Annotated in this window: 50 protein-coding genes and 4 tRNA genes (2 of these 54 only partly in view); 24 read left to right on the forward strand and 30 right to left on the reverse strand. The window is 56.2% G+C overall.

The genetic code is table 11. From position 1 onward, the window contains the following. Positions 1 to 209, reverse strand: partial view of a hypothetical protein gene (locus ED661_RS10720; protein WP_162930108.1) — the 5' portion only. Its footprint begins 1,438 nt before the window's first position; 209 of the gene's 1,647 nt are visible here — the first part of the coding sequence; its start codon is at positions 207 to 209; the stop codon falls past the left edge of the window. Between ED661_RS10720 and ED661_RS10725 the strand changes: the two genes are divergently transcribed. From ED661_RS10725 to ED661_RS10745, 4 genes are all read left to right on the forward strand, one after another. After that, on the forward strand, positions 172 to 2,928 hold the full coding sequence (locus ED661_RS10725; protein WP_162930109.1) for an SEL1-like repeat protein: 2,757 nt from the start codon (positions 172 to 174) through the stop codon (positions 2,926 to 2,928). The genes ED661_RS10720 and ED661_RS10725 overlap by 38 nt on opposite strands. 1,802 nt (positions 2,929 to 4,730) lie before the next feature. Continuing rightward, a complete protein-coding gene (locus ED661_RS10735) occupies positions 4,731 to 5,075 on the forward strand; it encodes a hypothetical protein (protein WP_122073881.1) in 345 nt (114 codons plus the stop codon). Positions 5,076 to 5,358: 283 nt separating this feature from the next. Further along, entirely contained in the window at positions 5,359 to 5,958 is a 600-nt protein-coding gene (gene pnuC / locus ED661_RS10740; protein WP_216822450.1) for a nicotinamide riboside transporter PnuC, read from the forward strand. Continuing rightward, complete coding sequence (locus ED661_RS10745) at positions 5,922 to 6,944, forward strand: AAA family ATPase (protein WP_162930110.1); 1,023 nt, start codon at positions 5,922 to 5,924, stop codon at positions 6,942 to 6,944. Before pnuC ends, ED661_RS10745 begins: the two co-directional genes overlap by 37 nt. Before the next feature lie 197 nt (positions 6,945 to 7,141). Here ED661_RS10745 and ED661_RS10750 read toward each other — a convergent pair whose 3' ends face one another. Further along, positions 7,142 to 8,104: a hypothetical protein gene (locus ED661_RS10750; RefSeq protein WP_162930111.1), complete on the reverse strand. Its 963-nt coding sequence runs from the start codon at positions 8,102 to 8,104 to the stop codon at positions 7,142 to 7,144. 241 nt (positions 8,105 to 8,345) lie between these two features. On the opposite strand from ED661_RS10750, the gene ED661_RS10755 reads away from it, so the two are divergent. From ED661_RS10755 to ED661_RS10790, 8 genes are all read left to right on the forward strand, one after another. Then, a complete protein-coding gene (locus ED661_RS10755) occupies positions 8,346 to 9,182 on the forward strand; it encodes a contractile injection system protein, VgrG/Pvc8 family (RefSeq protein ID WP_162930112.1) in 837 nt (278 codons plus the stop codon). 177 nt (positions 9,183 to 9,359) lie between these two features. Continuing rightward, positions 9,360 to 9,920 (forward strand): hypothetical protein, encoded by a 561-nt coding sequence (locus ED661_RS10760; protein ID WP_122073885.1) that lies wholly within the window; start codon positions 9,360 to 9,362, stop codon positions 9,918 to 9,920. A gap of 42 nt (positions 9,921 to 9,962) precedes the next feature. Then, positions 9,963 to 11,189, forward strand: a complete 1,227-nt coding sequence (locus ED661_RS10765; protein WP_122073886.1) for a hypothetical protein — start codon at positions 9,963 to 9,965, stop codon at positions 11,187 to 11,189. A gap of 136 nt (positions 11,190 to 11,325) precedes the next feature. Further along, positions 11,326 to 11,553 (forward strand): hypothetical protein, encoded by a 228-nt coding sequence (locus tag ED661_RS10770; RefSeq protein ID WP_122073887.1) that lies wholly within the window; start codon positions 11,326 to 11,328, stop codon positions 11,551 to 11,553. A gap of 600 nt (positions 11,554 to 12,153) precedes the next feature. Then, a complete protein-coding gene (locus ED661_RS10775; protein ID WP_122073888.1) occupies positions 12,154 to 12,600 on the forward strand; it encodes a DUF2852 domain-containing protein in 447 nt (148 codons plus the stop codon). 87 nt (positions 12,601 to 12,687) lie between these two features. Then, on the forward strand, positions 12,688 to 13,119 hold the full coding sequence (locus ED661_RS10780) for an RDD family protein (RefSeq protein WP_122073889.1): 432 nt from the start codon (positions 12,688 to 12,690) through the stop codon (positions 13,117 to 13,119). A 277-nt stretch (positions 13,120 to 13,396) separates the two neighbouring features. After that, positions 13,397 to 14,221, forward strand: coding sequence for an arginyltransferase (locus ED661_RS10785; RefSeq protein ID WP_122073890.1), 825 nt, complete (start codon positions 13,397 to 13,399; stop codon positions 14,219 to 14,221). 17 nt (positions 14,222 to 14,238) lie between these two features. Next, entirely contained in the window at positions 14,239 to 14,628 is a 390-nt protein-coding gene (locus tag ED661_RS10790; RefSeq protein WP_122073891.1) for a VOC family protein, read from the forward strand. Positions 14,629 to 14,658: 30 nt separating this feature from the next. Here ED661_RS10790 and ED661_RS10795 read toward each other — a convergent pair whose 3' ends face one another. The 4 genes from ED661_RS10795 to ED661_RS10810 all read right to left on the reverse strand — a co-directional run bounded on the left by ED661_RS10795 (position 14,659) and on the right by ED661_RS10810 (position 19,937). Continuing rightward, on the reverse strand, positions 14,659 to 15,222 hold the full coding sequence (locus ED661_RS10795) for a hypothetical protein (protein ID WP_122073892.1): 564 nt from the start codon (positions 15,220 to 15,222) through the stop codon (positions 14,659 to 14,661). 180 nt (positions 15,223 to 15,402) lie between these two features. Further along, entirely contained in the window at positions 15,403 to 17,757 is a 2,355-nt protein-coding gene (locus ED661_RS10800; RefSeq protein WP_122073893.1) for a TRAP transporter large permease subunit, read from the reverse strand. Between the two features lie 17 nt (positions 17,758 to 17,774). After that, positions 17,775 to 18,701 (reverse strand): TRAP transporter small permease subunit, encoded by a 927-nt coding sequence (locus tag ED661_RS10805; RefSeq protein WP_122073894.1) that lies wholly within the window; start codon positions 18,699 to 18,701, stop codon positions 17,775 to 17,777. Positions 18,702 to 18,854: 153 nt separating this feature from the next. After that, positions 18,855 to 19,937, reverse strand: coding sequence for a TRAP transporter substrate-binding protein (locus ED661_RS10810; RefSeq protein WP_122073895.1), 1,083 nt, complete (start codon positions 19,935 to 19,937; stop codon positions 18,855 to 18,857). Between the two features lie 249 nt (positions 19,938 to 20,186). Here ED661_RS10810 and ED661_RS10815 point away from each other — a divergent pair, with 249 nt between their 5' ends. After that, a complete protein-coding gene (locus ED661_RS10815) occupies positions 20,187 to 21,623 on the forward strand; it encodes a cache domain-containing protein (RefSeq protein ID WP_122073896.1) in 1,437 nt (478 codons plus the stop codon). A 59-nt stretch (positions 21,624 to 21,682) separates the two neighbouring features. Then, positions 21,683 to 22,327, forward strand: a complete 645-nt coding sequence (locus ED661_RS10820; RefSeq protein WP_122073897.1) for a response regulator transcription factor — start codon at positions 21,683 to 21,685, stop codon at positions 22,325 to 22,327. Positions 22,328 to 22,333: 6 nt separating this feature from the next. On the opposite strand, the gene ED661_RS10825 is transcribed toward ED661_RS10820, so the two are convergent. Next, positions 22,334 to 22,717 carry a VOC family protein gene (locus ED661_RS10825; RefSeq protein ID WP_122073898.1) on the reverse strand — a complete coding sequence of 128 codons (384 nt, stop codon included), beginning with the start codon at positions 22,715 to 22,717 and terminating at the stop codon, positions 22,334 to 22,336. 683 nt (positions 22,718 to 23,400) lie between these two features. Here ED661_RS10825 and ED661_RS10835 point away from each other — a divergent pair. Next, positions 23,401 to 25,152 (forward strand): acetolactate synthase 3 large subunit, encoded by a 1,752-nt coding sequence (locus ED661_RS10835; RefSeq protein ID WP_122073900.1) that lies wholly within the window; start codon positions 23,401 to 23,403, stop codon positions 25,150 to 25,152. 74 nt (positions 25,153 to 25,226) lie between these two features. Continuing rightward, on the forward strand, positions 25,227 to 25,787 hold the full coding sequence (gene ilvN, locus ED661_RS10840) for an acetolactate synthase small subunit (RefSeq protein ID WP_122073901.1): 561 nt from the start codon (positions 25,227 to 25,229) through the stop codon (positions 25,785 to 25,787). A gap of 151 nt (positions 25,788 to 25,938) precedes the next feature. Here ilvN and ED661_RS10845 read toward each other — a convergent pair whose 3' ends face one another. Continuing rightward, on the reverse strand, positions 25,939 to 26,436 hold the full coding sequence (locus ED661_RS10845) for a hypothetical protein (RefSeq protein ID WP_122073902.1): 498 nt from the start codon (positions 26,434 to 26,436) through the stop codon (positions 25,939 to 25,941). 200 nt (positions 26,437 to 26,636) lie between these two features. Here ED661_RS10845 and ED661_RS10850 point away from each other — a divergent pair, with 200 nt between their 5' ends. Further along, on the forward strand, positions 26,637 to 27,467 hold the full coding sequence (locus ED661_RS10850) for a helix-turn-helix domain-containing protein (protein ID WP_174214171.1): 831 nt from the start codon (positions 26,637 to 26,639) through the stop codon (positions 27,465 to 27,467). A gap of 56 nt (positions 27,468 to 27,523) precedes the next feature. On the opposite strand, the gene ED661_RS10855 is transcribed toward ED661_RS10850, so the two are convergent. The 3 genes from ED661_RS10855 to prfB form a co-directional block, all read right to left on the reverse strand. Further along, on the reverse strand, positions 27,524 to 28,249 hold the full coding sequence (locus ED661_RS10855; RefSeq protein ID WP_174214179.1) for a DUF2189 domain-containing protein: 726 nt from the start codon (positions 28,247 to 28,249) through the stop codon (positions 27,524 to 27,526). Between the two features lie 93 nt (positions 28,250 to 28,342). Next, the gene (locus ED661_RS10860) at positions 28,343 to 29,740 is read right to left on the reverse strand and encodes an amidase (RefSeq protein ID WP_122073904.1); all 1,398 of its coding nucleotides are present in this window, start codon (positions 29,738 to 29,740) and stop codon (positions 28,343 to 28,345) included. A gap of 265 nt (positions 29,741 to 30,005) precedes the next feature. Then, a complete protein-coding gene (gene prfB / locus ED661_RS10865) occupies positions 30,006 to 31,130 on the reverse strand; it encodes a peptide chain release factor 2 (protein ID WP_122073905.1) in 1,125 nt (374 codons plus the stop codon). A gap of 309 nt (positions 31,131 to 31,439) precedes the next feature. Between prfB and ED661_RS22350 the strand changes: the two genes are divergently transcribed. Further along, a complete protein-coding gene (locus ED661_RS22350; protein ID WP_122073906.1) occupies positions 31,440 to 33,521 on the forward strand; it encodes a Hint domain-containing protein in 2,082 nt (693 codons plus the stop codon). A gap of 40 nt (positions 33,522 to 33,561) precedes the next feature. Here ED661_RS22350 and ED661_RS10875 read toward each other — a convergent pair whose 3' ends face one another. The 3 genes from ED661_RS10875 to ED661_RS10885 form a co-directional block, all read right to left on the reverse strand. Next, entirely contained in the window at positions 33,562 to 36,066 is a 2,505-nt protein-coding gene (locus ED661_RS10875; protein WP_122073907.1) for a penicillin-binding protein 1A, read from the reverse strand. 218 nt (positions 36,067 to 36,284) lie between these two features. Beyond that, complete coding sequence (locus ED661_RS10880) at positions 36,285 to 37,520, reverse strand: N-acetylmuramoyl-L-alanine amidase (protein ID WP_122073908.1); 1,236 nt, start codon at positions 37,518 to 37,520, stop codon at positions 36,285 to 36,287. A gap of 106 nt (positions 37,521 to 37,626) precedes the next feature. Then, complete coding sequence (locus tag ED661_RS10885; protein ID WP_122073909.1) at positions 37,627 to 38,772, reverse strand: pyridoxal phosphate-dependent aminotransferase; 1,146 nt, start codon at positions 38,770 to 38,772, stop codon at positions 37,627 to 37,629. On the opposite strand from ED661_RS10885, the gene ED661_RS10890 reads away from it, so the two are divergent. After that, on the forward strand, positions 38,771 to 40,147 hold the full coding sequence (locus ED661_RS10890; RefSeq protein ID WP_122073910.1) for a M48 family metalloprotease: 1,377 nt from the start codon (positions 38,771 to 38,773) through the stop codon (positions 40,145 to 40,147). The two genes, ED661_RS10885 and ED661_RS10890, sit on opposite strands and share 2 nt — an antisense overlap. Continuing rightward, entirely contained in the window at positions 40,144 to 40,914 is a 771-nt protein-coding gene (locus tag ED661_RS10895; protein WP_122073911.1) for a DsbA family protein, read from the forward strand. The genes ED661_RS10890 and ED661_RS10895 overlap by 4 nt, the downstream gene beginning before the upstream one ends. A 77-nt stretch (positions 40,915 to 40,991) precedes the next feature. Here ED661_RS10895 and ispG read toward each other — a convergent pair whose 3' ends face one another. From ispG to hemA, 3 genes are all read right to left on the reverse strand, one after another. After that, entirely contained in the window at positions 40,992 to 42,119 is a 1,128-nt protein-coding gene (ispG, locus tag ED661_RS10900; RefSeq protein ID WP_122073912.1) for a flavodoxin-dependent (E)-4-hydroxy-3-methylbut-2-enyl-diphosphate synthase, read from the reverse strand. A gap of 168 nt (positions 42,120 to 42,287) precedes the next feature. Next, positions 42,288 to 43,499 carry a RodZ domain-containing protein gene (locus ED661_RS10905; RefSeq protein ID WP_122074112.1) on the reverse strand — a complete coding sequence of 404 codons (1,212 nt, stop codon included), beginning with the start codon at positions 43,497 to 43,499 and terminating at the stop codon, positions 42,288 to 42,290. A gap of 131 nt (positions 43,500 to 43,630) precedes the next feature. Beyond that, positions 43,631 to 44,854, reverse strand: coding sequence for a 5-aminolevulinate synthase (hemA, locus tag ED661_RS10910; RefSeq protein ID WP_122073913.1), 1,224 nt, complete (start codon positions 44,852 to 44,854; stop codon positions 43,631 to 43,633). 492 nt (positions 44,855 to 45,346) lie between these two features. Between hemA and ED661_RS10915 the strand changes: the two genes are divergently transcribed. Both ED661_RS10915 and ED661_RS10920 read left to right on the forward strand, forming a co-directional pair. Next, the gene (locus ED661_RS10915; RefSeq protein ID WP_122073914.1) at positions 45,347 to 46,738 is read left to right on the forward strand and encodes a M20/M25/M40 family metallo-hydrolase; all 1,392 of its coding nucleotides are present in this window, start codon (positions 45,347 to 45,349) and stop codon (positions 46,736 to 46,738) included. Between the two features lie 176 nt (positions 46,739 to 46,914). Then, positions 46,915 to 47,136, forward strand: coding sequence for a hypothetical protein (locus tag ED661_RS10920; protein WP_122073915.1), 222 nt, complete (start codon positions 46,915 to 46,917; stop codon positions 47,134 to 47,136). A 150-nt stretch (positions 47,137 to 47,286) separates the two neighbouring features. On the opposite strand, the gene ED661_RS10925 is transcribed toward ED661_RS10920, so the two are convergent. The 6 genes from ED661_RS10925 to ED661_RS10950 form a co-directional block, all read right to left on the reverse strand. Next, positions 47,287 to 47,363 (reverse strand) — tRNA-Asp (locus tag ED661_RS10925). Positions 47,364 to 47,409: 46 nt separating this feature from the next. Next, positions 47,410 to 47,486 (reverse strand) — tRNA-Asp (locus tag ED661_RS10930). Positions 47,487 to 47,561: 75 nt separating this feature from the next. Continuing rightward, a tRNA-Asp gene (locus ED661_RS10935) sits at positions 47,562 to 47,638 on the reverse strand. Between the two features lie 373 nt (positions 47,639 to 48,011). Then, positions 48,012 to 48,755, reverse strand: coding sequence for a hypothetical protein (locus tag ED661_RS10940; RefSeq protein ID WP_162930113.1), 744 nt, complete (start codon positions 48,753 to 48,755; stop codon positions 48,012 to 48,014). Between the two features lie 400 nt (positions 48,756 to 49,155). Next, positions 49,156 to 49,231 (reverse strand) — tRNA-Val (locus tag ED661_RS10945). A gap of 74 nt (positions 49,232 to 49,305) precedes the next feature. Continuing rightward, positions 49,306 to 49,878 carry a histidine phosphatase family protein gene (locus ED661_RS10950; protein ID WP_122073917.1) on the reverse strand — a complete coding sequence of 191 codons (573 nt, stop codon included), beginning with the start codon at positions 49,876 to 49,878 and terminating at the stop codon, positions 49,306 to 49,308. A gap of 187 nt (positions 49,879 to 50,065) precedes the next feature. Here ED661_RS10950 and ED661_RS10955 point away from each other — a divergent pair, with 187 nt between their 5' ends. Then, a complete protein-coding gene (locus tag ED661_RS10955) occupies positions 50,066 to 50,683 on the forward strand; it encodes a glutathione S-transferase (protein ID WP_122073918.1) in 618 nt (205 codons plus the stop codon). 28 nt (positions 50,684 to 50,711) lie between these two features. Here ED661_RS10955 and ED661_RS10960 read toward each other — a convergent pair whose 3' ends face one another. Beyond that, positions 50,712 to 51,278: a TetR/AcrR family transcriptional regulator gene (locus tag ED661_RS10960; protein WP_122073919.1), complete on the reverse strand. Its 567-nt coding sequence runs from the start codon at positions 51,276 to 51,278 to the stop codon at positions 50,712 to 50,714. A 151-nt stretch (positions 51,279 to 51,429) separates the two neighbouring features. Between ED661_RS10960 and ED661_RS10965 the strand changes: the two genes are divergently transcribed. Continuing rightward, complete coding sequence (locus ED661_RS10965) at positions 51,430 to 52,014, forward strand: NAD(P)H-dependent oxidoreductase (protein WP_122073920.1); 585 nt, start codon at positions 51,430 to 51,432, stop codon at positions 52,012 to 52,014. A 59-nt stretch (positions 52,015 to 52,073) separates the two neighbouring features. On the opposite strand, the gene ED661_RS10970 is transcribed toward ED661_RS10965, so the two are convergent. The 6 genes from ED661_RS10970 to ED661_RS10995 all read right to left on the reverse strand — a co-directional run. Beyond that, positions 52,074 to 53,687: an AMP-binding protein gene (locus tag ED661_RS10970; protein ID WP_122073921.1), complete on the reverse strand. Its 1,614-nt coding sequence runs from the start codon at positions 53,685 to 53,687 to the stop codon at positions 52,074 to 52,076. 1 nt (position 53,688) lies between these two features. Further along, complete coding sequence (locus tag ED661_RS10975; RefSeq protein ID WP_122073922.1) at positions 53,689 to 54,849, reverse strand: acyl-CoA dehydrogenase family protein; 1,161 nt, start codon at positions 54,847 to 54,849, stop codon at positions 53,689 to 53,691. A 79-nt stretch (positions 54,850 to 54,928) separates the two neighbouring features. Continuing rightward, on the reverse strand, positions 54,929 to 55,732 hold the full coding sequence (locus tag ED661_RS10980; RefSeq protein WP_122073923.1) for an enoyl-CoA hydratase family protein: 804 nt from the start codon (positions 55,730 to 55,732) through the stop codon (positions 54,929 to 54,931). Further along, positions 55,732 to 56,184 (reverse strand): MarR family winged helix-turn-helix transcriptional regulator, encoded by a 453-nt coding sequence (locus tag ED661_RS10985; RefSeq protein WP_122073924.1) that lies wholly within the window; start codon positions 56,182 to 56,184, stop codon positions 55,732 to 55,734. The genes ED661_RS10980 and ED661_RS10985 overlap by 1 nt, the downstream gene beginning before the upstream one ends. Continuing rightward, positions 56,181 to 56,906, reverse strand: coding sequence for an SDR family NAD(P)-dependent oxidoreductase (locus ED661_RS10990; protein WP_122073925.1), 726 nt, complete (start codon positions 56,904 to 56,906; stop codon positions 56,181 to 56,183). The genes ED661_RS10985 and ED661_RS10990 overlap by 4 nt, the downstream gene beginning before the upstream one ends. Next, positions 56,903 to 57,671, reverse strand: partial view of a bifunctional salicylyl-CoA 5-hydroxylase/oxidoreductase gene (locus ED661_RS10995; RefSeq protein ID WP_122073926.1) — the 3' portion only. It continues 1,526 nt past the right edge of the window; only the last 769 of its 2,295 coding nucleotides appear in the window; its start codon lies beyond the right edge, outside the window; the stop codon is at positions 56,903 to 56,905. The genes ED661_RS10990 and ED661_RS10995 overlap by 4 nt, the downstream gene beginning before the upstream one ends.

Consider the following 57,671-nt stretch of genomic DNA (forward strand, 5'->3'; position numbering starts at 1 on the left):
TGTGGCGAACAAACGTTGATCAAGGTCGCGAAGGCGGCAGGAAGTGTTTTCTTTAAGATGTTCATTGTTTCTCTTGAACTAAACAAAGTTGTGCGCAAATAATTCCCCAACCTTCTCATCACTGAACACGAACACGCAAGAACTTTATCAACCAATATGTTGAATTGTAATATGAAAATCATACTGACCATTGCCGCATCGATACTCATTTCGCACGGCCTATCTGCACAAGAACTCTCTCCAACCATCAAGAACGGCATTCTGGAAAAGCGGGTTTTAGCTGCAGTCAAGGACCAGAATTTTTCCAAGGCCAGCGACTTGCTTGCGCAGATGCAGGCGTTAGACGTGATTCAGCCGCCCGAATACTTTTACCTGGATGGGCGCGTACAGTACGAGACAAAGCACTACAATGCGTCGAGACAGTCACTTATCACGTTTATCACAACTGCAACCTCGTCCTCGGCTTCGTATGATACGTCATTAGAAATAATAGGAAAAATACAAGAACTGCAGGAGACCTTTAACGCTGTGGGTGCGGTCAGGACTTGCGACATTTACCAAGCGAGTCCATTCGACGCCGACCGTCCGGAAGGGGTTGAGGGTGTTGATTTTCGCTCAACATCTATCGCTCAGCCAGCGCAGAAATGTGATGCCGCGTTAGCTATTTGGGCTGATCATCCCAGGATGCTCCTCAACTGGGCGCGCGTAGCTCCGGCATCAAAGCAGGACAAAGCTATCGCAGCTTTAACACTGGCAGCTAATCAAGGATATGAGGCTGCATATTTTGAGCTTGGCCGGAGGCTTTCCGAACGCATGGCTAACGCTGCAGACTTGGCTGCGGCAGAGACGTGGTTGAAAAAGGCTCTGGAGCAGAATGATCCAAGGGCGGTCGCAGAACTTGGAGCCCTCTATCTAAAGCTCGAAAATACTACCCTAGCAGTGCATTGGCTCGAACAGGCACGCGAAGCCAAGAACTTTACCCACAACATCAAGTTGGCAGAAATCTATATTAGAACTGGAGATCCTGAGCACTTCAATCGAGCGCCTGCGATTTTGCAAGAAGCCAAAGACGCAGGCGATTACGATGCTGCTTTTGCTTTGACCTACCTTGCCTCCAGACCTGAATTCTCAGGCCGCTTTCAGAGTTCTCAACTGTACCAATGGAGCCACGAACTGCCAGGTAGTATTGAAAGAGGCTTCAATTCTCACCTAGTTCTAGCGGATGCCCTACTGGCTGGCGAGGGAGCTTTGCTTGATTATGAACTTTTGCTAGATGCGTATGAACGCGCAAAAGTAGCTATCGACGGTAGAAGCGTATCCTGGGGTGATATCTACAAGGAAAGTATGTTGCGTCGGATAGAGCGTCTTTCGGCGTCCCGGTTTGAGGCGGAACTTTGCTTTAGACTGACCGCTTTTCACGATGTCCCCGAATTGTCAGAACGTTATCCGTTCATCTATTTGGACCAAATTGATAAAGAAGCAGCGCGTCGAGCTTGTCAGTTGGCACATGAAGCCTCTCCAGACAACCTGCTTGTTACAGCCTCGTTGGGGCGTATCGAAGAAACGACTGGTAATTGGGAAGAGGCCGAGCGCCTCTATTCCATTGCAGCTGACGAAGCATTCCCTGCGGGATATGTACTTTTAGGTGAGCTTTATGGCCGTCTCGGTAGGAGAACGGGAAAGGACACGAAACTTTATTCTAAGGCTTTCAAGGCGTTTCAAGCGGGCAACAATCACGGATTACCAGAGGCTAGGCTGGGTTTGGCATGGGCTATCCAATATGGCTATCATGGAGGAGAACCCGATCCGGGCCTTGCATTTCGGATGATTAAAGAAATGGTCGATACGGGCTTGGAACGTGCTCGCGCTACTCTCGGACTACACTATTGGGAGGGCACAGGTGTTTCCCAAGACCGCAATACTGCGCTAGAGCTCTTTGAAGCTGCAGCTGTAGCAGGTAATCGCCACGCACAGCTGCAATTGGGTTACATACACAAAGACGATGGCGACTATCTCAGCGCGGCATATTGGTTCGAACTAGCGCACGATCAAGGCAGTGGAAACGCTGCATTTTCCCTTGGAGTAATGCACTCTTTTGGCGATGGTGTTCCAAGAAATGACCACCTTGCACATCAATTTTTCTACCAAGCTGCGCATGCCAATAATGCAAATGGCATGTATTTTCTCGGGCGCAATTATGAGACTGGTCGCGGTACCATCCAGGATACTGACAAAGCAGTATCATATTATCAAATGGCTATCGATCACCAACATAAATGGGCAAAACTCGACTTGGCTGAACTATACTTCAATAATCCAGCTTATCCTCAGAATCTCTGGCGAGCAAAGTACTGGTTGGACCAAGTTACTCTTAGTCACGAGAGAGTCGAAACACTGAGAGATGAAGTTTCAGAGGGCCTTGGTAGGAGAGCCGACGTTGAGATTCATTACTGTGATCGATTTGCGGCTGCACCAATTGATCCGGCTGTTCCTGGGGATGTGGACGGTGTTAGCTTGCAGGATATCGATCTTAAGATCGTGACTGAAGTTTGCTTGAAAGCCATAGAAGAGCAGCCAAATACAGCGCGCTTTAAATTTCAGCTGGGACGAGCCTTTGACGCATCACAGGACTATAATCTCGCTCTTCAATGGTACACGCAAGCAGCCGAGCAAGGTCATGCTACTGCCCAATTTACACTTGGCTGGATCTATCTGAATGCGGAGTGGGCAATCACTCAGCCACTTGAAGGGGTAGAATGGTTGACCAGGGCAGCGGATCAAAACTTAAGGCAAGCCAAGTTTCATCTGGGTAAAGCCTACTATGAAGGTACTGGCGTCGATGTAGACAAAGAACGAGCCATTGGGCTTCTTAAAGCCGCCGTTGCGCAGGGGGACGTTTCTGCACGCAAGTACCTCGAGAATCTCTAGTTTACTATAACTAATGAGGAAGATTGACGTATTACGACTTAGCGCGGTTCACTTAAAGGCACCTATCACAGTAAAGCATTTCTTCCACCTTGAGCCTCTCTGCAGACCCGAGCAAAGGTTGCCCCTTACCCAGTAACGTAGCCATTCCAGATTTTGTGGTGACTTGGATCACCATACTTTGCAAAGATCTCTATCTGCGAAGAGCGGTCATGCAGACCAATCCAGGCTGCGAGTTCAGGGTTGAAGCCTTGTTTCACACAGAAAGATCTTCCAATTTTTGGACGACGATGAACTCTCCGCTAGGCGATCTACAGTCTGTTTCCAGCCCGGCCGCAGAGAATCGCGGCAAGGTCTCGCATCACACCGAATTTGGTATGTCGTCGCCAAGGTCCGTTTTTCACCTTTCAGTGGAATGGCTCCGGGTCTGCTTTGGGCTGAGAGCAGCCGTTAGCGCCATTTGGGACTGAGCTGCCGACGCTCGTCGCGAGCGCGACCAGAGAAGTATAACGATGCCCATTTTGAAACCTGTCCCGGAGCGCGCCGCCCACGTTCTGTGTAAGTTGGAAGTCCTTGAACCAAAACACAATGGAGGGGGCACCCATGTGGCGCTCTTTCCTCCCGGAGGTCGGCGCAGTTCTGAGGGCAATGCCACGGCCCTGAAGTTGGGAAGAAATGAAAGGCGTGCCCTAAGAGCTCGGCTCCGAGCACTTTAAATCCTCTTCAAACGACCTTTAAAGAACTCGGCAGACGGACATTTTAAACGGTTCGGGATGCGTTTTAACCGAGTTTGAAATGGGAAGTGTCCCTTACTGCAATGCGAAGTGTCCCAAACTCACTCCGAAATTGGCAGAATAGGTGGGTGGCCTCGGGTCCAGTTCTAACATATAAAACAGGGCGTTCATCTAAAAAATTTTGCTGCAATGGGAAGTGTCCCGCACTGCAAAACGAAGTGTCCCGCTACAGCCAATGTTAGGAGACACTTGATATTGCAGTAACCGGAAGAGCCCGGATGAAACCGGAAGATGCCGGATGGAGCCTTGAGTAAAAGGGCTTTTAAGAGGGGTTAAAGGGGTTTGAAGACCTAGTGCGTTTGTCTTTCAAAAACGGCCGAAGTCGCACAAACCGAGACAACAGGCGATTTTGAGACACTTCGCATTTCAAACTCCCGGCCCCTACTACAGCCCTTTAAAATAGCCCCTCGCGGGACCGAGGTGCCCGGTAAAGGTCATTTTCTCTACTACCGAACTAGGAACTAGGCAGCGCTGAGACGTTCCCGTTCCTAGAAAGGGATTTTGTTATTGGTGGCAATCTCTTGATGAATTTTGGCAAGGCTGAACCCCGCTGCGAACTAGGAACAGATTTTGCGGTGTGAACGGGGTACTCTCTCCCCTGCCCTTCGGCACCAAATAGAATGGTAGTTCTGCAAGTTTATGAATGCTGCCGTTCTGGGGCGAAATCAGATCAGAGCCACTGAGGTGAAAAGTCCGCCAAACCCTCGTTCGCTGCCCCAGCAAAGATACAGGCCAAGCGAACTAACGCTTTGCGGGCGGAACTGCCCTTTGCTGCGGTCGGCTCAGTGACTGCTTGCAGCCCAAAGCGGACCGGTGCGCAGGGAGGCTGGCTCTCATTGCCGCACATGCACAAATTGCGTCTCGACTTCCAGGAAGCGGACATTCAAGCTGTCAAATGGGACTTTTTGCCCTCAATGTCGGCAGTGAGCCCTTTGCAGTAACTCTAGTGAAGTAGCTTCTTCAATAATAATGGCGTAACTTTGCTGGGACACTCGGACGGGTTTTTGAAATATGAAGGCACTTAGTCGCCACCAATTAACGATATACGGCACGCAGAAGCTTCTTGATTGGGTTAAGACAGTGAAACCTGAATTACGCCGATGGGATCTACAATCCCTCAATCATAGGCCTTCGGCATATCTGATTGAAATGGAAGACCAGAATTGTCATGGTTTAGCGCTCGAAGACTACTTCAAAAGTATTGTTGAACAAGAGCTTTCACAACACCTGTACATACCCAAAGAGCAGTGGCCAACTGAAATAACGTTTGACCTGTTTCAGGCGTGGTTTTCCTACCAATACCATGAGGATGTTTACGACCTTTCCACTGAGAAATTAGAGGTGTTTGATGACTAGCGGCAACGCCCGCTTTGTCCGCTCAGCCGACCTTGACCTCCGGTTTCAGTCCCGGTTTGGTGCGCTGGCGCGGCGAACGGCTGCAGTGAGCCCACTTTACCGATTTTCTGCAATGCAGCTAATGTCTGCTTGTGCGGGAGAGCCAAAACTCTGCACAATTTTTTTTTGCTGACTGCTGATGGCCTTGAACATATCGGAGCTGGAAGGGTCGGATGATGTTGGTTGCGTCACCCCAATGGATTGCTGTTTATATCCGGTACGTGAAACGAGCAGGATGAGAGATGTGTTGGAGTTTTTCTGGGGGATGGTTGGTAGCCGCCCTATCGAGTGGATCGCGGTTGCATGTGGAATACTGAACGTAAGTCTGATCATCCGACGTTCGATATGGAATTACCCGTTTGGCTTTGCCGTGGTGACGCTATATTTTTTCATCTTCTGGGAATATCGGCTCTATAGTGACGCGCTGTTACAAGTCTATTTTTTCTTTATTCAGTTCTACGGCCTCTATGTCTGGTTAAACGGACGTGCGCACGACGGCCGGGTGATCGTGGCACCTTTGGGAACTAGCATATTCGCATTGTATCTTGGCGCGACAGCCATTGTGTGGTTGAGCGTTGCGAGTCTGATGGCAGCCTATACCGATGCAGCCGCCCCGTTCTGGGATGCGGCAGTGGCAGCGTTAAGCATAACTGCACAATTCCTATTGTCGCGAAGATACTTGCAAAGCTGGTATTTATGGATTGCCGTGGATGTCCTGGCGATTGGCCTTTTCTACACGCGCGGATTGGAGCCGACCGCAGCACTTTACGTCGTGTTCCTAGGCCTTGCTATCACAGGATTTTTCCAGTGGCGTCGGGCCGCGATGCAGCCTCTGACGACATGAAAACACACGGCTTTCTACTGGGGAAGTTTATGCCGCCGCATGCAGGCCACCTCTATTGTGCCGAGGTCGGGAAGGCGCGGTGTGATGTGATGACGGTGCTCGTGTGTAGCCATGACGCAGAGCCGATCGACGGATACCTAAGGGCCAAGTGGATGAGGGAATGCCTGTCGCGGCCCGGCTATCGCGTGCTACATATGCATCGCGACATTCCGCAGGCACCAGAGGATCATCATAACTTTTGGCCTATCTGGCGTGCAGCAATTGCGGAGTTCCACCCCGAACCGATTGATTGGGTCTTCGGCTCGGAAGGCTACGTCCACCGCCTTGCGCAGGAAGTCGATGCGCGGCCCTTTCCAGTGGACCCGGAGCGACAGGTTGTGCCGGTGTCGGCCACGGTAATCCGAGAAGATCTGACGCGCAATTGGAGCCATGTGCCAATTCCAGTGCGGAGCCACTACCAACGCCGCCTTGTTCTGGTGGGAGCGGAAAGCACCGGCAAGACGGTATTGTCCGAAGCTTTGGCCGCACGGCTTAAATGTGTGCCGATCCCTGAATATGGGCGTGATTACGACGCCGTCTTCCGGCATGGGCAAGATTGGGTCGCGGCAGACTTCGAGGCGATCATGGAGGGCCACAAAGCGTTGGCCGATACGATGGCGGCCCGAGGTGGACCGATTATTATTGAGGATACGGATGCCTTGCAAACGTTGGTTTGGGCCGAGGCATTGTTAGGCAAAGTGTATAAGCCGCTCGTAGACAGGGCACGTTCTGCGATTGAAGGGAAGACTTACCTTCTGCTCGACCACGCGACACCTTGGAAAGATGACGGAACACGACATTTCTCTGATCCGGCGCGCCGAGCGTGGTTCACCGGCAGATTGCGCTCTTGGTTGGATGAGTTGGGGGCGGAGTGGAAATGCATCGAGGGTGAGGATTGGGCCGAGCGGACGGCAGCGGCCAATGTCCATTTGGATACGTTTAGCTAGCCTCCCCAAAGGGCCGTTTGTTGAACGGTTCGCCGAAGCGGACCTTGGCGCACTTTGATCCAAGGTCCAAAAAGTCCGCTAAGCCGACCTTGATCTCCGGTCTCAGTGTCAGTTTGGTATGCTTGCGCGGCGAACGGCAGCTGTGAGCCCAATTCGACCGATGCTGCACAGCGCATGAGCGTCCGCTTTGAACAATCTCACGGACAATCGAGATCAAGATTTCTTGGAAATTCTATGGGCATGCCGATAAGAACTTGTAGTTCTTCGAAACGGGCAATCAGTTCAGATTGTGCCTCTGCATACTGTTTTGGATTTGTTGGCTGAAATCCGCGTCTGTCCATATCCATGTCAACTTCGTCCCAATCCGAGAATCCACGTTGATACCAAGTTCGGACTGGTAACGGGGGTTCGATACCAACCCACACTTCCCCATCCAAATCATATTCGAAAACGATGTTTCGCACTTCGTTATCCGTTCCGCATGGCGGAAGAGCAAAACGGATAAGTGGCCTTGTTTGATCAGGAAGATAACTCTGTCGAATGATCAGGTCTTGGCCACCCAAGTTGCGTTTTGGGACTGCCGAAAGCCTTTCACGAATAAAGCGGTAGTCGTCATTTGCAGAGCTGGCACTTGCTTCGATAGCGACCCTTTCAAAAATACCTTGGAAAAACGAATAGGGCGAATTTACTGAGCACAAGCTGAACTGCTGCCAGTACATATATGCACCCACATGGCGTTCCAGCAAAGCTTCAAACCTTGGAGGGTCGCCCAGAAGGAGTTCCTTGATAGGCTCCATTGTCTCATGGAGGACAACGGGGCTCATAAATTGCGCAACGACAGCAGCCTGCATTTGCGGTGTGAACGTCGGACCGAGTTCTAGGTCAAGGAAAGATAACGTGAAAAGCATATCGTCATAGCGGGCTTGTGCAAATGGCGCACGCCATGCCGTGCCATTGAGCGCGTCCTCGATTTGGGTACGCAGAATATCCGCTAATGTGTCGGACAGATTGCCAAGAACCTCGTCCTCCTGTGCAGACCTAACTACTCTTCCGTCGGTACTATAGTTGGCGATGCAAGCATGTTGAGCCTGAACAGTTTGTGGAGCTGTCAGTGCTGCGAGAGCAATAAAAGCCAGTCCAAGAACGTTCGCAAAATTCATCCTAATTTCCAAACCGGTGTTATGGACGGGACTAGTCGCCTGCCTGAGTTCAATTGCCGAATATTGCCCATGTTTATACCATGGCCAAACTCCAGTAGCCACGCCCGGCATCCAAGGCTCTTCAGCAAACCGGACATTCCAGTTACCGCAACGAACGGCAACAAAGTCCGCATAGCTGACCTTAGGCGTTCCCTGCCAGACTGCGGACGGTCACAGCGCTCTAGACGACCGCGACTACGCCGTGGCTCTCCCCCAGACCGGCGCAAAGCTGAAAATCTCCCTCGGGTTTGTCGGGGAACTGGTCGAAATCGGCCACTTTGTCGTGGACGAAATTGGCGGTACCATGGCTCCGGACACTGTGTCGATCGGGGCAAAGGCGGCGGATATGCTCGGCGGTATTCGCGCCCGCAAATCCCGCTCCTGGCGCGACGTCTCGGTGCAAGATATCGTCCGGAAAATTGCCTCTGAACACGGGCTAAAACCCGTCATCAGCGACAGCCTGAAGGCGTTGAAATTCGCCTATCTCGCACAGACGACTGAGAGCGATTTGAACTTCCTTACCCGGATCGCCAAGGATCTCGACGCGGTTACAAAGCCCGCAGGCGGTGCCCTGATTGTTGCCAAGCGCGGTGAAAACAAGGCCGCCGATGGCTCCGACCTTCCCGTTTTTGCCGTCCACAAATCCCAAATTGCAGAGGGCAGTTGGCAGCTCAACGGGCGCGGAAAATATCGCTGTGTCATCGTTGAGTGGAGCGACACCGACACCGCCCAGGTGCAGACCTGCAAAGCCGGAGAAGGCGACCCACAGCTTAAAATGCGCCACCGCTACCCCAATCGTGCGGAAGCACAACGAGCGGCCGACTCGGCCCTGGAACGCGGCGGCCGGGCCAGCGGGAAAATTGACATTCGTCTTGGTGGCTATTGGGGCGACCTGATGGCCGAAGCCAAGGTCGATCTGACAGGCATCAAGCCAGAACTCGAAGGTGAATGGTTGATCACCAATGTCACCCACCGCCTTGGCAGCACTCTAACGACGAGCTTCAAAGCTGAGCGCGACAATGAAAAGGCACGAACTTAGCTTAGCCACCAACTGGACCATCTAACCAAATGGCGGCTATGCGCAGGAAGCGGACTTTGCAAAGTCGAGCGAACGCCCCTGAGCAACCGTTGGTGCAATCCTCAACGTGCTGTGGTGCCATTTGCGTTTTCGGACATTCATAGTATGTGAAGATGTCATTCAGAAGAAAACCGTAGGTTGACCTACAAAGAGGCTGAGGGAAGTATGGTAATTGAGTCCCGCTACTGGCGTGAAGATCTTGCTCGTTATGCTCAGGCGTTCCGTCCCAAAAGTAAACCGCCTCGTTGGAGCGAAAGGCTCGTTGTCAATTTTGAGAAGGATGTTTCAATAGCTCTTTTCATGGTTAGACGCCTTGCAGAGGCAGGAAAATTCTCATCTAAGATGAAACAGCATAAGGCGCAGATTTTTAGGTGCGCCTTTCATGGCAAACCTTGGCGCCTGATTTATAAGGACATCGACGAGCTTTATAGACTTGAGAACGAAGAGGCGATTTCAAAAGGGGTTGCGTTCGTATGCAACCAGTTTATTCACGCGGACTTCACCTTTGCATTTCGTGGTGAGGACCGTAACTGGGAAGGCCTCTACACCAGTTCAGATTTTGAAAAACGGAAGTTTGTTTATAGGGTGCCACTGTCTGAGATCGTTCGCATTCTTGAGCTGGCTGTTGATGACTACCCATCCAGAGTAAGCCTGCGATACGACCCTGACAAAGAGGACTGGATAACCGTTACAGATTAAGGTCTTTTCTCAAGATGGGCCAAACCAAATCTGAGGCATTTTATGATTAAGACGCGCTTGAGACAGTTTCAGCGAGCTCACGATCTTCTGCTCGAAGTCAAAGACCTGGCAAGTAGTCAGCCTGACAGTTACCCAACGGCTACACCAAAGATGATTATTCCGCTGATGGCTCTACACAGGCTTCTAATAAGAGAAATCACGAGAGCCGAACGCAAGGTTCGTCGAACTAAAAATTGTTTGAAAATGGTGGAGAATGAGCGCGACCAGCACGAAGCAAGCCTCCTATCAGAACGCTTAGAAGGCTACCGGCATCTCGCATATAACTGGCGCTGCTTTGGTGATGCTGTTGCATTTCTTTTCATGGACAAATTTTCGCTCAAGCAAACATTCTACAACACCCATAATACTAGTCCAAAGCAGGATGCTGGTTTCCTGATTGGAAAGACAGGCTTGCAGCTTGAGCTCGAAATTTTGGATACCTACCTCAATAATGGCATTCCTGCTCTTCTTACAGATGTGACCAACAGCATTCGATATGGCGATGTTGTTTTAATGGTTGGCCCAAACCCAATGCTAGTGGAGGTTAAGAGTGGAAATACAGATCGCCGAGGGAAACGGCAACTGAAATCCATCCGTCAATTGAATGAGTTCTTCGCTACCGATGAAGCTAAAGATTTTAGAGGATTTGAAAAGCTCAGTCGTGTTGCCCACAAGGCCGAGGAAGTGAATTACGTTGATGCTATCAACGATTGCATTTCTGAGGCAATGAAATCTGGTTTCTCGTGGCGGGGTCCAGAGGAAGGGCTACACTACTTGGTCATAGCAGATGATGTGACAGACATTTCTGATGTGATGAAGGAAATGGATCTCAATCGGCCGATTGCTTTTTTCCTCAACGAAGCAAAAGCAAACAGACTTTGGTCACCATACAGCCCTTACACTCTGTCTATTCGCGATCCTGAGGCCTTATTCCAGTTTGTGTGGGGTGGGCTTATCATAGTCGTGTTTTATGATCTTGATGTGTTGAAGCGGCTAGTTGAGCGAGAGGGCAAAGAAATCGAATTCTTTGATCCGGAATCGGATTACGTTTTTGAAGTCAGACAAGCCGAAGAAGGTGGCTGGGGTAGGATGGGCAGACATCTATTTTGCCGACTAGCTTATGAATTTTGTTCACCAGCTTGGTTGCTTCGCCTCATCGAAGAACGGTTGGGTTCGCACGATGCAGGCGCCGAAAATGCAGCTGCGAACGCCCAACGGACCGTTACTTAAGACATCTCTGTCTAGATGGCACTAACGTCCGCTTCGGGCTGAGTGCTGCCACTAGCAACCTGCATGGATCGGCGCTAGCGCCAAATGAGGTCGAAATGCTAGCTTTAGCGGTGACACCCCCCAAAGGAGCCCAGTCATGCCCAAACCGAAACCCGTTCGGGAGCGCGCCGCCCGCGCTCTGTGTAAGTTGGAAGGCCTTGAACCAAACATAACAATGGAAGGCGCGCCCATGTGGCGCTCTTTCCTGCCAGAGGTCGACGCGGTTCTGAAGGCAGCACTACGACCCGAATGCTGGGAAGCTCTGACAGATGCGTCAGAACACCTAGGCGCGGAACAGCTTCAAAAACCTTTAAACGGCATTTAAGATCCCCCGCCGTCCGGCCATTTAAACGATTTTGGCGGTGCCTACGGCGAGTTTGCAATGGGAAGTGTCCCAAACCAGCCCAGTCAGCTCCTGAGAAAACGCGCTGCGATAGGGTAGCCAGAACCTCAATTTCGGCCTAGAAAACAGGGAATTCGACAAGATAAGTTGCTGCAATGGGAAGTGTCCCTTACTGCAACGCGAAGTGTCCCGCTACACCGGTGGGACGCAAATCAACCTAACGTCCGAGCCGCCTTCGGCCGACAAATCAGGAAAATAATTTGCTGCAACGGGAAGTGTCCCGCTACAGCCATGGAGGCGAAACTGGAGACCCTCAAAGCGCGGGAAACCGTCGCACTTCCTAGAATAATTTGCTGTAACGGGAAGTGTCCCTTACTGCAACGGGAAGTGTCCCGCTACACGCGTCACGACAAGGTGAATTATTCACTATAAAATCAATATCTTACAATGTTAATGTGAAAAAGATTTACATAAAGGCTTGAAGCAAGACCCAAGCACTCCGATATGCAGTAATGTGAACAGGATTTACATCCAACAAACACAGTTACCTAGTCGCAAGACTGCAACCCCTGGAGACGACACATGACAGCAATGACCTCCCCCACCCCGGCCCACAGTCAACAGGGTTGGTTTTCCCGCAGCGAAGCCTGGCTGGACCAAAAGGGTAAAGGCGCCTGGATCACCGCCATGGTTCTTGGCTTTGTCTTTTTCTGGCCCATCGGCCTCGCCCTTCTCTTTTACATGATCTGGAGCAAACGCATGTTCAACAAATCCTGCCGCAGCCACAGCCGCAAACCCTGGGCCAAACATGGCATGGCCGCGATGAAACCGTCCGGGAATTCTGCTTTTGACGCCTACAAAGAAGACACCCTGCGTCGCCTTGAACAGGAACAAAGCGATTTTGAAGGCTTCATGCAGCGCCTGCGTGACGCCAAGGACAAGGCCGAGTTCGACCAGTTCATGGATGAGCGCAGCTCTATGCCCGCGGAAGAAACCAGCGACGAAGACAGCGCAGAGAAGTCTCACTAAGCTCTTCCCAAGACCGGCCCGCCCCCCTAGCCTGTTCAGGTTAGGGGGAGATTTCTCAATAACAAAACTTCAGCAAAAGGACCCGATATGACCTCCCTGCCCGACCCCGATTATCAGGCTGAATTCTACGCAAACACCCCGCCCAAACGCCTGGTTGCATGGGTGGTCGACAGTATTCTGATCGTGATCCTGAGCCTGATAACGGTGTTTCTGACTGCCTTTGTCGGCTTGATCATCTGGCCGCTGCTCTATCTGGTGATCGGTTTTGTCTACCGGGCTGCGACCATCACAAGCGGCTCTGCGACCCTGGGTATGCGCTTTGCTGGGATTGAGCTGCGCGACCTGTCTGGGCGCCGCTTGGATTCACAGCAGGCGATCCTGCATTCGGTCGGCTACAGCTTCTCCATAGCCATCCCCGTATTGCAGGTGATTTCGATCATCATGATGCTCACCAACTCCAGAGGACAGGGTTTGAGCGATTCCCTTTTGGGCACTGTCATGCTGAACCGGCGTGTTTGAACCTGCGCAGGAGAAGGCGGGTCCTTCTCCTGACCGGAGCTGCCGATGAGGGCTTCCCAAAGATGGAGGCGATGCACTGCAAGCTTCGCGCCCGCCTTCATTGCAAGGCCCTGCTCGCCAAGTCCGCCGCGCCCTGATCTTAACCACGTCTCATTGCCAGCTTGGCGTCTGGCACTTGCGTTGATATCCTATGGCTTCACCATTGCTATCCGGTGATGGTTTCTTATGATCGAGACATCATCTTCAGAAGATTTGCCCCAGATTAGTCAGACCCCAGATGCGTCACACACTTCCTATTGCTCCGCAGTTCTATGTTACGGCGCCTCAGCCCTGCCCCTATCTGGAAGGCCGGATGGAGCGAAAGCTGTTTACTTCGTTGCAGGGTGATGGCGCTGACCAGTTGAACAACAGCCTGTCGCATCAGGGATTTCGCCGCTCTCAGAATGTGCTCTACCGCCCTTCGTGCTCGGACTGTTCGGCCTGCATGTCGGCCCGTATTGATGTCAGCGCCTTTGCAAAGACCCGCAGCCAGAAACGCGTGCTGAAACGCAATGCCTCCTTGCAGCGCCGTGCCACCTCTCCCTGGGCGACAGAAGATCAATATGCCCTGTTCCGGCGATATCTCGACAGTCGGCACTCAGATGGCGGCATGGCGGATATGGATGTGTTTGAATATGCTGCGATGATCGAGGAAACCCCGATCCGCAGCCGGGTGATCGAATATACCGAACCGCAGTTCAGCGGCTTGGTGGCGGTTTCTCTGACGGATGTGCTCGAAGACGGGCTGAGCATGGTCTATTCGTTTTACGACCCGGATCAGCCACAGAACTCTATCGGCACCTATATGATCCTGGATCATATCGCCATCGCCCTAGAGACCGGGCTGCCCTATGTCTATCTGGGCTATTGGGTGCCTGGCAGTGGCAAGATGAGCTACAAGCAGAAGTTTTCCGGCCTTGAGGTCTACCACCAAGGGGCCTGGAAAAAGATGCAAGACCCGGCTGAATTTGCCGAAAGCACCCATCCCTTGTCCTCAGATCCTATTGCCGAACAGGTGGCCAATATCCATCTGCCAGAACAACCGGTGCATCGCCGCAGATGAACAGCTCCCCGCGCCCAATGCAGGCCCTGCATGCGATCGCCTTGCTGGTGCCGGACTATGATGCGGCCATCGCTTTCTATTGTGATCTGTTGGGCTGGCAGCTGGCAGAGGATATCGACCAAGGCACCAAACGCTGGGTTCGTATCCTGCCACCCGGCGCGACCCAGGGCAGTCTTATCCTTGCGCAGGCCACAGGCCCCAGACAGAACAGCGCCGTTGGAAACCAGTTTGGCGGTCGCGTCGGGCTATTCCTGACGACGGATGATTTTGCCCGCGACCACGCCCAAATGCTGGCGCTTGGTGTCAAGTTTGAAGAAAATCCAAGGCATGAACCCTATGGCACGGTTGCGGTCTGGCAGGATCCGTTTGGCAATCGCTGGGACCTGCTGCAATTCACCCCCAGTTAGCACCACGTCGATGCTGCTGCAGTTCAACCTTCAGCCAGAGACTTCATTGCGCTGAAGATACTCATGCACCGCACGACTGCGCTGGGTGATCTGTTTCAAGATCGCGGCATGATCCAGACGCAGGGCCAGTTTCGCTTCCATATTTGCCCGTTTGTTGATGAACTCCTCAAAGATATCGCCCGCATCCATCAACCGGTGTGCGCTCCGATCATAGACCTCACGGTACTGGCTCCATTGGCCATCAGAGATATCCCCCTTGGCCATCAACTCTTCTGCAGCTTCCAAGATTTGCTCCAAGGCCCCGAGGGCTCTCTCGATCCCGGCTTCGGGACGTGTTTCGATCGCGGTGAGTTCCTCCAGTTCGCGAAACAGGGTGCTTTGGATCCTCTGGATACTGTCAGGGTTAAACTCATCCAGATAGGAGTCGATCCTGCGCATATGGGCTTTGTCGGTGAGCTTGTTATCGCGTAGGGCATGCAGGTAATACTCTGCCGCCGAAAGCTTGGCATTCAGAGACCTGATATGCTTTTGCGCCTGGGTATGAGCCGCGTCATACCGCTTTTTGGCCAAGCGCCAATTTTGCACTAAGGACATGGAACACCACTCCTTTCTTTTGCACCCCCAGCCCCCACCGGAAAGCGCCTACCAAGGTAGTGCGAAATGCGACTTTGTAAAGCCACCTGTCGGATCAAGCGTTTGGCGCCCATGCCTTCAACAGCAAAAGGGGCCCCAGTTTGGAGCCCCCTTGCAATCTTTATGCCAGTTTTGACCTGATCAGTTGGGGATCAGCGCCGGTACGATGGTCACGATCGAGGGGAACAACCACAGGATCGCCAAGCCAGCCACCTGGATCAACACGAAGGGCAGAACCCCGCGATAGATATGACCAGTGGTGACCTCTTTTGGTGCCACCCCGCGCAGATAGAACAGCGCAAAGCCAAAGGGCGGCGTCAGGAAAGAGGTCTGCAGGTTCACCGCAACCATGATGGTCACCCATTTGGGATCAAAAGAGCCGCCATAGATGACCGGGCCGACAATCGGGATCACGATGTAGATGATCTCGAGGAAGTCGAGCACAAAGCCCAGGAAGAACAGCACCAGCATAACAATCAGGAAGACCGTCATCTCGTTGTCAAAGCTCTTCAGGAACTGCTGGATATAGTGCTCACCACCAAAGGAAATCACCACCAGATTGAGCAGCTGCGAGCCGATCAGGATGGTAAAGACCATGGAGGTCACCTTGGCAGTTTCCCGAACGATGGGCGTCAGAACTGCACCTTGGTACAGGACCCAGCAACCATAGAGCAGGCCAAACAGAGCAAACAGGTAGGCACCATAGGCAAAGCCAAAGGCGATCCAGCTTTCAACACTGACGTTGGACTGGTTGATGCGCAGGTCAAAGTTCACCCCAATCAGGATCGCAATCATCACAGCAAAGGTTGCCCAGATGATGATCTTGCCCGATTTCCCCTGATCCTGCAGCTTGCGGTAGGCCGCCAGCATGATCGCACCACCAGCGCCAAGCGCCGCAGCCGGCGTCGGGTTGGTGATACCACCCAGGATCGAGCCCAGAACCGCGACGATCAAAACCAGCGGCGGGAAGACCACCCGGATCAGATCATTACCTGCACAACGGGCCGCAGCTTCGCGGGTGCCGTAGAGCGCCAACCAGAAGGGCAGCGCCAACCATAGAACCGTGAAGCCTGGAGATGTTGTTGGCGCAATTGCCAGCACATCGACCAGCAAAACCAACAGCAGGCCAATGGCGCCCAGGATCAACGGTTTTGTATCCCGTGATGGCGCCACACCCCGACCAATGGCCAGAATGAGACCCAGCATGATCACCAGAATGGTCACGCCAGTGCCAATCGGAGCGGCCGCTGCGATCTTGTCGACCTGCGCCTGGGCAAACTCTTCTTCCGTCAGTTTGGTTGCCTGCGCAACACCACCAGCCGCGTCGATCACCGTCTGTTCAGCAACCGCAGCGTCCCAGGCCTCCTGGCCATGCAGATCGATCATTGCCGCCTGACAGTCAGGCCCAACATTGGTCCGCAGCGAAGCGGTTTGACCCGCGTCAGAGAAAGCCGAAACCGTGATGTTCTGCGAGCCGATGACGCCAAAGGTGCTCAGCAGCATCGCGCCACCAATCAAGGCAGCAGGTGCGCCGAGGAACCACAGCAGGGCTTCATTACGGGTCACCGGCTCATTGTCGCTGGCTTCCAGCGCCACGGCAGGTGCCTTCTCCGGGTTCAGCATTGCATAGCCAAAGGCATACAGCGCATAGAGCAGTGCCAGCATGATCCCCGGCAGCAGCGCCGCCTGGAACAAGGTGCCCACAGAGACAACCGCCGGCTCACCCAGATAGGTCAAAGCGTCCGAACAACCCGCATCCTGAGCCCGGCTTTCCTGCGCGGTGGAATAGAGATCCCCCGCCAGCGTCCCCAACAAAACGATCACGATCGATGGTGGAATGATCTGCCCCAGAGTACCAGAGGCAGCGATCACACCCGTTGCAAGTTCCGGCGAATAGTTGTTGCGCAGCATGGTGGGCAGGGCCAGCAGCCCCATGGTCACCACAGTGGCACCAACAATACCAGTAGAAGCCGCCAGGAAGGCACCAACCACAACGATGGACACGGCCAAACCACCCGGCAGCGGGCCAAAGACGCGCGCCATTGTAGTCAGCAGGTCATTGGCGATCTTGGAGCGTTCCAGGGTGATGCCCATCAGAACAAACATCAAAACAGCCAGCAGGGTTTCAATTGAGGCACCCGCCAGAACACGCTCGTTCATCCGGTTCACAATAAAGGAGATATTGCGATCCATTGCGGTTTCCCAACCCTGTACAAAGACAGGCTCGGCAATGCGGGGAAGTTCCGGGTATCGGAACAGGGAAATGACATCGGGTTTCACCCCGCTGCCCACCAGATCCTTATACATCGGTGAAGACGTATCAATGGCTTGGTGGATCAGCAGACCAGCACTGTCCAGTGCCGCGATGATCCCGAAGGAGATGATACCAGCACCACCGATGGCAAAAGCCACCGGGAAGCCGGAAAGGATGCCTCCAAAAAGGCATAGGAATACGATGAGCAGGCCGAGTTCGACGCCATCAAGACCGAAAAGCATATCAGCTGTCCCTTAGGTTAATGAGCGCCTTCATAGGCTTCTTCGCCCTCACCAAGGGTATCCTTGTCGAGGTACTTATTTTCACTGCCCTGTCCTTCGATGAACTCCAGCAAGGAGCGATAGAAGAAGGCAGCCGCGTGGATAAAGACGATACCGGCAAAGGTGACCAGCAGGATCTTAAAGAGGAAGTAGCCGTTAAAGCCGTTGGGGCTGAAGCCGATGGTCTCAACGTTCCAACGCAGCGCACGGGCCTTCATGATCAGGCGGTCCAGCTGGTCGGAGGCCGATGGCTTTGGCACGATCAGGTGACGCCACAGGAAGAACCAGCCATACATCCAGGTCAGCACGGCGGCGGGCATCATGAAGATGATCGAACCGACCATGTCGACGACGCGTTTGGCGCGAAAGCTGATGCCGGAATAGATCAGGTCAACCCGCACATGCCCGCCCTGTACAAAGGTGTAAGTGACACACATGCAAACAACCAAAGCATTGTAAAGCTTCAATTCTTCGGCAAACCAACTGATGTCTTTTTCCAGTGCGATGCCAAGCCCAAAACTCATATCCGGCCGGGCAAAGATCCGCTGCATGAAGACGATGATGATCTGTTGGATCACCATGATCAGACCGGCCCAGGCAAAGAAGCGCCCAATGCCATTGGCAAAGCCCTCAAGGCCGCGCACCATGCCCCACATGAACTCGCGCTTGTAGATGCCAATCGCCGTCAGGATCAGAAACAGCGTGAAGACCACAAAAAAGAACTCCACCGAGCCGCCATAGTAGACAAAGCGCATGATCGAGGTCTTGTCAGACCAATCAAGCCAAAGCTGCGGGTGGGTTACGGCGTAGCCGAAATTGTAAAAGGCGCCAGCGATGTTCTGAACCAGCCAGATCAGACCGTTGAACAGGGCGCCGAAAAAGGAAATGCCTGTATCGTCCTGCATTGTTCCCTCGGATGATTGCATGCAGCGGGGGAGAAGTGCGGCCCCGCCAAAAACGCGTATCGCGTGGGCGGCCACTGCCTTCTGGCCTGCGGCAAAAATGAAAAAGGGACCCCCCGCACCCGGCGGGGGATCCTAAAGATGTGTCAGGTTGGGTTAACCCAGAACGCGGTCGCGCTGTGCGGTGTAGACACCGGAGGACAGGTTGTTCCAAAGCGAGGAGGCCGTCATGGATTTCTGCGCGCTGTCGTAGATTTTCTTGAACAGCTCGTCGCCCATGTTCTCCGCCATGACTTCCTGCGAAGCCGCACCGAATGCATCCCAAACCGAGTCAGGGAATTCCATGACCTTAACGCCGCCAGCCTGCAGACGCTGCAGAGCGGCACCGTTGTTGGCCAGGAACTGCGACAGGCTCCACTGGTGGCATTCGCCGGAAGCAATTTCGATCATCTTCTGCTGACCTGGGGTCAGGCTGTCAAAGACGTCACGGTTGGTTGCAACCGACAGAGCCGCGCCTGGCTCGTGGAAGCCAGCGGTGTAATAGGTCTTGGTGATTTCCTGGAAACCAGCTTTTTCATCCGCCCAAGGGCCGATCCACTCGGTCCCGTCGATGGCACCGGAAGACAGCGCCTGGTACACTTCGGAGCCAGGGATGTTCTGAACGGAAGCGCCCAGTTTGCCCAGGGCTTTGCCGCCGAGGCCAGGCATACGGAACTTCAGACCGTTGAAGTCTTCGGGGCTGTTGATCTCTTTCGAGTACCAGCCGCCAGCCTGGGCGCCGGTGTTGCCGCCGAGGAAGGATTTCAGACCAAAGATCTGACCCAGCTCGTCGTGCAGCTCCATGCCGCCGTCCTGGTAGTACCAGTTGGACATCTCAGTTGCGGTCATGCCGAAAGGTACGGCGGTGAAGAAGGCATAGCCTGGGTGCTGACCCACAAAGTAGTAGTCGGCACCGTGGTACATGTCGGCCTGACCGGAGGAAACCGCGTCAAACACTTCAAAGGCGCCAACCAGTTCACCGGCGGCTTTGATGTCAACGGTCAGCTGACCGTCGGACATGTTGGAGATGCTGTCAGCAACACGCTGAGCGGCGTCAAAAACGCCAGCCAGACCACGACCCCAGGTGGTAACCATGGTCAGGGTACGCTTGCCCGTTGCATAGGCCGGTGCGGCCAGAGTGGTTGCAGCTGCGGCGGTCCCGCCCAGCGCAGAGGTTTTCAAAAAAGAACGACGATCCATAATAGTGCTCCTCCCATAAGTAGTCCCTATGTCCAGCGTAGACTGGACGGATCTTTTCGAGTGGCGCCAGCCTAGCGGGGCGGCGGCACTTGTGAATACCTACTACTGCGTAGGCACTAAGAAAAACTGTCAAAACCCTTGAGATGTTGCGTCATTTTCTAAGTTCAGACACGATTCTATAGCCTCCGGGACGGAAAAAACGGCTCCCGCCCTTTGATTCGGTTGCAGGATTGCGTAACGATTCGGCACATGGCCGCTTTTCGCTCTCTTTTTCGTCCGAACTACGCACAGAAGCTCTCAATTCTGGCGACACTGCCGCTTGTTGTTGCGGTGGCCGCGATTGCGATTCTGGTGGCTTTTCAGTCGCGCGCCTCGGCAGAACGCGAGATCCAGGCACTCAAGGAGCAGCTGCTGGCGGCCAAAAAGGCCGAGCTGCGCAACTATGTGACCCAGGCCCGCAATGGCTTCTCCTTTATCTACGGGCGCGCCTCCCCCGATGACCAGCAAGCCAAAGAACAGGTCAGCCAGATCCTGTCCTCGATGATCTATGGCACCGACGGGTTCTTCTTTGTCTATGACTACGATGGCACCAATCTGGTCAGCCCGCGCCAGACGGAATTCATCACCCGAAACTGGTCAGGACTCAAAGACAGCCAGGGCACGCCGGTGGTGGATGAGTTCATCCGACTGGCCCGGCAAGGTGCCGGCTGGCACACCTTTATGTGGCAAAAACCCTCTACCGGCGAAGAGGCGCAGATGGTGGCCTATGTGGTCGGCTTGCAGGACTGGCAATGGGCGGTCGGCACTGGCGTCTTTATCGACGATGTTCTGTCCTCGGTCGCCGCCGCCCGCGCTGAGGTTGAGGCTCGCGTGCAGCGTACCTTTCTGTACATCGGTGTCATTACTCTGGCGGCGCTGATCGTGGTCTTTGCCTCTGGTATGGTGCTCAACATCCGCGAAAGACGTCTGGCCGATGCCAAGCTGAAAGAGCTGACCCAAAGGGTCTTTGACACCCAGGAAGAAGAACGTGGGAGAGTGGCGCGGGAGCTGCATGACGGGATCAGCCAGATCCTGGTTGGCGTGCGCTATGCGCTGGACAATGCCAGCAGGCGGCTCAAACGCGGTGATCAGGAACGCGCCCTGCCCCCCCTGGACAAAGGTATTGACGATCTGGCCAGCGCCATCACTGAGGTCCGCCGGATCAGCCGGGATCTGCGCCCTGGCGTGCTGGATGATCTCGGCCTTGGTCCGGCTCTCAAGGTATTGACCAATGATTTTGCCACCCGCACGGGCATCAATTCGGACTTCAGCACCGTGGTGTTTCGCAACCGGCTCGACCCGGAGGCCAAGATCGCCCTCTACCGGATTGCTCAGGAGGCGCTGATGAACATAGAGCGCCATTCTGACGCCAGTGAAATGACCATGGATCTGCGTGGCCATGCCAAAGGCGTCACCATGCGCATCACCGATAATGGCTGTGGATTGCCGCCCGATCAGGACCGAACAGGCCCCGGGATTGGCCTGCGCAACATGCAGGAACGGATAGAGCAGCTTGACGGTACCCTACGCATTCTGTCATCACGTGGCACCCAAAGCGGCACCGTGATCGAAGCCAGCCTCCCCCTCAGCCACCTGCTGGCCCCGGGCGAGACCCTTGGCGAGGATCTGCGGAGCAAATCGGTTTAAGGCTGAAACCTCCGTTTCAGCCCTGGTCGGATGCGTCGCTTGAGGTTGAGGGGGAAGAGATGAGCACAACAATTCGCGTTCTAATTGTCGATGATCACCCAATGGTCGCCGAAGGTATCCAGTCGATCCTTGAAAGCTATGACGACATTGAGGTGCTTGCCTGCCTCAACGATGGTGCCGAGGCGGTGGATCAGGCGCAGACACTTGCCCCCGATGTGATCCTGATGGATCTCAACATGCCCCGCTTGGGCGGTCTGAGTGCAACCGAGATGATCCTGGAGCGGCTGCCGGAAACCCGGATCGTGATCCTGACCATGCATGACAGCCCGGAGTATATCTCGACTGCACTCAGCCACGGGGCAATGGGCTATATTCTGAAGGACGTGCCGACCGAGGAGATCAAACAGGCAATTGACTCGGTGATGGCGGGCGAGCGCTACCTCTGCACTGGCGCCGAAATCGCCCTAAAACCCAAAAGCGGCGAGGCGCGTGAGGCGCTCACTGGGCGGGAACAGACCATTCTGCTGGAGCTGGCACAGGGAAAATCCAATAAGGAGGTCGCCCTGACGCTGGATATTTCCGTGCGCACGGTTGAGACCCATCGCAAGAATATCAAACGCAAGCTGGGGATTTCCTCTACCGCGGGCCTCACCCGCTATGCTTTGGAACACGGCGTTTTGCAGGGCACCAGCCACGAGTTCTGATCCCTGTCACCCTGCCTCGGGCAGGCGCATGCCAAAAAAGACCAGGGCGCCATCTTCGTCCAGAACGTGGAACTCGCGTTGACCATAGGGCTGATCAAAAGGCGCGCGCACCCGTTGCGGGGCCAGATCACCTAACCCCTGCCGTAGGTTCCGATACAGCTGGTCCACATCATCGGTGTCAATATAGAAGGACATATCGCCCCCCAATGGTTTGCCATCCGCACGCGCCGGGCATTCGAGCAGCCGCAAGGCAACAGCCCCCTGTTTGAGATAGGCATAGTTATCTGCCTGAAACGCGCAGGAAAAACCCAACTTCTGGCAATAGAACTCAATTTGCTGCTGCAGATCACTGCACAGGACAAAGGGGGTTACTTGCAGCAGCTCTGGCATGGGCGCACTCCTCTCTTCTCGTAAAAGTGTGCCCCCACCAGCAAACCTCAGTCAAGAAGATCTCAACCCTTGAGTGCATCTCCGCGCAGACCTCTGCGCTGAGGATGGCGCGGCAAGACCTGGCCATAGAGTTGCCGGGTGCGCTCACCCCCTCCACACAGGCCTTCGGTCTCCACAAAAGAGAAGATCCCAACACCGTGCTGCATGCGCTCCTGCACCGTTGCCTCCTTTGCTCCTATTGCCTCGGAGGTGCGCCACCTTACCAACCTAGATCCTCGTCCTGCCCTCTTACCAAAAATGTACGATAGGATCAGACTGAGCTGCCCCCTGACCAATTCTGTTTCAAACCAGACCTCGAAATGACAGTTTTGAAAGTTCCCCCTCACCATTTTAGGCTTCCTTTTTCCACAAACATCGCGAAACAGCCCTCTGACGCAATAAAATGTCCCAAATCGAGTGAATTTCATCCCCTTTGCCTGTTGACGCCCTCTGCCAGCAGTCATAATGTCCGCTGCAACGCAGTAAAGGAGAGCCTGGCGATGACCAGCCTAGTCGTAATTGTAGGAACCAAGCGCATGGGCCGGTAACGGTAGACCACAATCAAACCCATGCGCCTCCCCTTGAACAAGCGGAGGCTTTTTTTATGCGTAATGGACGATGCCGCCAATTGGAGCAAATAGCAGATGACACGTGAAATGACCGGCGCAAAGATGATCGTTGAAGCCCTGAAGGAACAGGGTGTCGACACAGTATTTGGCTACCCCGGTGGGGCCGTACTGCCCATCTATGATGAAATTTTCCTGCAAAATGACATTCGTCACATTCTGGTGCGTCACGAGCAGGGCGCGGTTCATGCCGCCGAAGGCTATGCCCGGTCCACCGGCAAGCCCGGCGTTGTGCTGGTGACCTCTGGCCCCGGTGCCACCAATGCGGTGACTGGCCTGACCGATGCGCTGCTGGATTCCATTCCACTGGTGGTTCTCACCGGCCAGGTTCCCACCTTTATGATTGGCTCCGATGCCTTCCAGGAAGCCGACACCGTGGGCATCACCCGTCCCTGCACCAAACACAACTGGCTGGTCAAAGACACCGACAAGCTGGCCGCGACCCTGCACGAAGGGTTCCATGTTGCGACCTCTGGTCGGCCCGGACCGGTATTGATCGACATCCCCAAAGACGTACAGTTTGCCACCGGCACCTATGAGCCGGCCAAACCAAACGCCTCGCGGTATCAGCCCATCGTCAAAGGCGATATGGAAGAGATCACCGAGTTGGTTGCCGCCATTGAGAAAGCGGAACGTCCCGTGTTTTATACGGGCGGCGGCGTGATCAACTCAGGCCCCGCCGCCTGCCAGCTTCTGCGCGAGTTGGTCGATGCCACCGGCATTCCAATCACCTCGACCTTGATGGGTCTGGGCGCCTATCCGGCCTCGGGCGATAACTGGTTGGGGATGCTGGGGATGCATGGTCTCTATGAGGCCAATCTCGCGATGCATGACTGTGATTTGATGATCAACATCGGCGCCCGCTTTGATGACCGCATCACCGGCCGCATCGATGCCTTCAGCCCGAACTCAAAGAAAGCCCATATCGATATCGATCCCTCTTCGATCAACAAAGTGATCCGCATCGACATTCCAATCGTGGGTGACGTAGGCCATGTGCTTGAAGACCTGCTCAAGGTCTGGAAGGCCCGTGGTCGCAAGGTGAACCGCGAAGCGATTGCCAAATGGCAGGCGCAGGTTGGTGAATGGCGCAAGGTGAACTGCCTCGCCTATACTGGCTCGGAAAAGACCATCAAGCCACAATACGCCCTGGAACGTCTTGAAGCCCTGACCAAGGACCACGACCGCTACATCACCACCGAAGTGGGCCAGCACCAGATGTGGGCGGCGCAATACCTGGGCTTTGAAGATCCCAACCGCTGGATGACCTCCGGTGGTCTGGGTACCATGGGCTATGGTTTCCCGGCCTCCATCGGGGTGCAAATGGCGCACCCAGAGTCGCTGGTGATCAACGTGGCCGGTGAGGCCTCCTGGTTGATGAACATGCAGGAGATGGGCACCGCAGCCCAGTATCGCCTGCCGGTGAAACAATTCATCCTCAACAACGAACGTCTTGGCATGGTGCGCCAGTGGCAGGAACTGCTGCATGGTGAACGCTATAGCCACTCCTGGTCTGAATCGCTGCCTGATTTTGTAAAACTGGCCGAGGCCTTTGGCGCCAAGGGGATCCTCTGTTCTGATCCGGCGGATCTCGACGATGCCATCATGGAGATGATCAACTATGATGGGCCGGTGATCTTTGATTGCCTGGTGGAAAAGCACGAGAACTGCTTCCCGATGATCCCATCGGGCAAGGCTCACAACGAGATGCTGATGGGTGAGGCCGATACGCAGGGTGTCATCCAGTCTGGCGGCGCGGTTTTGGTCTAAGTCGCTTTCACATAGGTTTTGCAGGGCGAACACGCCCTGCCCCAAATTTGGCCCGAATTCAGAAAGGGACATAAATGTCTGCCCTACATATCAAAAAAGGCTCCACCCGCCATTCCGCCTATAACCTGCGCCCCAACTTTTCGGACGTACAGGAACGCCATACCCTGGCTGTTCTCGTCGAAAACGAACCCGGCGTTCTGGCCCGTGTGATCGGGCTGTTCGCCGGTCGCGGTTACAATATCGAAAGCCTTACCGTTGCCGAGGTCGATCACACCGGGCATATGTCACGCATCACAGTTGTGACCACCGGTACCCCGCAAGTGATCGAACAGATCAAAGCTCAGCTTGGCCGGATCGTATCGGTGCACGAGGTTCACGATCTCACCGTCGAAGGCGCGTCTGTTGAGCGTGAACTGGCCATTTTCAAAGTGGTGGGCGATGGTGACAAACGGGTTGAAGCCCTGCGTCTGGCGGATATCTTCCGTGCCAATGTCGTCGACAGCACCTTGAACAGCTTTATATTTGAAATCACCGGCGCGCCGGAAAAGATCGACGCCTTTGCCGATTTGATGCGCCCGCTGGGGTTGGCAGAAGTGGCCCGGACCGGAGTTGCTGCCCTTTTGCGGGGCGAATGAAGTCACAACAGGCTACAGACATTACAAAGGCCGGTCCAATGACCGGCCTTTTGTATATCCAACATCTATTGCAATTCTCCGGCGTCCAGCCCCTCAAAACCACAGGTAGATTTCGACGCCTCAATAAGCTGCTTGCCCCAGTTGCAAAGCCTCAGGCGCGACGCAGACGACCCGCCCCATTTGATGGGAAGGGGATGATGTTCTGGCTCGCCCCATCGGTGGCCAAGGATCCAACATTGCCAGGCTTTGGCAGCCCCTCCTTCACCTTTACCTGCACCGCATTTGCCTGGCTCAACTGAACAGAATCACCAGGTTTGTTTCCAGTGGCCTGCGCGGCATGGACTGGAATGTTTCGACGTCTGCCCTCCGGTTCGACCAGCCTGAGAGCAGAGGCCACATTGGCCTTGGTGCTTGCCCCCACAAGATCCGCTGCCAATTCAGGGCAGGCAGGTTCCTGAAGGACCTGAATATTCAGCGCCAAGCGCAGATCATCTTTCAATTTCAACTCGAACAACACCCAGTCGCCAACACGTATCGCAAAATCGCTTGGTGCTGAAACATGGGAATAGAAAGCCAAATCCCCCTGGTCTTCGCACCAAATCACTGCATTTCCGGCTGTGGCGTCACTCCAAAGAACAATTCCAATCATAGCGGACCTCGTATCCTGGACAGAACAAGTCTGGTTCAAATGGCCCCATTTCAACATCGTCAAAAATGCGTCGACCCATTGCTTTTTGTGTCTGAGCCCCTACAGTTCTGACACAACCCTGGTGCGACATGACACAAATTAGCGTCTACACCGAGAAATCGTCACGTTTTATGGCTACAACAACAGGATACCCAGCCTCTATGCCAGACTCACAGGACGTCACTGGTCAATCAGACGCTGTATCCGCACGCTCGCCGGCACAATTGCGCAATATGTTTGGCACCAATCTGCGTCATCTGGCGCAAAACTACCCTTCGGTTTCGGAATTAGCGCGCAGGCTTGGGATCAACAGAACCCAGTTTAACCGCTACATGTCCGGCGAGAGCTTTCCGCGGCCAGATATTCTTGACCGGATCTGTAACTTTTTTGATGTAGATGCCCGCATTCTTTTGGAACCAGTTGAAACAATTGAGCATCAGGGGCAAATCCTGAATGGTCCGTTTCTCACCGATTTTCTGGGTCACGGAATTCGACAGGTCAGCGAAGATATGTTCCCGACCGGCTTTTACCGGTTTACCCGACGCAGCTTTGTTAACAGCGACAGGTTTGTCATCGGCTTGGTCTATGTCTTCCGCTCCGGTACCACAGCCACCTTTATCAAGGGTTATGAGGCTCGCGAGGCGATGCGCTATCAGGGATTGCCAGATGGGCCAAAGGTGCGCGAATTCCGTGGCGTTCTGACCTCGCATGAAGACGGTGTTGCTTTTGTTATCTCACGTCGCCACGCAATGACCTATTCCTTCAACTATCTGGCGCGGGTCGGCTCTTTGGAGAATAACTTCTGGCTTGGCTATGTGGCACGGACCGTCCGGGAGGGCAGCGGCGAGCGCGTGACCCGCATGGTCTATGAACACCTCGGACAGGACATGGGGCGCGCCCTGAGGGCTGCACGCAGCGCCGGTTTTTCCACCGCCGAAGATCTGCTGCCCTATCACCGCCACCTGCTGCGCCCCGATGAGCCATTTCGCTGAGGCCAGCTCCTCCCCCGGTAGCCGCTCCCCAACTATGACTACTCGCCCTGGTTCAATTAGTGAGCGATCTGCCGGTAGATATGCCAGGTGGCATGCCCCAACAAAGGCAGCACGAGAAACAGCCCAGCAAAGCCCGGTAAAAGGGCTGCAAAGGTCAAAACCGCGACCCCAACCGCCCAGATCATCATCAGGACGAAATTTTTCTGCACATAGGTAAAACTGGCGATCATCGCGGTGACAAAATCAACCTCGCGATCCAGCAACAGCGGCAACGAAATCACCGTGATCATATAGAGCAGCAGCGCAAACAGGGCACCTACCAGGCTGCCAACTGCCAGCATCAACATCCCATTGAGGGACAAAAAGACCTCCAGTGAGCTGGAGATATTGGTCATCGTAGACAGCCCCAGAAACAGCGCAAAGATCATATGCCCGAGGAAGAACCAGAATAGAAATACCACGATGATGATCGCACAGATCGAGGGCAGTTGGCGGCGGCTTTGATGCAGGATAACGCCGAGGATATCCCCGGTCTTCATCGGTTCCCGCTGCTCCAGACGGTGCGAAACCTCATAAAGCCCGACAGCTGCAAAGGGGCCAATCAGGGGAAACCCAATGGCCGCCAGAACCAGCCAGAATGTGGTTCCAGTGGCGAGGGTAATCCAGGACATCGCCCAGCCGGCCAGCACATAAAAGCCTGCAAAAAACAGCCCGTAGCCAGGTTTTGTGCAGAAATCCTGCCAACCACATTTCAACGCCTGCGTCAGGATCTCCGCCCGCATCGGCCGCAACTCCGGCACGCCAAATGGTTTTTCACTCACTCAATTCTCCTCCCCAGAAAAATCCTATGTGTTTCTATATTCTCCGCCCCCGGATCACCCCAGAGGTGGCGGGGCGCTTTGTGGCAATTTGGTAGCTTGATGATACCCCTGCCCCAGCGCCAGAAGTTTGCGATCCTCCCCCTGCGCGGCAAAGATCTGTACCCCATTAGGCAGGCCTGTTGCACCAAACCCGGAGGGAACCGCCAGACAGGGCAGTCCCAGCAGGCTGACAGGGGTCACCACCTGCATCCAGCGATGATAGCTGTCCATTGCCACACCATTGATTTCACGCGGGTATTCCTGATCCAACGGAAAGGGCCAGCACTGCGCCGCAGGCAAAACCAGTGCATCATAACTTTGGAACAGCTCCGCTGCCCGGCGTTGCCAGTTTGACCTCAGATCCGAGGCCCGCTGTATCTCTTGGGCGCTGAACGACAGGCCCCGATCCAATTCCCAGATCGCCGTTTCCTTCAGCCCTGACCGCTGCCCGTCAAAGGCCCGCAACCCGGCAGCGACCGCAAACGACCGCAGTGTGATCCAGGCCTCCCAGATCTCCTCTGCCGGGAAAGGAGCCGCCACGGCCTCCACCCTGTGACCAAGGTTGGACAGATGCGCCAAGGCCGCCTCGCTGGTCTCCAGAATGCCGGGCTCCATCGGGAAGGCCCCGCCCCAGTCCCCCAGCCAGCCAATGCGCATCGATGCCACCTCTGGCAACGGCAACATCTCCTCGCGGCCCCGGGTCAGTGGCTGACGCGGATCAGGGCCAGACATCACATCCAGCAACAGGGCGATATCTTCAGGGCTGCGCGCCATTGGGCCAAGTGTGGCCAACTGGTGCATAAACAGATCCCCAGTGGGTTCTGACGGGACCATGCCCCAGGTCGGCCGGAAGCCATAGACATTGTTCCAGCCCGCCGGATTGCGCAGGGATCCCATCATGTCAGATCCATCCGCCAAGGCGATCAAGCCGGCGGAAAGGGCGACAGCCGCACCACCGGACGAGCCGCCGCAGCTGCGCCCCAGATCAAAGGGATTGCTGGTGGCGCCATAGACCGGATTGAACGTATGAGAGCCGAGGCCAAATTCCGGTGTATTGGTCTTGCCAATAAAAATGGCACCAGCCGCGCGCAGACGTGCCACGAAGAGTTCGTCCTGCGGCGGTACAAATTCCTTGAGCAAGGGCGAGCCCTGGCTTGTGGCGATGCCTTTGACATTGGCCAGATCCTTTATCGCCATTGGCAACCCGTGCAGCGCCCCGCGGGTCGTGGCCTGGTCCGCAGCCGCAGCCTCTGCCATCAGCTCCTCACGGGGACGGAGCGCAACTATAGCATTCAGCTGCGGATTTAGCGCATCAATCCGATCCAGCGTCGCCTGCATCACCTGCACGGTACTGACAGCACCACTGCGCAGTTTCGTCACCAGCTCCTGCGCTGATCCATAGGGTTCATACATCAAAGGTTGCTCCAGCAGTCATTCCAGATCAGCCTAGCGCTGGAAATCACATCTGAAAAGCCGCACCTAAAGCTAACCTTTTAAATCGCTTGGAAAAACGCCTCTTTCTCAAAAATTCAAAGGTGCATCTTTCTGATCCAAGGCCAGAGAATGGAAAGGAGCAGGCAGGCAGCAAAAAGAGTGCGGAAATCTCCCGCACCCCTATCCAGCTTTTTTGCGATGTGCCTCGCCTGCCTCACTGGGAGCCAGACTGAGGCCAACGAGGTTACTCGCCCTGCGCTTCAGAGCGGCTTTTGCCCGCAACGTTCAACGCCAGAGTTGCCGCCATAAACCCGTCCAGATCACCGTCGAGCACCCCTTTGGTGTCAGAGGTCTCATGGCTGGTACGCAGATCTTTTACCATCTGGTAGGGCTGCAACACGTAAGAGCGGATCTGGCTTCCCCAGCCCGCATCCCCCTTGTTTTCATGCGCTTCGTTGATGGCGGCGTTCCGGCGGTCCAGCTCTTGCTGATACAGCCGCGATTTCAGCGCCTTCATGGCGATGTCACGGTTCTGGTGCTGGGATTTCTCAGAAGAGGTCACAACGATGCCGGTGGGGTGGTGGGTGATCCGCACCGCCGAGTCGGTGGTGTTCACGTGCTGACCGCCCGCCCCGGAGGAGCGATAGGTATCAATGCGGATATCCGCCGGGTTCACATCGATCTCGATATTGTCGTCCACCACCGGGTAGACCCAAACCGAGCAGAATGAGGTGTGCCGTTTGGCGGCGGAATCAAAGGGGGAGATGCGCACCAAACGGTGTACGCCGCTTTCAGATTTCAACCAGCCATAGGCATTGTGGCCGGTGATCTTGTAGGCGGCGGATTTGATGCCAGCCTCTTCGCCCGCGCTTTCGGACTGCAGCTCAACCTTGTAGCCCTTTTTTTCGGCCCAGCGCACATACATCCGCGCCAGCATCGAGGCCCAGTCGCAGCTCTCGGTGCCGCCCGCCCCCGAGTTGATCTCAAGGAAGGTGTCATTGCTGTCGGCCTCCCCGTCGAGCAGGGCTTCCAGCTCTTTTTCGGCGGCTGAGATCTTAAGCGCTTTCAGGGCCTCTTCGGCGTCGGTGATGACTTCTTCGTCCTCTTCCATCTCGCCCAGTTCGATAAGCTCGACGTTATCAGCCAGGTCCTGTTTGATCCCCTTGTAGGTGTCGATGGCATCCACCAGATTTTGCCGCTCACGCATCAGTTTCTGCGCCGCCTCAGCATCATCCCAGAGGTTGGGATCCTCAACACGCGCGTTGAATTCCTCCAACCGGTATTCGGCTGTTTCCCAGTTCAGACGCTGGGCCAGAAGCTCCAGAGACTTCTCGATCTCGGCCACGGTATTTTGGGTCTCAGCGCGCATGGTATGTCCTTGAACTTACGTGTCAGGCTTGGGTGATAAACCAGTCCTGTCCTGCGAGCAAGCAGCGCAGCCGGGGCCTTCTTCGTTGCCCCACTCCATTGCCCGATCCACCTAAGACGGAGCAGCAGGGTCTCGAACGTTCCATCCTCCGCAACCAGTTCAAATTTGAAGCAGATTTTGCGCTGGTGTGAAAGGTAGCTTTATCACTTTTGATTTATCTAATCCTCCCAACATCCCGGAAACAAGCGGCAAAACACCTAGCAATGTTCCCTCGCTTCACTTTTCCGAAAAATACAGAAAGCCGACTAGATGCAGCTAGGTTATTTGGTAACACTCGGAGACAGTTCATTAGACATCGGGGATGCTATCTCCGGTGAGGTCATCTACTTTGAGGCAGATTCAGTAATTGGTACCGGAAGCTGGACCTGGTCGGGATTTATTGGTGACACTTACTACACCAATGAAACTGAGCCTGGCACCTACACTTTGGGCACCGACGGAAATGTCTATTTCACTTCGGACTTTGGCCCAGTGAAAACCCTGGATGCCGGCATCAGCACAACGGTTCCGATCTATACCGACGACGATGAAGAAATTGACGGCACCATCGGGGACGATCTGATCGATGAGGATTACACGGATGCCGATGGCGACCAGATCGACAACGCAAATGGCGGCGGTGCCTCCGGCAATGATGACACAGTCTTGGCCGGAGCAGGGAACGACACCGTCTTGGCTGGTGACGGCGCTGATTCCGTACTGGGAGGGGCCGGCAACGACTCTCTGTCTGGCGGCGCAGGCAGCGACACATTACAAGGCGGCGAAGGTGCCGACACCCTGGATGGCGGCCTGGGCAACGACAATTTGTTTGGCGGGAGTGGCCTGGACAGTATCGACGGCGGCGACGGCAACGATCTCATCTACGGCGACACAAATCAGCTTTCTGATCTCAGCCCAACAGCGGTGACGATCAACGACTCGAATGTAACAGATACTGGCAATGGCTACAGCGTCACAGCCACCGGCATCGGTGGTGGCGCAGCGAGCCTTGACTACTTCGGTAGCGGGTTTGGTGTCGCTGGAGCCATTACCGACAGTGACAGTGCGGTCACCGCCCAAATCGGCTATGATACCGCCACTGGTGAATCTGAAGCGCTTATTGTCGATCTGGATCAACCTGTTGATGAAATCACTTTTGGTGTCGAGCACCTTTATACTGATACTTTCGGAGAGGTCGGCCACTGGGCCGTCTATGACAACGGCGTTCTGGTTGCCGAAGGCGATTTCACCGAAGATGCCCTGGGCAGCGGCGCTGCTTCCGTGTCCATCAGTGGGGTCGGAGATTTCGACCAACTGGTTCTGACAGCCAATATGCAAACTGACCTGACCGATGGCTCGGACTACATGGTCACGGATATCCAGTTTACCCTTCCCGTTGTGACAGCCGAAGCAGGGGATGACTCACTTTCTGGTGGGGCCGGTGATGACACTCTCTTTGGCGAGGCCGGCAACGACACTTTGGAGGGCGGCACCGGAAGTGACTCTCTGGATGGCGGCAGTGGCACAGACTACCTCTTGGTCGGAGAAGGCGATACGGCCTTCGGCGGCTTCGACAAAGATACGTTTTCACTCACCGATACCGGAGAGGCAGGCTCTGCCAGCATCACCATTGATGGCGGTGAGGGCGGCACCGATTTTGACACGCTGGACTTCAATGGGCTCCTTGATCCGGGCTCTCTGAACATCACATCCACCAGCGATGATGGCACTATGAGCGGAACCGCGACACTGCTAGACGGTTCAACAGTAAACTTCACCAATATCGAAAACATTGTCTGCTTTGTCGCTGGCACTCGGATTTCCACCGCTTCAGGTGCAGTGCCGATCGAGGAGCTGGTTCAGGGGGATCTGGTACTGACGCGCGACAATGGCTTTCAACCCGTGCGCTGGGTCGGCAAAACCACAGTTCCCGCGATGGGAGACTGGGCACCGATCCGCATTGCAGCAGGCACACTTGGTACCAGCCGGGATCTATGGGTTTCGCCGCAGCACCGCATGTTGCTGACCGGGCCGACAACCCGCATGTTGTTTGACACCAACGAAGTTCTGTCTGCCGCGCAGCATCTGATCAATGACCACAGCATTCGCCGCCAACCCGGTGGCAGCGTCACCTATGTGCATTTGCTGCTGGAGCAGCACGAAATAATCTATGCCGAAAACTGCCCGACCGAGAGCTTCTTTCCCGGCGATCAAGCGCTTGAAGCCCTTGGCCCTCCGGCCCTGTTCAGTCTGTTTGACTGCATGCCAGAACTGCGCGGCCATCCAGAAAGTTTTGGCCCCACAGCGAGACTCTGCCTGACACGTCCAGAAACGCAGGCCCTGATCGCCTAGGAAACGGCCCCCAAAGAGCCTCATTCTCTGGCCAAGTGCGCTAGTACTGCCCACCAGAGGTAATCGTCCCAAAAGTGGCCTTTGGCCCCAGAACGGCAGTGCCACCGCTTGAGGTCGTCACCTGGCGTCCCGATTGCTGCACCTCTTCCAGCAGCGGCAGATCAGATCCCATGGCAAAACCACCGTCAAAAGCAAGGCCAAAGATGGGCTCGGCCCCGTCACGGAAATATTCAGCCACCACATAGGCGCCCGAAGCGCTGTTGGGGAGCCGTGCGCCAGTATAGCGGTCGATCTTGATGAAATGGCCGCCTTCGGGCACTTCAAAGGGTCCGCCACCAAATTTCTCTGTGGCCACCTTCATGAACTGTTGGAACACAGGGCCACACATGGTGCCGCCATAGGCGCCCCGCCCCATTGGGCGCGGCTGGTCAAATCCCATGTAGCAGCCGGCAACGATGTTGGAGGTGAAACCGACAAACCAGACATCGCGGGAATCATTGGTGGTCCCGGTCTTGCCTGCCGTTGGCACTGGCAGGTTGATCACACTGGAGGCCGTGCCGCGATCCACCACGCCCTTCATCATCGAGCTGAGCTGATACGCAGTGATCGGGTCCATCACCTGTTCCCGGTTGGTGTCGATACGCGGAGACTGCCCCGCTGGCAGTCCCGGCGCGGAACAATCCACACAGTCGCGATCATCATGGCGATAGATGGTCCGCCCATAGCGGTCCTGCACCCGGTCCACCAGAGTCGGCTGCACCCTCTCGCCGCCATTGGCAAACATCGCATAGGCCGCCACCATCTTGTAGAGTGTGGTTTCCTCGGCCCCTAGCGAGTTCGCCAGGAAGGCCCCCATATTGTTGTAAACGCCAAAACGTTCGGCGTAGCCCGCAACAACCGGCATGCCGACCTCCTGGGCCAGACGAATGGTCATCAGGTTCCGCGACTGCTCAATGCCTGTCCGCAGAGGCGTTGGGCCATAGAATTTGTTCGACGAGTTCTTGGGGCGCCACAGCCCCTGGGGTGTGTTGATCTCAATCGGGGCGTCAATAACGATGGTCGCCGGGCTATAGCCACTGTCCAGCGCTGCGGCATAGACAAAGGGCTTAAAGCTGGAGCCCGGCTGGCGCTGTGCCTGGGTGGCCCGGTTGAACACCGAATGCTGATAGGAGAACCCGCCCTGCATGGCCAGAACCCGGCCGGTGTTCACGTCCATCGCCACAAAGCCGCCCTGAACCTCTGGCACCTGACGCAGGGACCAATGCCTGAGACTGCCGTCATCTGCGGTGACAGCGCGCACGTGAACCACAGCCCCACGGGTGATATTATCCTTGAAGCTGCCCTTCATCCATTTGATGTCATCGCGCGGCACCTGGCCAGTGCCGGTTTGTCCCTCAACACCAACGACGAGGGCCTTGTCACCGACCTCCAGCGCAACCGCCGGATACCATTTGCCACCCAGCGTGATATCACGCGGCACTTCGGCCTCTGCCAGGGCTTCACGCCAGCTGGGCTCATCCCCAAGCACCGCCTCTTCAAGGCTCACGCCTGTGCCGATCCAAATCCCGCGCGAGCGATCATATTTCTGCAGCCCTGTGCGCAGTGCATCGGCGGCCTCGGTCTGCATCTCAGCGTCAATGGTCGCGCGCACCGACAAGCCGCCGGTAAAGAACTCGCCCTCGCCGAAATCTTCGGAGAGCTGGCGACGGATTTCATCCGAGAAATAGTCGCGCGGCGGCAATGTGGTGCGGAAGCTGGGGAAATCACCATTCTGGACCGAGCGCAGCGGCTGCTGGATCTCGACCTTATAGACCGCCTCGGAGATATAGCCGTTTTCAAACATCTCGCGCAGCACATAGTCTCGCCGCTCGGTTAGGCGCTCCTTGCCGCGCACCGGGTGGAACTTGCCCGGCGCCTTGGGCATCGAGGCCAGAGTGGCAGCCTCATGGGGGGCCAGCTCCCCCAGGGTTTTGTTGAAATAGCTCTGCGCCGCAGCCGTCACCCCGTAAGAGTTCTGGCCAAGGAAAATCTCATTGAGATAGAGCTCAAGGATCTGATCCTTGCTCAGGGTCTCCTCCAGCCGGGTGGCGAGGATGATCTCTTTGATTTTTCGTGCCGCTTTGCGGTCGCCCGACAGCAGGAAGTTCTTCATCACCTGCTGGGTGATTGTCGAGGCCCCGCGAACGTTATCCCCGCGCGAACGCACCGCCTCAACTGCGGCGGCTGCGATACCACGGGCATCATAGCCCTTGTGGGAGTAAAAGTTCTTGTCTTCCGCCGAGATGAAGGCCTGTTTCACCATATCCGGGATGTCGGCGGAGGGGGTGAACAGGCGCCGTTCCTTGGCAAATTCATCAATCATTCGTCCCTCACCGGAATAGATCCGGCTGATGGTCGGCGGCTGATACTGCGACAAGGATTCATGGCTGGGAAGATCGCGCCCATAGATCCAGAAAATCGCCCCTAGTGTCAGCGCCACCATGGCAATGCCCAGGGTCACGGTGCTGAAGATGGAACCAAAGAAGGAAAGAATAAACCTGAGCACGGATGGGAGCCTTTCTCGCGGGGTGTCGCCTATATAGGAGGGCAAAGGCCCGGGGTCAAAAGCGGAAACAGCGGAAAGATGCCGCCAAAGGGGGAAAAACACCGTGCAATGCCCCGGTGATCTGAGGCTTTCCCTCAAAATACCGGCAAACCGTGGAATCAAAGCCCTCTCTCAAAGGCTTCCGCATCCGCCGCTTGCTCAGGTGAAGGGCACTTGGGCTATTGGCGTATCAGGGCCCGGCGTGCCTCGTCCTCGATGCGCCAGTCAATCAGCCCCTTCAGCAAGGCGGTGGCCGTTTGTCGACGCCACTCGGGATCTTGCAGATTGGCCAGATCACGGGCACTGGACATAAAACCGATCTCGACCAGAACCGATGGAATATCGGCCGATTTCAACACCGAGAACCCGGCTGACCGCAATGGTTTGCGATTGACTGGCCTGCCCTGCAGCTTCAGCCCGGCAACCAAGGCCCGTGCAAGGGCTTCACTACGCGGCTGGGTTTCCTGGCGTGCCAGATCCAGCATCACCCCGGCAACCAGATCATCTGTATGGCTGAGGTCGGTACCAGACAAAAGATCTGCACGATCATGGCGCTCTGCCAGGCTGGCCGAGGCCGCATCACTGGCCTCTTGTGACAGGGTATAAACGGTGGAGCCATGCGCATGACCCTGGGTGAGCGAATCCGCGTGCAGAGAAATAAACAGGTCAGCCCCGGCCTGATGGGCCAGTGCGGTGCGGCGTTCCAAGGAGACAAAGTAATCGCCATCGCGGGTGACCTGCACGGCAAATTGACCCGAACGCACCAGGATCTCGCCCAGCTCCAGCGCAAACTGCAACATCAGGTCTTTCTCTACCACGCCACCTTCGGCCTGGGCACCTGGATCAATGCCGCCATGGCCCGGATCCAGCACCACCAGGAGAGGCGCGTTTTCATCCCGTTGCGGCGCTACATTCAGCGCCTGCGGCGCGGGCAGATCCCAACGCATATCCTGTGGAGCTCCGGCGGCCCTGGCAAAGTCCTCTGGCGTGCTGGGGTGCAATGCCACCTTGAGCAAGGCAGCTGCCGTCACCGGATCGACCTCCAGCGCTGCTGCCTCGACAGCCATTGGCCCGGCGAGCTCCAGAACCATCCGCGACCATCCCGGCACATAGGTGCCAAACTGCACAGATGTGACGGACTCGCCGGTCAAAAACTCATCCGGGCTGAGGCCTGCCCAGTCGACTTCTAGAAAATCCAACACCAATCGCGCGGGCCCATCCAGAGTAAACAGGCGGTATGGCACCCCTTGGCTCAGCCCCAGCTGGATCTCAGCGCCTTTGCCCGCATCCTTGACCCGAGACATTTCGCCGTTGACCCGGGCCAGACCGCTGAATTCCTGCGCCGAGGCAACAGCGCCTATGAGGCAAAGCCCAGCCAGCCACAGGGCCGTCACCATTGCGTTTAATCTGCCCATGTCCTGCCCTGCCCTGTTCTTTGCTTATGGTCTTGTTGCTACCCTAGCCGCCGAAGGCCGCAGATCAAACAGGCGGCCGACCTGTTTGCCACTTTACGCCCAGTGTTCAGCCACGGGCCGCCATAAACTGTTTGAGCCGCGACAGGCCCTCCTCAATATCTGCGGTGCCGCGTGCGTAGGAAAACCGCAGCGTGGTGGCACCACGGATGGGGTCAAAATCCAGCCCCGGCGTCACCGCCACACCCGCCTTTTCAAGGATTTCTGCGGCAAAGCTGCGGCTATCCGAAGTCAGATCCGACACATCGGCATAGACGTAAAAGGCCCCGTCCGGCGGCGCGATCTTGTCAAAGCCGGCAGCGGGCAGCCCCTCGAGCATCAGCTGGCGATTGCGGGCATAAACCGCGAGGTTCTCGCGCATCTCATCCTGACAATCCAGCGCCGCCAGGGCAGCAACCTGGCTGGCATGTGGGGCACAGATGAACATGTTCTGCGCCAGACGCTCGATCACCCGTACCTGATCTTCGGGCACCACCATCCAGCCTACCCGCCAGCCGGTCATCGAAAAGAACTTGGAAAAGGAGTTGATGACGTAGCAGTCATCCGTCAGCTCCAGAGCGGTCACCGCCTTTGCCTCATACTCCAGCCCGTGATAAATTTCATCCGAGATGAACGATGCATTCTGCGCCCGCGCCGCATCAATCAGCTGCCCCATGGCCGCATGGTCCAGCATTGTTCCGGTAGGGTTGCCCGGCGAGGCCACCATCAGCCCGGCCAGATCCAGCCCTTCCAGATCTGCGGCCACCGGTTGCAGCCGGTTTTCCGGTGCGGTTTGAATATCAACCGGGGTCAGCCCCAGTGCCGACAGGATCTGACGATAAGAGGGATACCCCGGCGCGCCGATGCCAACCCGGTCACCGCTGTCAAACAGGGCGGTAAAACCAAGCAGGAAGGCGCCGGACGAGCCCGGCGTCACCACCACCCGGTTCGGGTTCAGGTCGACATTGTACCATTCCCCGTAGAGCTGCGCGATCCGTTGCCGCAGCGCTGGCAGCCCCAGGGCCACTGTATAGCCCAAGCTATTGTTTTCCAGCGCATCCGCCAGGGCACGCCGCGCCGCCATCGGCGCACCGGTAGAAGGCTGGCCGACTTCCATATGGATAATGTGACGGCCCTGCTCTTCCGCTTGGCGTGCAGCTTCCATCACATCCATCACAATGAAGGGATCGACGTTTGATCTGCTTGAGTTTCGCATGATGATCTCCCATGGTGCGCGCATGACTTTTGACCGTTTCTCTCGGCTGGCGTCAATCCCGGCCGTGGTGTTTTGCCTGCTTGTCTATACCGCTACCTGTGTTCAGGCGGCGTCGATCACGCTGTTGCGGGACGCGGGTGTCGAACAGGGGCTGTCAAAGTTGGCCGCGCCGGTCTTGCGGGCTGCCGGGTTGAATGCAAAACGCCTGCGCATTCTGGTGGTCAATGATTCACGGTTTAACGCCTTTGTCTTGGACAGCCGCACGATTTTTATCAACTACGGCCTGATCCTAAAGGCCAGAAATCCAGAAATGCTGCAGGCGGTGATCGCACATGAGGCCGCCCATATTTCCAATGGCCACCTGGCCCGACGCATGCAAAACCAGCGCTCGGCAGGATCCGCAGCCGGGCTGGGCCTTGCGCTGGCCGCCCTCGCAGCTGCTGCGGGCGCCAGCGAGGCCGCAGGCGGGATCGCGATAGGCACCCAGACATCTGCTTTGCGTGGGTTTTTATCCCATACCCGCGCCGAAGAATCCTCAGCCGATCGCGCCGCTGCGCGGTATCTCAAGGCTGCAGGTATTGACCCACAGGGGCTGGTCGATCTGCACAGGCTTTTTGCGGGCCAAGAAGTGCTGAGCGCCGCAAACCAGGATCCCTACATGCGCTCGCACCCTTTGAGCCGCGACCGGATCCGTGCCGCCGAAGCCTTTGCCACCTCGCATGGTCGCAGTGGGGCAACTGACCCGCAGGCCAACTATTGGTTTGCTCGCATTCGTGGCACGCTCTCAGCCTTTAAACGCTCTCCGAAATGGAGCCTGCGCCGGGCCAAAGAAGAAACCCACCGGGATATCCGCCTGATGCGCGAAGCCATTGCCTATCATCGGCGCAATGACCTGCAAAAAGCACTGCGCGGCATTGATGGTGCCTTGGCAATCCGACCCAATGATGCCTTCTATCACGAGCTCAAAGGTCAGATCTTGTTTGAAAACCGCCGCTGGGCCCAGGCAAAGAACAGTTTTGCCCGCGCCGTTCAGCTGGCGCCCTCCGACTCTCTGGTTCTGGCCAACTATGGGCGCGCACAATTGGCCGCAGGCGCACCAGGTGCTGCGCTCAGAACAATGGAAAAGTCCCGCACACTGGATTTTCGCAATGCACTGGTCCTGCGGGATATGTCACAGGCCTATGCCAAGACCGGTCAAAACGGTATGGCAGCCTTGGTGACCGCCGAACGCTACGCTCTTGCCGGGCGTTTTGAAGACGCAGGCCTTCACGCAAAACGTGCCGTCGCACTGTTGCCACGTGGCTCTGCCACCTGGCGCCGCGCCCAGGACGTTGTGTTGGCCTATGAACAAAGTCAAAAAAGGAAAAGACGATGAAACCTCTTTCGCGCATGGCCACAGGGCTCGCAACTGCAGCGGCGCTCACATTGAGCAGTCTTCCGGCACAGGCCTTTGATGTTGGCGCAATGACCGCAGAGGAACGCGCCGCCTTTGGGGCGGAAGTCCGCGCCTATCTGATGCAGCACCCAGAGGTGATCCTGGAGGCGGTAAACCTGCTGGAACAGCAACAGGCCGCAGATGAGGCCAACCGGGACCAGGCCATGGTCGCCGCCAATCTGGAAGAGCTGCACAACGATGGCTATTCCTGGGTCGGCGGCAACCCTGAGGGCGACATTACCCTGGTTGAGTTTATGGACTACCGCTGTGGCTATTGCCGCAAAGCCGCACCAGAGGTGGCCAAGCTCCTGGAAGCAGACGGGAATATCCGGCTCATCGTCAAAGAGTTCCCCATTCTGGGAGAGGCCTCGGTCTTTGCCTCCCGCTTTGCGGTTGCTGCAAAACACGTGGCAGGGGATGAGGCCTACAAACAGATCCATGAGGCCCTGGTGGAAATCACCAGCGACGTAAACGAAGTCACCATGCGCCGTCTGGCGGATGGGCTGTCGCTCGACGCCGATGCGATTTTGGCAGCAATGGATTCAGAGGCGGTCACAAATGAGCTGCGCCGCACCCGTGCTCTGGCGCAGAACCTGGCGATCTCTGGCACCCCGACCTTTGTTTTGGGCAACGAGCTGCTGCGCGGCTACCTGCCGGCCGATCAGCTGAAAATTCTGGTGGACGAGCAGCGCGAAGAAAACAGCTGATCCAATTACCCGTATTCGAAAAACAAGGGCGCCAACATTGGCGCCCTTTATTATTTAGCCGCGCTTTAAGGCGCTGATCAGCCCTCGGCCTCCAAGGCCTCTTTGGCGTCGATTTCAGCGGCCTTTTTCTCCACCTCTTCGACAATATGGTCCACCATGGCCTCATTGCTCATCTTGTGGCTGGCCTTGCCTGCAAGATAGACCATGCCCGATCCGGCACCGCCGCCGGTAAAGCCAACATCGGTCATCAGCGCCTCGCCAGGGCCATTCACCACACAGCCGATGATCGACAGGCTCAGCGGCGTGTGGATATGGGCCAGACGCTCCTCTAGCGCTTCAACCGTCTTGATCACATCAAACCCCTGCCGCGCGCAGGAGGGGCACGAAATGATATTGACGCCGCGATGGCGCAGCCCAAGGGATTTGAGGATCTCAAAGCCAACCTTGACCTCCTCAACCGGATCCGCCGAGAGGCTGACCCGCAGGGTGTCACCAATGCCCATCCACAAAAGCTGCCCCAGCCCGATCGCGGATTTGATAGTTCCGGAAACAAAGCCTCCTGCCTCGGTCACGCCAATATGGATTGGCGCATCTGTGGCCTCGGCCAGCTGCATATAGGCGGCGGAGGTCATAAAGACATCCGAGGCCTTGAGCGAGATCTTGAAGTTGTGAAAGTCGTGATCCTGCAGGATCTTGATGTGATCCAGCCCGCTTTCCACCATGGCATCCGGACAGGGCTCTGCGTATTTGTCGAGCAGGTGCTTTTCCAGCGAGCCTGCATTGACGCCAATCCGGATAGCGCAGTCATGATCGCGCGCCGCCTTGATCACCTCGGCCACGCGTTTTTCATCACCGATATTACCTGGATTAATTCGCAGACAGGCAGCCCCAGCCTCGGCGGCCTCGATGCCGCGTTTGTAGTGAAAATGGATATCCGCGATGATTGGCACCGGGCTTTCTGCGACAATCTCTTTCAGGGCCTTTGAGGAAGCCTCATCCGGTACAGAGACCCGCACCAGATCCGCGCCAGCCTCGGCGGCGGCCTGCACCTGGGCAATGGTGGCCGCCACATCCGTGGTTATCGTGTTGGTCATGGTCTGAACCGCAATTGGCGCATCGCCACCAACGGCCACGTTCCCGACATGGATCTGGCGGCTCTTGCGGCGCTCGATATTGCGCCAGGGGCGAATGTGATTCATCGACATGCAGGCTGATCCCGGTTGACCCTCGTTGCCAGTTAGATACGGTCTCTGCACTGGCGCTGCAATGGGGCGGGGCAGCTTGCCACCCCCAACAGAGAGGTTTTCTTTGGGTCGTCAACAAGCAAAGCCCCCAATCAGGGAGCTTTCATCAATACCTGCTTGATATGAGATTTATTCGGAGGCGGGTTGTGTTTGCAGAGCCGCAACCATGGTGGCCAAGGCACTGTTTTTCCCATCAGTCAAATCAGCGACTTCAAAACGCTCCAACACGCCATCCACTGACAGGTCGACATTCTTGCTCACCTGGCCGCGATCACCAACAGGGCCAAAATGATTGCCATTGACGGCAAAGTAGATCGCGCCGCTCTCACCTGTGCGCAATTTTGGCGCCTCTTCGGTCAGCGGAACCGAGAAACTGTCGCCTGCATTCATGATCGCCTCAAAAATGACGGAACCATCTGCCGCAGTGACCTGCACCCAGGAGGGGCGCACGGCGACCATTTCAACACCAGGGGACACCGCTTCAACAACCTGCGGCACCAGTCCCGAAGGCTCTGCCAAGGGAGCACTCGCCTCAGCGAGGGTCAGGCTGGGCAATTCAGGCACGGCAAAATTGCCAAGGCTACCGGGGTTCAGCGTTGCGATAGGCGCATCGCGCGCAACCAGTACCGGCACATCAAGTGCCTGTGGGCGATACAGACGATCCAGCGCTGCTGTCGCGATATCTGTCTCATTGGCGGCATCGGCCTGCGCGCCAGTGCTGCGCGCAACGCCTTGCAACGGATCAACATCGGCCAGAACCAGCGGCGTTTGCTCAACAGGGGCAAACTGCACCTGCTGCACTTCTTTTAGGATGCTCAAGCCGCCATAGCCAATCCCTGCGATCAACCCTACCAAAACCATCAACGACCCAATGGCACGTGGCTCAATCTGTGAGAGCATGCCGCTCGCGGCAGGAGCAAAAGGCGTTGTTGGCGCGGTAAAGGCACCGCTGCCCAAACCACCGGTTGCGGTCACAGGCGCTGCAGCCACCTTACGCGAGGAGGCCTCGGAAGACATGCCATGGGCCACAGCAAAGCCGCTTTCGCGGCAGAAGGTGTCAAAGGCAATTTCGGGATCCATGTTCAGATAGCGGGCGTAAGAACGCACATACCCGGCGATAAAACCGGGCGTGTCAAAAACAGAAGGATCGGAATTTTCAATTGCAGCGATGTAGGAGGCCTTGATGCGGAGCTCACGTTGCACATCCAGCAGGGATTTCCCCAAGGTGGCCCGTTCGCCGCGCATCATGTCACCGAGGCGCAGTTCATAGTCATCGAAGCTCTTGGGAGCAGAGGATTCCTCGTGCTCCTTCGACTTGCGCAAAGTGAGGCGCCTAATCATGCCCGCTGTCCCATCATAGCCTGCCGCAATCGACATCAATCGGTACTAAACGAATCACCCCATGATTCGCCCGAACCTTTTCATTAAGGGAAATATAACACACTCAACTGTTTTGAACACAAAACTGTGCGCTAACCCGCCAATTCGGCACGATTCAGCGCACAATGCGACCAGAGACTGTCCATCGCCTGCACCAGATGGTCGATCTCGGAGGGGCCATGTACTGGTGATGGTGTAAACCGCAGCCGTTCTGTGCCGCGAGGGACGGTTGGGTAGTTGATCGGCTGCACGTAGAGGCCGAACTCCGACAGGAGCATATCGCTGAGCTTTTTGGTGTGGACTGGGTCGCCCACCATTACAGGAACAATATGGCTGCCATGATCAATGATCGGCAGGCCCAGACCTTTCAGGCGCAGTTTCAGAACCTTGGCCAGCTCTTGGTGCTTTTCGCGCAGCTCTGGGTGGTCTTTGAGATAGGCAACAGAGGCCGCGGCACCCGCTGCAACCGCAGGGGAGAGCGAGGTCGTGAAGATGAAACCAGGCGCATAGGAGCGGATTGCGTCACACATCTTGGGCGAGGCGGCGATATAGCCGCCCATCACCCCATAGGCCTTGGCCAATGTGCCGTTGATGATATCAATACGATGGGCCAGATTATCCCGCTCGGTCACCCCACCACCACGCGGACCATAGAGCCCGACAGCATGGACCTCATCGAGATAGGTCAGCGCACCAAATTCATCGGCCAGATCACAGATTTCCTTAATCGGGCCAAAATCGCCATCCATCGAATAGACCGATTCAAAGGCAATCAGCTTTGGCGCCGCCGGATCGTCTGCTTCCAGCAGTTCACGCAGATGCGCTACATCATTGTGGCGGAACACCCGCTTGGCTCCGCCGTTGCGACGCACCCCTTCAATCATTGAGGCATGGTTCAGCGCATCCGAATAGATGATCAGGCCAGGGAACAGCTTGGGTAGGGTCGAAAGCGTTGCATCATTGGCAATATAGGCCGAGGTGAACAGCAGCGCGGCCTCTTTGCCATGCAGGTCCGCCAGTTCCGCCTCAAGACGTTTGTGATAGACTGTGGTGCCGGAAATATTACGGGTGCCGCCGGAGCCCGCTCCGGTGGCATCGATTGCCTCGTGCATGGCCTGCAAAACAACCGGGTTCTGGCCCATGCCGAGGTAGTCATTGCCACACCAGACCGTAATCTCCTGAGTGCTGCCATCGGGGCGGGTCCAGACCGCATGAGGAAACTGGCCGTTTTTACGCTCGATGTCGATAAAGGTGCGATAGCGCCCCTCTTCGTGAAGACGATCAATGGCGGCATCGAGTTTCGCGGAATAGTCCACCGGCTTCTCCATAGCTATCTTGGGGGCCCAACGTCAGGCACCACAGGCTGTGTATCTGTCACGCAGTTTTCGGGTCATAAACCCATTCACATTCATGAATGAGTAACAAATGTGCGCGCTCTGATCAACCGGATACGCGCCTCACACCCTCACAACTTTGATACAGGTCAAATAGACCTATAGCAAAAGCACGGCAAGAAGCCCTGCGTCCTCTTTGGCGCCAATCGCGCCATTTGACCTGCGACAAAAGCGAAATTAGCCGCCTATTGGAAACCAAACCGCCACTGCTGCGATCTACTGCCACCCAAATCCCTACCTACAGGATCAGGCAGCATCGCGCAGATTCGTCCCGAATTACCTTGCAAAAGCGCCGCCAGGTCACCCCTGACTGAAGGGCGTTTTCTCCCTGTAGTAGATCTGGCCCCCCGCAGGGGAGGCTGATAGGGTTCCGCCAAGAAAACCATAAACCCACGATAATTTCCGGAGACCATGATGTCCCTTAACGACGTGCTAGATCGGATTGACACAGATCTTGATGCTGCAACCGAGCGCCTGCTGGAGCTTTTGCGTATCCAATCCATTTCCACCGACCCCGCCTTTAAGGCCGATTGTGACAAGGCAGCCGACTGGCTGGTCGAGGACCTCAACAGCATCGGCATCAAGGCCGAGAAACGCGTGACCCCCGGCCATCCCATGGTCGTGGGCCATGTTGGCGAAGAAAACACCGATGCACCACATGTGCTGTTTTACGGCCACTACGATGTGCAACCCGTCGATCCGCTGAACCTCTGGGATACCCCGCCATTTGAGCCCCAGCTGGAAGAGACCGAACAGGGCACCGTGATCCGTGGTCGCGGCTCATCAGATGACAAGGGCCAGCTGATGACCTTTGTCGAGGCCTGTCGTGCCTGGAAGACCATCCATGGCTCCCTGCCCTGCCGCATCACCTTCTTCTTTGAAGGCGAAGAAGAGAGCGGCTCCCCGTCCCTGATCCCGTTCATGGAAGAACATGCGGCAGAGCTGAAAGCGGATTTTGCCCTGATCTGTGACACCTCGATGGTCTCTCGCGGCGTGCCCTCGATTGCCTCGCAGCTGCGCGGCATGCTCAAGGAGGAGTTCACCTTGGTTGGCCCCAAGATCGACCTGCACTCCGGGCATTACGGCGGCCCCGGCCTTAACCCGCTGCGCGAACTCTCCCGGATCATTGCTTCGCTTTATGACGAAGAGAGCGGCGCCGTTGCTGTCGAAGGGTTCTATGAAGGCGTCAGCGAAGTTCCCGCCGAACTGCTGCGCCAGTGGGAGGCCTCGGGTTTTGACGCCAAGGATTACCTCGACACCGCCGGCTACACCCAAGCCCATGGCGAAAAGAAATACTCCATTCTTGAGCAGCAATGGGCCCGCCCAACCCTGGAAGTGAACGGCCTTTGGGGTGGCTACAACGGCGCCGGCTCCAAAACCGTCATCCCTTCTGAGGCGCATTGCAAGATCACCTGCCGCCTGGTGGGCGACATGGACCCGGATGCGCTGCAGGCCAAAATCCGCGCCCATATCGAGGCGCAGCTGAAACCCGACTGCAAAGTGGTCTGGGACAATGACAAAGAAGGCTCCAGGGCCTCGGTGATGGATATCACCCGCCCCGAGTTTGAGAAGGCCCGCCATGCCCTCTCCGACGAATGGAACCGCGAAGCCGTGTTCTGCGGCATGGGGGGATCAATCCCAATCGCCGGGTTCTTCAAGTCCATCCTGGGCATGGAATCGATGCTGATTGGCTATGCCAATGACGATGACGCCATCCATTCGCCCAACGAGAAGTATGACCTCAAGAGTTTCCACAAGGGCATGCGCTCCTGGGCACGTATTCTGGACGCCCTGACCAAACAGTAATCTCCACGGGAGGAGCCCGCTGAATTTTGGGCCCCTCCCAGCACCTAAGCCCCCTAACGGGACAGCGCCCCAAGTTTGCGCGCATTGAGCGCAAAAGTGAACTTTCTTTAGAATTGCTTATCAAATTTTCGCGATACTGCTGCTAACGCGCTGTCTATTGCGATTGGAGATGAGTAATGCCGCAAAGTAAGTTCAAACGCCCAGCTGGTTTTGAGGGCACCCAAAGCGATCCTGAAGAAAGCTACCGTGCCGGCTACCAGCACGGCGTTCGGGTCATGCTGCGGCACTTGGAATCCGAGCAAAGCCTGGACATGGAGCGCCTGACCAAATGGGTCAATGGTGACCTGACCTCCTGGCGTCACGATGTTCAGGCAGAACCAGTCCCTCCAGCCCCTTAAAGGTGCTCCCCCTATACAGGCAGGCAAAATTGGTCGGCCCTTATCCTAGCGCACTGTCAGCCGATAGTGCGCTATTTTTTTCTGATCCGAGAACCCGGGACTGCCATGACAGAATGTAGGTTTAGGATTTGGTTGGTAAGTTCAGAAAAGTGGCGCGGTTGACGGGGCTCGAACCCGCGACCCCCGGCGTGACAGGCCGGTACTCTAACCAGCTGAGCTACAACCGCGCATCTTTGCCTTTTCAGGCTGCCCCTCAGGGCGACAAAAAGAAAGTGGCGCGGTTGACGGGGCTCGAACCCGCGACCCCCGGCGTGACAGGCCGGTACTCTAACCAGCTGAGCTACAACCGCGCATTTTCTTCTACTGTGGCTTTCACCACATCCCCATCCGGAGCGGAATTTGGTATGCCCAAATCAGGCAGGCAGTGGCGCGGTTGACGGGGCTCGAACCCGCGACCCCCGGCGTGACAGGCCGGTACTCTAACCAGCTGAGCTACAACCGCGTGCTGCCCATCCAGCGTCGCTGCTGAATGTTGGGCTGTAATATTCCCAGTGCTCGGGGATCGTCAAGCGGTGTTTTGGCATTTTCGTTGGTTTGGTCAAAAAAAATAGTCAGAACATTGTAACTATTTGATTTTCATCACTTCAAAGAGGAAATCCCCGGCCACCAAAAGAAGCAGGTTCGCCTGCCCTTCGCCTTTCGCCAATGCCGGCAATTTCCACCTTTGCCATTTCTCGCCGAGTCAGCACCAGAAAAGCCTCTCGCGCAGAGTCAGAGCAACCCAAAGGAGAGCCTAAACCCCTTTCCGCGCCCCTCCTACAGACTATAACAACACCCCAAAAGCCGGTCCGCTTCATTGACTTACCTAGAGCAGTCTAGTCGATACAGATTTCCTTCAAAATCTCCATCATCGCATCGTAGTTCGGGACAAATTTCTCAATCTGACAAGAGCTCTGTTTGCCGCTTTCGTTCAGCTTGTCCCAGTCCCACCCCTCAGCCGACACATCTATGCCAATCCGGGCCGCCAACTTGGCCGCATGTACTGAGAAGGGTTCCTCCCCCTGATAAAGCTCTTCAAAGACCAGCCAATCGTAATCGGCTTTCTGATACCTCAACTGAAAGATAGTTTGTCCGAGCCTTAGCTGGTCGCCTCTATATTGCCGGACCAACGCATCCAGATTTATCGGAGCAGGTTCAACTTCGCCGGAAAGGATTGCCGGGTATTTTTCGGCCTCATGTTCGGGTTCCCAAGCATCGGTCGAAATTGCCATGAAAAGCGACCTCAGCCTGCGGATACTGTTACGTCGAGACAAGACAATGAAAAAATAGCCATGCTTCATGGCGCATTTAATCAACACTTTTGTCACCGCGAACGGAACAACCTCGACGCAATGCTTGATGTTAACCTGTTCCTCCAGAAGCAAATCGATACTGGCTTCAAGAGCTTCAAGATCCTTGTCTTCCCGGAATTTCTTGACCAAATGCCCCCAAATCCGATTTTTGTTAAACGGCTCATCCACAACCCATTCAAACGGCGAGGTTTGAATCAAGAAATTCTGCAAAGACGTACCACCAGTGCGGCGCAGCGTGAGTGTCAATGTCGGACGGGGGTTAGACAAGAGTTGTCTCCTACGGATACTTTGGAACTCTGCAGATTTGTTCGCAAAGTCCTAACACCCCCCGTCAGACTCTAGCAATGCATCATGCGGCTAAAAAACAGTCCAATGCCCTTCACCCAGATCGATATAAATCTCATGAAATAGACACAGGATACGCGTCGCATTGAGCACTGCCCAATGAACCAGGCGAGCATGAGACACGAGACCCAAGGCCAGAAAGCGCAGAGATAAGTACTTCTCAGGGTGCCCCCTCTTGAGCGCCTTCAAGACGCAGCACAAATTCCAGCTTTCACTCAGATCCGAAAAGCCCGCTAAAACAGCCACAGGTTCATAAAACCTAGGAGCGCTTATCAAAACACACTTCCCCCAAAAGGGAATTGACTATTTTCAAGGGGGTAAATGGTGGGTCGTGAGAGGCTCGAACTCCCGACATCTTCGGTGTAAACGAAGCGCTCTACCAACTGAGCTAACGACCCGATGAGCGTGGATTTAGACAAAGACCGAGGTGGGCGCAAGAGGGGCAATGGCATTTTTTTGCAAAAAAGTCAGATTACTGCAAAAGCTGCTCGCGCCCCTCCTCCAGAACATAGACACAGCCCTGCTGGTTTGAGAGCTTTGCCATTTCCTGACGCGACATCCCCAGAACAATTCCGCGCATCACCTGCCCCAGCAACCCATGCGCCACAACCACCGAGGGGCCTGTCAAAGCCTGCATAAAAGACAGGATACGGGCATGAAAGCTGGCATAGCCTTCGCCATTGGGCGCGGCACAGAACAGATCCAGATGATAGGGGTTGTCTGCCCATATTTCGGGGAACCGTGCCTCCACCTCTGGCAGGGTCATGCCCTGAAGATCGCCGGCATGGGCCTCAGCCAATCGAGGGTCGATGGTCAAATCCGCCCCCACCAGCGCAATCGCTGCTGTTTCCCGTGCCCGGCCCAGGGGCGATACGTAACAGGTTGGGGCCTTAGCCAATATGGGGCGCATCAGCTCCGCCTGTTGCCCTGCATGGGCCTGGCCCAGGGGGCTCAGTTGCGATTCCAACTGCCCCTGAATACGTTTTTCGGCGTTCCACAGGGTTTGTCCGTGACGCAAAAACCAGATTTTGGGAAAGGAAGTCATGTGGCGACAGGCCCTCAAAATAGTAATCTTGGTGTAATCTCTTCACAGTTAGCGCTGGGTTGTCCGGAAGGAAAGGCCTCGTGTCTGAGCCCCCATGAACTCCCTCTCGACAAGACGAAAAAACTCCTGCCTTTTAGACAACAGCAAAGGCCAGGCTTTAAAGAAATACAGAGAACCCATCGTCCCTATGACCCACACGCTATATTCCTTTCGCAGATGCCCCTACGCCATGCGCGCCCGTCTGGCGCTGGCCTCCGCCGAACAGCCTGTTGAGCTGCGCGAAATTGTGCTGCGAGACAAACCCGCTGCCTTTCTCGAAGCCTCGCCCAGCGCCACGGTGCCCTGTTTGGTGACCCCCGCGCAGGTCATCGATGAAAGCCTCGACATCATGATCTGGGCCCTGCGCCAAAACGACCCGGAACACTGGCTGATGATGCCTGATCGTGGCTGGGACTGGATTGCCAGGGCCGATGGCCCATTCAAACAGGCCCTGGACCGAACCAAATATGCCAGTCGCTACCCGGAAGAAGATGCGACAGCACAGCGCCAGCAGGCCGCTTTGTTTTTGTCGGATCTCGATCAACAGATCGACACCTGGATCTTTGGTCAGGCCTCAATCGCAGATTACGCCATTCTGCCCTTCGTGCGGCAGTTTGCTTTCATCGACAAGACTTGGTTTGACGCGCAGCCCTGGCCCAGCCTTCAGGCCTGGCTGGAGCGTTTTTTGACCAGCAGCAGGTTTGAAGCGATCATGCAGAAATACCCGCAATGGCAAGACGGCGATCAGGCTACACTGTTTCCCTAGCCACAGGCCGGGCCTGGCACCTCAAAGATCAGACCTCTGGGCATAGCCAGGCCTGAAAATAGACCTCCAGCCTGGCCTCCATCTTCTGATCATCATGCAAGGCACAGAAATTCAGCGCCATGGCCTGCGTCAGGAAAGCCTGCATACCTTCGGCCAGAAGAACTGCGGGAACATCACTGCGGAAACGCCCCATCTCAAACCAGCCAGCGACCAAGTCGATATATCGGCCAAAGGTGGTGGCAATTGCTCCGATTTCTTCCACCGCAGCGGCGCCAGAGAGCCGCAAAATGACGTCAAAAACATAGCGTTCCTGCGTCATGAATTTCAACAGAGGCCGGTGCAGGGCCACCACTTCTTTGATTGTATCGGGCGGAGTGGCCTGGGCCATGTCATCAAGGTGCCGATCGATCCCCGCGCCGATCAAGAGATCCATCAAGGCATCTTTATCCTTGAAATGGGAAAAAAACGTCCCCTTGGCAACACCTGCGCGCTGGACCACCTCTTCAGTTCTGAAAGCGGTATAACCGCTTTCCGCCACCAGTTCCCTGGCCACCGCAACCAGCCGGGCACGTGTCTCCAGCGTTCTTTTCTGCATCTGTCTTGCCATAGCTCCTTGCTGCCACGTGCGTCCCGAATGGTCAATTTGTCCAAAGACAATTTCACATTTAATTGACTGCGGTCATTTATTTATTGACTACGGTCAGTATTTGCCAAATAAATGACCGCAGTCAATAATGGAGCAACCGATGACCCGAATCTTTGTCCTGAACGGCCATCCGGCCGAAACCTCCCTGTCCAAGGACCTGAGCCTCACCTATGAACGTGCGGCGAGTGCCAATGGCCACGAGGTCCGTATTCTGCATCTGAATGATCTGAAGTTTGATATCGACTATGGCTATGCCGGCTACACGGAGGTCAAACCTCTGGAGCCGGATTTACAGCGTTTTTTCCAGAACCTGGAATGGTGTGAGCATTTTGTGGTCACCACGCCCATGTGGTGGGGCGGGCTGCCCGGAAAATTGAAAGGGCTGTTTGATCGCACCCTGCTGCCTGGCCGGGCCTTTGATACCCGCAACACCACGATGGGCATGCCTGCCCCAATGCTCAAGGGTCGCAGCAGCCGGGTGATTGTTACCGCAGACACGCCAAAATTCCTGATGTGGCTGCTCTATGGCAATGCGATGCTGCGCCAGACCGAACGCCAGATCCTCGGTTTTATAGGCTTGAAACCAGTCAAAACCAGCTACTTTGCCCCAGCCTCACATCCCAAGCCCAAAACAGTGGACCGTTTGCTTGGGCGCGTTCAGAAACTGGCCGCAAAGGCCGCATGAGATAGGGAAAACAGGGGGGGGGGCAGCAAAGTGGCAGCCTCCCCTGCCCCTGCTCCGCGCTAGGGTTTCAACCGAAACCGTTGGATCTTACCCGTTTCGGTCTTTGGCAGCGCTTTGGTAAAGACCACCGAGCGTGGATATTTGAACGGCGCGATCCCCGCCTTCACATGGTCCTGCAATTGTTTCACCAGTGCATCCGAGGGCATATGCCCGGCAGTAAGCACCACATGCGCCTCGACGATGGAACCGCGGGCTTCATCGGGCGCCGCAATCACTGCGCATTCAGAGACCGCCTCATGTGACAGCAGCGCCGCCTCAACCTCTGGTCCGGCGATATTATAGCCGGAAGAGACAACCATATCATCATTGCGGGCAGCAAAATGCAGATAGCCCTCGGCGTCCATCCTGAAACTGTCCCCGGTCACGTTCCAGCCGTCCTGCACATAAGACTCCTGTCGGTCATCGGCCAGATAGCGGCAGCCTGTTGGCCCTTTGACCGCCAGTCGGCCGACCTCGCCGCGCGGTGCCTCATTGCCGTCCCCGTCCAAAATGCGTACCTGGTAGCCCTTGACCGGTTTGCCGGTGCAGGCAGGGCGGTGATCGGAAAACCGATTGGAGATAAAGATATGCAGCATCTCAGTGGCACCAATCCCGTCCAGCATTGGCTTGCTGGTCTTGGCGATCCAATCCTCATAGACCGGCGATGGCAGGGTCTCTCCGGCGGAGACAGCCGCCCTGAGCGAGGTGAGATCCGCCCCCTCCTCCATCGCCTGCAACATCACCCGGTAAGCCGTTGGTGCGGTGAAACAGACGGTTGCCCGGTATTTCTGAATGATCTCAATCAGGTTCGGGGGCGATGCGTTCTCCAACAGGGTTGCAGTCGCACCAAAGCGCAGCGGGAAAATCGCCAGTCCCCCCAGGCCAAAAGTAAAAGCCAAAGGCGGCGAACCCACAAAGATATCCTCGGGCTGCACATCCAACACTTCACGAGCATAGCCATCGGCAATGATCAACAGGTCCCGGTGGAAATGCATCGTCGCCTTGGGCGATCCCGTAGTGCCTGAGGTAAAGCCCAAAAGCGCCACATCATCGCGCCCGGTAGCGACTGCCTGATAGTTCACCGGCTTCTCCAGAGCCAGCCGGTCCAGTTCAGCATCGTGGCTAGAGGTGCCATCAAAGCCAACAACAGATTTCAGATAGTTGGAGGTTTTGGCACAGGTCACCAATTCATCCATCAACCGGGTATCACAAAGCGCATGGCTGATCTCGGCCTTGTCGACGATCTGCCCCAACTCTCCGGCCCGCAGCATGGGCATGGTATTGACCACCACCGCACCCACTTTGGTTGCCGCCAACCAGCAGGCCACCATGGCCGGGTTATTGGCCGAGCGGATTAAAACCCGATTCCCCGGTGTTACGCCCAGGTCCTCGCTCAGCACATGGGCCAGCCGATTGGTCCAGTCTGCCAGTTCCTTATAGGTGCGCCGCCTGCCATTGCCGATCAAGGCTGTATGGTCACCAAAGCCTTTGGCCACCATGGCATCGGTCAGCTCAACCCCGACATTCAGCCGCTCCGGGTAGTCAAACCCCTCCAGCAAAAACTCAGGCCATTGATCCTGCGACGGCAGGTTGTCCCGGGTGAATGTATCGCTATGTGCGCTCGCTCCTAGCATCTCACTTGCCTCCCTGAAATGCGCCAAGGGTCTGGCGCGCGATCACCACCCGCTGCACATCCGAAGCGCCTTCATAGATGCGCAGGGCGCGAATGTCGCGGTATAGCTCCTCAACCTTCTGGCCGTGGCGCACCCCGTCACCGCCATGCAGCTGTACCGCCTTGTCGATAACCTGCTGCGCCTGATCGGTGGAAAACAACTTGGCCATGGCCGCCTCGCGCGTAACGCGCACCGCGCCGCTGTCCTTGGCCCAGGCTGCCCGATAAACCAACAATGCGGCGGCATCCACATCCAGTGCCATATCGGCGATATGCCCCTGTACCATCTGCAACTCAAACAGCGGTGCCCCCTGCACCTGCCGACTCGTGACCCGCTCCAGGGCCTCATCCAGCGCACGACGCGCAAAGCCAAGCGCCGCCGCTGCCACGGTCGAGCGGAACACATCCAGCACCGACATGGCAATTTTGAAGCCCGCGCCGGGCTGGCCGATCAGTGCCGATTTGGGGATCCGACAATCACTGAAGCGCAGGGTGGCCAGGGGGTGCGGCGCAATCACCTGCTGACGTTCAACCACCTCAAACCCCGGGAGACCTGCGGGCACAACAAAACCCGACAATCCTTTGGCGCCAGGCGCCTCGCCCGTGCGAGCAAACAGCGTATAGACATCGGCAATGCCGCCATTGGAGATCCAGGTCTTTTCACCATTCAACACATAATGATCACCATCCAGAGTGGCTGTCATGGTGGAATTGGCCACATCCGATCCTGATTGCGGCTCGGTCAGGGCAAAAGCTGAAATCGCCTTGCCGCTGCGGGTCAAGGGCAACCACTCCGCCTGCTGGGCTTGGGACCCAAACAATGAGATCGCCCCGGTGCCCAACCCTTGCATGGCAAAGGCAAAATCAGCCAGACCATCATGGCGGGCCAGGGTTTCCCGGATCAGGCAAAGACTGCGCACATCCAGGGTTTCCCCCGCCATTGCACCGCTGTGCTGCGTCCAGCCACCCGCGCCTAAAGCCGCAACCAGGCTACGACAGGCCGCATCCACATCGCCATGGTCAATGCCACTTAGATTTTGCCCAGCCCAAACCTCCAGCGCATCGGCCAACTCCCGATGCCGCTCCTCAAAAAACGGCCAACTCAAAAAGCTCCGGTCTGCCATCTTTCCCTCCCAGTATCATCTTTCCCCAAATATTCCCGCCGGAGGCATCCCCCGATGCCTCAAACGACACACCGGCGGCTCAATCGCCTTCAAAAACCGGCTTTTCCTTGTTCACAAAGGCATGATAGGCGCGCTCAAAATCAGCCGTCTGCATGCAGATCGCCTGCGCCTGAGCCTCGGCCTCAATGGCCTGCTCAATCGACATCGACCACTCCTGCGCCAGCATTGTCTTGGTCATCATATTGCCAAACCCCGGCCCTGCAGCGATACGTTCCGCCAATGCCTGTGCCTCGGCCTCCAGCTCAGAGGCCGCGACCAGCTTGTTATGAAAACCCCAGGCCGCACCTTCTTCTGCACTCATCGAGCGCCCGGTATAGAGCAGCTCTGCCGCACGGCCCTGGCCGATGATCCGGGGCAGGATGGCACAGGCTCCCATGTCACAACCCGCAAGCCCAACGCGAGTGAACAAAAAGGCCGTCTTGGCTTCTGGTGTGGCAATCCGCAGATCCGAGGCCATGGCAATAATTGCCCCTGCGCCCACACAGATGCCATCAATCGCCGCGATCACCGGCTTACCACAGTTGACAATCGCCTTGACCAGATCGCCAGTCATCCGGGTAAAGGCGAGCAGTTCCTTCATGCTCATCTTGGTCAGTGGGCCAATGATATCATGCACATCGCCGCCCGAGCTGAAGTTGCCACCATTGGAGGCAAAGACCACCGCCTTGACAGTATCATCATAGTGCAAATCCCGGAACCAATCCCGCAGCTCGCCGTAGCTGTCAAAGGTCAGCGGGTTTTTGCGCTCTGGCCGGTCCAGAGAAACCGTGGCAATGCCATCCTCAATCCTGCACAGGAAATGCTTGGTGTCGATCTGGGTCATTACATGTTTTCCTTCTTGTCCAACCGCCGGGTCACTGCATCCAGCGCCTCGGACAGGCCCAGGGCCGCCTCTGGCGCCACAGCGGCAAAAATCTCATCAATCCAGTTCTCATGAGCGGCGGCCTGACGGGTAAATTCCGCCTCGCCTTCCGGGGTAAGCCGCACCCGGCTGGCCCGGCGGTCTCCGGGAACTTTCTCCCGCAGCACATGGCCATCTTCGACCAGACGCTCGACAATCCCGGTCACATTGCCATTGGAGACCTTCAAGACGTTCGACAATTCACTCATCTTCAGCCCCTGCCCATGTTGCGACAGAGCCGCCATCACGTCAAAACGGGGCAAGGTCGTCTGAAACTCCTGCCGCAGGTTCTCCCGCAGAGCACTCTCGACGCTGCGGGTTGCCTTCAACAGCCGCAGCCAGAGCCGCAACCGATCCTTTGATATCGTGCTCAAACTTCTCCTCCTGACACGCTCATGGCGTGCCCATTGACCGAGGCTGCCCCTTGGGACGCCAGAAACACCGCCGTCGCGGCCACTTCTTCTGGTGTAATCAGTCGCTGCATCGGATTGCCGCCCACGACCATCTTCAGTGCCTTTTCATGGGGGATCTCATAGCGCGCCATAAGCCCGGATATCGCGGTTTCTGCCATCTCGGTATCAACAAAGCCGGGACAGATTGCATTGCAGGTGATGCCGCGTTTGGCTACGTTTTGCGCAACTGAACGCACCAGCCCCAGCACCCCATGTTTGGACGCTGCATAGGCGGGGATCTGCGCGCCGCCCTGCAGAGATGCGGTCGATGCAATTGCAATCAGCCGCCCGCCCTGTTCCATGCCCGCCCGCAGTGCCGCCCGGAAAGTCAGGAATGTCCCAGTCATGTTGACCGTCACGGTGCGCTGCCACTCCTCCAGCGAGACCTCCTCAATGGGCGCCGCGACACCAGCGCCGGCATTGGCGATGACCACGTCGTAAGGCCTCTCAAAAAGCGCCGCCACCTGCTCTTCGTTGGTGACATCCGCCAGGCGGAGGTCCATCCCGCGCCCCTCTGCGGCCGCCTCCAGCGGCTCCCTGCGGCGGCCGGCCACTGTGACTTCACAGCCCTCATCCGCAAAGGCATGGGCTATCGCCTTGCCAATCCCAGTGCCACCACCTGTAACCAAAACCCTGCGCGTCATGCCCGGATCACCTCCGCTTCACGATCTGCAAGCCGCCAGGCCTGGTCGCGTCCGGCCTCATAAGGCTGGGGCCAGTTGCCCGATCGGTCACCGATCTTGGTGGCTTCATGTAATGTCCAATAGGGATCCGCCAGATGCGGGCGGCCAACGCAGACCAAATCTGCCCGCCCGGCCATCAGGATCGAATTGGCATGATCCGCCTCGTAGATATTGCCCACGGCCATAGTCGCCAGTGCCGCCTCATTGCGGATGCGATCCGAGAAGGGCGTCTGGAACATGCGGCCATAGACTGGCTGTCCCTCGATAGAGGTCTGGCCAGCCGAGACATCAATGATATCAACCCCGGCCTGCGCGAAGGCACGGGCGATTTCAACCGCCTCTTCTGGCGTAACCCCGGCCTCGCCCAGCCAATCGGTGGCAGAGATCCGCACCGACATGGGTTTCTCAGCGGGCCAGACCGCGCGCATGGCAGCAAAGACCTCTAACGGGTAGCGCAGCCGGTTTTCCAGGGACCCACCATAAGAATCCGCCCGAATGTTCGATATTGGTGAGATGAAGGAGGAAATCAGGTAGCCATGAGCCGCATGAAGTTCGATCATATCAAACCCACAACGCGCCGCCATTTCAGCCGAAGCGGCAAACGCCCTCTTCACCTCACCCATTTCGGCCAGGCTGATCTCGCGCGGGGTGGCATTATTCGGTGACCATGCCAAGGCTGAGGCCGACACCAGCTCCCAGTTATCAGAGACCAATGGGGCATCCATT

It is taken from the genome of Pseudophaeobacter sp. EL27 (assembly GCF_900313025.1).
Taxonomy (GTDB): Bacteria; Pseudomonadota; Alphaproteobacteria; order Rhodobacterales; family Rhodobacteraceae; genus Pseudophaeobacter.

Coding starts and splice junctions, on each gene's coding strand:
- ED661_RS10725 (WP_162930109.1), top strand. CDS start 172: ATGAAAATCATACTGACCATTGCCGCATCGATACTCATTTCGCACGGC.
- ED661_RS10735 (WP_122073881.1), top strand. CDS start 4,731: ATGAAGGCACTTAGTCGCCACCAATTAACGATATACGGCACGCAGAAG.
- ED661_RS10750 (WP_162930111.1), bottom strand. CDS start 8,104: ATGAATTTTGCGAACGTTCTTGGACTGGCTTTTATTGCTCTCGCAGCA.
- ED661_RS10765 (WP_122073886.1), top strand. CDS start 9,963: ATGATTAAGACGCGCTTGAGACAGTTTCAGCGAGCTCACGATCTTCTG.
- ED661_RS10770 (WP_122073887.1), top strand. CDS start 11,326: ATGCCCAAACCGAAACCCGTTCGGGAGCGCGCCGCCCGCGCTCTGTGT.
- ED661_RS10775 (WP_122073888.1), top strand. CDS start 12,154: ATGACAGCAATGACCTCCCCCACCCCGGCCCACAGTCAACAGGGTTGG.
- ED661_RS10780 (WP_122073889.1), top strand. CDS start 12,688: ATGACCTCCCTGCCCGACCCCGATTATCAGGCTGAATTCTACGCAAAC.
- ED661_RS10785 (WP_122073890.1), top strand. CDS start 13,397: ATGCGTCACACACTTCCTATTGCTCCGCAGTTCTATGTTACGGCGCCT.
- ED661_RS10790 (WP_122073891.1), top strand. CDS start 14,239: ATGCAGGCCCTGCATGCGATCGCCTTGCTGGTGCCGGACTATGATGCG.
- ED661_RS10795 (WP_122073892.1), bottom strand. CDS start 15,222: ATGTCCTTAGTGCAAAATTGGCGCTTGGCCAAAAAGCGGTATGACGCG.
- ED661_RS10800 (WP_122073893.1), bottom strand. CDS start 17,757: ATGCTTTTCGGTCTTGATGGCGTCGAACTCGGCCTGCTCATCGTATTC.
- ED661_RS10805 (WP_122073894.1), bottom strand. CDS start 18,701: ATGCAGGACGATACAGGCATTTCCTTTTTCGGCGCCCTGTTCAACGGT.
- ED661_RS10810 (WP_122073895.1), bottom strand. CDS start 19,937: ATGGATCGTCGTTCTTTTTTGAAAACCTCTGCGCTGGGCGGGACCGCC.
- ED661_RS10815 (WP_122073896.1), top strand. CDS start 20,187: ATGGCCGCTTTTCGCTCTCTTTTTCGTCCGAACTACGCACAGAAGCTC.
- ED661_RS10820 (WP_122073897.1), top strand. CDS start 21,683: ATGAGCACAACAATTCGCGTTCTAATTGTCGATGATCACCCAATGGTC.
- ED661_RS10825 (WP_122073898.1), bottom strand. CDS start 22,717: ATGCCAGAGCTGCTGCAAGTAACCCCCTTTGTCCTGTGCAGTGATCTG.
- ED661_RS10835 (WP_122073900.1), top strand. CDS start 23,401: ATGACACGTGAAATGACCGGCGCAAAGATGATCGTTGAAGCCCTGAAG.
- ilvN (WP_122073901.1), top strand. CDS start 25,227: ATGTCTGCCCTACATATCAAAAAAGGCTCCACCCGCCATTCCGCCTAT.
- ED661_RS10845 (WP_122073902.1), bottom strand. CDS start 26,436: ATGATTGGAATTGTTCTTTGGAGTGACGCCACAGCCGGAAATGCAGTG.
- ED661_RS10850 (WP_174214171.1), top strand. CDS start 26,637: ATGCCAGACTCACAGGACGTCACTGGTCAATCAGACGCTGTATCCGCA.
- ED661_RS10855 (WP_174214179.1), bottom strand. CDS start 28,249: ATGCGGGCGGAGATCCTGACGCAGGCGTTGAAATGTGGTTGGCAGGAT.
- ED661_RS10860 (WP_122073904.1), bottom strand. CDS start 29,740: ATGTATGAACCCTATGGATCAGCGCAGGAGCTGGTGACGAAACTGCGC.
- prfB (WP_122073905.1), bottom strand. CDS start 31,130: ATGCGCGCTGAGACCCAAAATACCGTGGCCGAGATCGAGAAGTCTCTG.
- ED661_RS22350 (WP_122073906.1), top strand. CDS start 31,440: ATGCAGCTAGGTTATTTGGTAACACTCGGAGACAGTTCATTAGACATC.
- ED661_RS10880 (WP_122073908.1), bottom strand. CDS start 37,520: ATGGGCAGATTAAACGCAATGGTGACGGCCCTGTGGCTGGCTGGGCTT.
- ED661_RS10890 (WP_122073910.1), top strand. CDS start 38,771: ATGATGATCTCCCATGGTGCGCGCATGACTTTTGACCGTTTCTCTCGG.
- ED661_RS10885 (WP_122073909.1), bottom strand. CDS start 38,772: ATGCGAAACTCAAGCAGATCAAACGTCGATCCCTTCATTGTGATGGAT.
- ED661_RS10895 (WP_122073911.1), top strand. CDS start 40,144: ATGAAACCTCTTTCGCGCATGGCCACAGGGCTCGCAACTGCAGCGGCG.
- ispG (WP_122073912.1), bottom strand. CDS start 42,119: ATGTCGATGAATCACATTCGCCCCTGGCGCAATATCGAGCGCCGCAAG.
- ED661_RS10905 (WP_122074112.1), bottom strand. CDS start 43,499: ATGATTAGGCGCCTCACTTTGCGCAAGTCGAAGGAGCACGAGGAATCC.
- ED661_RS10915 (WP_122073914.1), top strand. CDS start 45,347: ATGTCCCTTAACGACGTGCTAGATCGGATTGACACAGATCTTGATGCT.
- ED661_RS10920 (WP_122073915.1), top strand. CDS start 46,915: ATGCCGCAAAGTAAGTTCAAACGCCCAGCTGGTTTTGAGGGCACCCAA.
- ED661_RS10950 (WP_122073917.1), bottom strand. CDS start 49,878: ATGACTTCCTTTCCCAAAATCTGGTTTTTGCGTCACGGACAAACCCTG.
- ED661_RS10955 (WP_122073918.1), top strand. CDS start 50,066: ATGACCCACACGCTATATTCCTTTCGCAGATGCCCCTACGCCATGCGC.
- ED661_RS10960 (WP_122073919.1), bottom strand. CDS start 51,278: ATGCAGAAAAGAACGCTGGAGACACGTGCCCGGCTGGTTGCGGTGGCC.
- ED661_RS10965 (WP_122073920.1), top strand. CDS start 51,430: ATGACCCGAATCTTTGTCCTGAACGGCCATCCGGCCGAAACCTCCCTG.
- ED661_RS10970 (WP_122073921.1), bottom strand. CDS start 53,687: ATGCTAGGAGCGAGCGCACATAGCGATACATTCACCCGGGACAACCTG.
- ED661_RS10975 (WP_122073922.1), bottom strand. CDS start 54,849: ATGGCAGACCGGAGCTTTTTGAGTTGGCCGTTTTTTGAGGAGCGGCAT.
- ED661_RS10980 (WP_122073923.1), bottom strand. CDS start 55,732: ATGACCCAGATCGACACCAAGCATTTCCTGTGCAGGATTGAGGATGGC.
- ED661_RS10990 (WP_122073925.1), bottom strand. CDS start 56,906: ATGACGCGCAGGGTTTTGGTTACAGGTGGTGGCACTGGGATTGGCAAG.